Consider the following 56,131-nt stretch of genomic DNA (forward strand, 5'->3'; position numbering starts at 1 on the left):
GCTGCACGGCCCCGCCGCCCTGCTCGGCCCCGACAAGCCACCCGCCCAACTCGCCGCCCGCATGCACGAGACCTGGATCCGGTTCGCCAGGACGGGCAACCCCGGATGGGACCCGTACGACACCGAGCGCAGGTCCACGATGCGCATCGACGCCGAGTGGACCCAGGTCGACGACCCCCGCAGCCAGGAACGACAGGCATGGAGCTGACCTCGTACACGTCCGTACGCACACCCTTCAAGGACACGCCATGACCAGAACCGTCATCACCACCGGCAACGCCCCCGCCCTGGCTGCCCCGTTGTCCCACGCCATCCGCAAGGGCCCCGTCCTACAGGTCTCCGGGCAGCTCCCGCTCGACCCGGACACGGGCAAGGTCGTCGGCACCACGGTCGCCGAGCAGACCACACAGACCCTGCGCAACGTCACCGCCGTACTCAAGGCCGGCGGCGCGGGCCCGGAGGACATCGTGATGCTGCGCGTGTACTGAACGGACGGGCGGCGGTGGCGCATCCCCCGTGAGAGCTACGGGAGCTGTCCATGCGCGGGTGATTCGCTGACGTCGGCGGATTCCTAGCGTGGTCATCAGGTCGCCGCAGGTGCGACCACCACAGGGAGGGGCACCATGGGCACGACGTCCGCCACACCACAGCACGACACAGGCTCAGGTTCCGGCACGGACAACGGCCCAGGCGGTCGCGGTGGGCGTTTCGGCCGGATCGTGCGCTCTCCGCTCGGCTGAATGCCGGCGGGCATGGTCGGCGTCGGCCTGGTCTCGGGCTTGACGACGACCGGCCCCGGCCCGGTGCCGGTGCTGGGCGCGGCCGCCGCGGTGGCCGTGTACTGGTTGGTCATGCGCCGTGTCGCACGACGCTCCACGCCGGAGATCGCCCGGCGCGGGGCCGGCCGGGAGACGCTGCTCGGCGGCGGGATCGGCCTGGGCTTCATCCTCGTCTCGGCCCTCCTGATCACGGCGTTCGGGGGCTACTCGTTCTCCTGGGCGGGCAACGGCTTCATGTCGGTCGTCTGGACCACAGTCGCGGTGCAGATCGGCACTGCGGTCACCGAGGAGTTGCTGTTCCGCGGTCTTGCCCTACAGGCCCTGGAGCAGCTGTGGGGCAGCCGGGCCGCCATCGTGATCACCTCGCTGTTCTTCGGTGTCGCCCACCTGGGCGCCCCGGGAGCGAGCGCGTGGAGCGGACTGGCGATCTCTCTGGAGGCGGGCGTCCTGCTCGGTGCCGCGTTCCTGTGGCGGCGTAGCATCTGGTTCGTCGCGGGTCTGCACTTCGCCTGGAACACCACCGAGCAGCTGCTCGGCATCCCGGTTTCCGGACACACCCCCGAGGGTCTGTTCACCGTCGACATCCACGGCTCCGCCCTGCTGAACGGCGGCAGCTTCGGCCTGGAGACGTCGATCGTGCCCGTCCTCATCGGCGTGGCTCTCGCCGTCCCCATGCTCGTTCTTGCCCACCGGAGCGGCGGTCTGCGGCCCGGGCGGCGCGCCCGGGGCTGAGACCGGACGACTGGAGGAAACGGAATTGATGTCCCGTCAGGTGCCCTGGAGGCCCCCGCTGCTCCGGGCGCCGCTCGACTGGTGGCAGGAACGGGATGCCTTCCTCAAGGACGGCGTCCTCGCGCTGGTGCTCACTGGGCTGGCCTTCGTGCCGACCCTCTCCAACCTCGGTGGGCAGATCGGCGATCTGCCCGAGCGGCCGGCGAACGTGCTGAGCGTCGGGCTGGTCCTGGCCCAGGCCCTGCCGCTGGCGGTCCGCCGCCGGTGGCCCGCAGCCTGTCTGGCCGTCGTCGCGGGTGCGTTCGCCGTGCACCAGGCGCTGGGCTTCGCGACGACGTTCGCGAGTGTGGGGCTGTATCTGGCCCTGTACTCCGCCGGGGCCCATCAGGTCCGAGTCCGCCACGGTCTGACCGCCGTGGCGAGTGTGGGCTACGCCGTGCTGGCCGTCGTCCTGGACCGCCTCGGTTCACCGCAGTCAGTCCCGGACTATCTCGCGTTCTACCTGACTCTGGCCGTGGTCTGGCTGGTGGGGCGCACGGTGCGCATGCGGCGGGCAGAAGAGGCAGAGCGGCGGCGGCTGGCTGCCGAGGTGGCCACGGCCGCCGAGCGGGCGCGGATCGCCCGCGAGCTGCACGACGTGGTCACCCACCACGTGACGGCCATGGTGGTCCAGGCCGACGCGGCGCAGTTCCTGCTCACGTCCGCGCCGGAACGCGCCGGCGAGGGACTGTCGGCCGTCAGCGACACCGGCCGTCGGGCGCTGACGGAGCTGCGGTACCTGCTCGGCGTGCTGGAGGCGACCGGCGAGTCGGCGTCCGCGGACCCGGCGCGTGCGGGCCGAGCACCCACCCTGGGGCGGGTGGGGGACCTGGTCGAGCAGGCCCGCATTTCGGGGCAGCCGGTCGAGTTCAGCGAGCGGGGCGAGCGGCGGCCGCAGATCGTGGACGTGGAGCTGGCCGCGTACCGGGGGGGTGCAGGAGGCGCTCACCAACGCGATGAAGTACGCGGCCGGGATGCCCACACAGGTGCTGCTCCGGCACGGAGAGGAGCACATCGAGATCGCGGTGACCACCGACGGACCCGTGACCGCTCCGGTCACGCGCAAGCCGGACCCTGCGGGCCGACGAGGGCTGACTGGGCTGCGTGCACGGGTGCGGATGCTCGATGGGGAACTGGAGGCCGGTCCCCGGCCCGAAGGCGGGTTCGAGGTCTGTGCCACGATTCCGTCCAAGCCCCTTCAGGAGTGACCCCGTGAGCGATGCCCCGTCACCGATCCGCGTGCTCGTCTGCGATGACCAGGCACTCGTGCGGACCGGCTACGTCACCATCTTCTCCGCGCAGCCCGACATGGAGGTCGTCGGGGAAGCCGAGAACGGCCACGAGGCGGTCCAGGCCGCGTGGCGGCTGCGCCCCGACGTGGTCGTCATGGACATCCGGATGCCCCTGCTCGACGGCATCCAGGCGACCCGGCAACTGGCCGGCCCCGATACCGAGGCCGAGGCTGCGCCGAAGGTGCTGGTCGTCACCACGTTCAACGTCGACGCCTACGTCTACGACGCGTTGCGCGCCTGAGCCAGCGGCTTCCTCCTCAAAGACGCGCCTCCGGCGGAGTTGGTGAACGGCATCCGGACGGTCTCCCGGGGCGAGGCCCTGCTGGCACCCACCGTCACCCGCCACCTCATCGGCCACTTCGCCGAACACCTGCGACCGGCTGACACCTCCCCGCCGGCCAGGCAGGATGTCGTGCGCGCGCTGCCCCCCCCCCCGCGAGCTGGAAGTGCTCCAGCTGATCGCCGAGGGGCTGTCGAACGCGGAGATCGCCGCGGTGATGTTCATCACGCCCGAGACCGTCAAGACCTACGTGTCGCGAATCCTGGCGAAACTCGGCCTGCGCGACCGCGTCCAGGCCGTCGTCCTCGCCTACCGGGTCGGACTGGTGTCCGGCATGCCGTGAACCGGCACAGTCGTGGGCCCGAGATACAGCGCGGCCCGCGCGGCAGACCGGGCGGGGCCCTCCTCTCCCTTGATGATCTCCCCTGCACGGGAGCATGGGCCAGAGCCTGACCCGCGACTGCTCTCACAGACGTTCCATTGCCTGAGCAAGATTGTTCGGAGGCGGGGAAAGCGGTCTGAACCCCGGATCGGTTCTCACAACTCGTTCTCACTCAAGAGAGTGATGCCCCCTTGTGAGACTTGCATGGTGCGAAAATCCAGGCTCCTGACGAGCCTTCACGTGCCCTTCGCGTACGACGCCGACGACATCGAGCGCCACCCCTGCCCCCCGCTGCACAGCCCGCCCCGGATCACCGTTCCGCTCACGCGGGGCGCCGTCGCCGGCACTTAACACACCGGCCGGTTCACCAAGGTGGCTCGGCGCGCCAAGCGGAGGGGTATTGACCGCCTGTCACCGGGGCCGGGGATCGCCGCCCAGGGAGAAACAGAAGCCGCAGGCTCACACGCGGGCTGGGTAATCATCGAGTGCTGTACGTCAGCACCTGCGCGGGTCACCTGTCGTCGCAGTCGTTGGCGACCTGTCCGGGCAGCGAGGACGCCGGAGTGACACGGTTTGCCGTGTGCACCGGCATTCGGCCGGTCGATTTCTGCGGGTGCGACATTGTCGGCCGCGGCATTTGCACAAAGGTCATCCCGAACCGCTTGGTCGGCTTGAGATGGATACGGGGATCGCCGGTGCGCGGGGCGCCTACGAGGTCGTCCAGCGGAGCGTCGTGGATACGGGCCAGCGGCAGCAGCAGTTCCAGGCTCGACCGGCGCTGCCCGCTCTCCAGCCGGGACAGGGGTGCTCTCCGACACGCCGGTCGTCGCCGCGAGGTCGGCGAGGGTGATGCCGCGGTCACGACGCAGCCCACGAAGCCGCGACCCCACGGCGTCGAGCACGTCGTCGTCCGTCTTGTGATCAATCAGGCCATCTTGCCGTAGCCACAAGATTCCGTGCCAGATCGTGGAGTGCCTGGCAAGACTGAGCGCCTACCGACACAAGGAGCCCCGATGAGCACCACCGACGCGATCGTGTTCTGGGACGGCGTCCACGCGGCCCGGCCGGCAGCCGGCAACCCCCAGCCGAATGCTCGCCTCACCGAGACGGTGACGGGCCTGCCGCCCGGTGACGCGTTGAACCTCGGATGCGGCGACGGCGGCGACGCGCTGTGGCTCGCCCGCCAGGGGTGGCACGTCACCGCCGCCGACATCTCGGCCGTGGCGATCGAGCGGCTCGCCGCCCTCGCCACCTCACACGGCCTGAGCGACCGCGTCATCACCGTGCGGCACGACGTGCACAAGTCTTTCCCGCCCAGCAGATTCGACCTGGTCTGCGCCCGGGCGGGCGGCTGCTGGTCGTCGACCACGGCTCGGCCGCGCCATGGTCGTGGAACCAGGACCCCGATACCCGCTACCCGAGCCCGCAGGAGGTCGCCGCCGGGATCGATCTGGCCCCGGAGACATGGACGCTCGAGCGGGCTGACGCACCTCGCCGGATCGCGACCGGACCGGACGGGCGCACCGCCGAGGTCACCGACCATGTCCTCCTCATCCGCCGCACCGCCTGAGCGGCCGGCCGCAGCGGATGGAAGCTGTGGCTGTGTCAGAATCCGTGCGCCGGGCCATGACAGAAGTCGCTTCAACCGGTCACAGACCGGGGACATCCCTGGTCTTCTTGAGCACCGAGCTGAACGCGTCCACCACGGCGTTGTGCCGCCTCGCGTGCGCTGCCCGGTCCGCCGGCACCAGCCGCGCGGCGGCCTGCACGGCGTAGGCGTCCGGATCACCGAAGGCGGTCTGCGGGTGCTCTCCCGTATCCGCGCAATGCGCCGTGACATCCTTGACCGCCTGGAGCACGACTGCCCGGTCCACGCCCGGCTGCATGGCCAGCCGTATTTGGAAACGCGCCATCCACTTTTCGCGGTCCTTCTCCCCTGCCGCGTCCGTCGTCTGGTCCTTCTTCGCCACTTGCTCTCCTGGATGATCGGCGGCCGTCCGTCATGGAGTTGGACGCCGAGGCATCGACGTGGGTTGCGGAAGCGAGAAGAATTTCAGGTGACTGCATAGAGATTCGACTTTCGTCGTTCTGACCCATCGTCACGCCAAGTGGGCGCCGGCTGCGGCCCATGCCTCTTGGACGGCGCGAATTTCGGTATCCGTGGGCTGACCGGCGTCGGTGGGCATAAGACCGTGTCCTACGTGGTCAACGAAGCAGCAATTGGACCAGGGCGACGGTACCGACCGTCACGATGAGGGTGCGCAGGACTGCGGGACTGAGGCGACCGCCTGCTCTGGACCCGATCTGACCGCCCAGGGCGGACCCGACCGCGATCAGTGCGACGGCCGTCCAGTCGAAGTCCGCGACGAAGAGGAAGAAGAGCGCGGCGACGGCGTTGACGACGGCGACCAGGACGTTCTTGACGGCGTTGAGGCGTTGCAGGGTCTCGTCGAGGAGTACGCCCATCAAGGACACGTAGAGGATTCCCTGGGCGGCGGAGAAGTAGCCGCCGTAGACGCTCGCGAGCGTCAGTCCGGTGAAGAGCAGCGGGCCACCGTCAGGGCGCGTGGGGGCGTCGGCCGATGCGCGGCGGCGCCGCACCTTCTTGCTGATCCAGGGCTGGAGGGCGACCAGGACGAGGGCGAGGCCCACCAGAGCCGGCACGATGCGCTCGAACGCGGTGGCGGGCAGGGCCAGCAGGAGCGTGGCGCCCGCGAAACCGCCGAACAGGGCACCGACACTCAGCTTCAGGATGCGCCGGCGCTGGCCTTTGAGGTGCTTTCGGTAGCCGATGGCCCCGCTGATGGAGCCCGGGACCAGGCCGAGTGCGTTGGAGACCGTGGCGGTGACGGGCGGCAGGCCGGTCGCGAGCAGTACGGGAAAGGTGACCAGCGTCCCCGAGCCGACGACGGTGTTCATACCTCCCGCGCCGACACCCGCCGCGAACACGGCGAGCATCTCCCCCGTCGTCACGCCGGGCCCTCACTGGGAATCTTCATGCGGCCGACCCTAGAGGCGAAACAGTTCGGCACTCGGCGAAGCGTCCCTCGTTTTCTTTCATCTCCTTCTTCATCCTTCATCCTTCATCGGAAAGCGGAAGTGGCGAAATCCAACGTTGCGGCGCTGTTTCGTGAGGGCCAGCCTGGATGCTGCGGGAGCGCTCCCACACCCCGCACCCGACACTCCGAACCCCCCATCCCGGAAAGAAGGAGCCCGTGTCTTGTCATGATCAGACCAAACTCATCCGGCCCCGCACGACACTCGTCCTGAGCCTGCTCACCGCGGTGCTGCTCTGCCTGATCCCGTGGAGCGGCACCGCCGCCGCCCACGGCTCCGTCGTCGACCCGGCGTCCCGCAACTACGGCTGCTGGCTGCGCTGGGGCGACGACTTCCAGAACCCGGACATGGCACAGGAAGACCCCATGTGCTGGCAGGCGTGGCAGGACAACCCGAACGCCATGTGGAACTGGAACGGGCTGTACCGCAACGGCTCCGCCGGCAACTTCCAGGCGGTCGTCCCTGACGGGCAGCTGTGCAGCGGCGGCCGGACCGAGGGCGGCCGTTACAACTCCCTGGACACCGTAGGCGCCTGGAAGACGACGGACGTCGCCGACGACTTCACCCTGAAGCTGTACGACCAGGCCAGCCACGGCGCGGACTACTTCCTGGTCTACGTCACCCGCCAGGGTTTCGACCCGGCCACCCAGCCGCTGACCTGGAACGACCTCCAACTGGTCACCCGCACCGGCAGGTACGGCCCCAGCCAGAACTACTCGATCGACGTGAGCACTTCGGGCCTGAGCGGCCGCCACGTCGTCTACACGATCTGGCAGGCCTCGCACATGGACCAGACGTACTTCCTGTGCAGCGACGTGAACTTCAGCTGACCCACCGTGTCCCGCCGGAGGCACCGCGTCCGGCGGGACACCCGGCCTGCGAGGCCTCCGCCTGCCGAGCGCATAAGCTCGGCGGATGGCCAAGTACTTCGACGTGCACCCCGACAATCCCCAGCAGCGCACCATCGGCCAGGTGGCCGACAGCATCCGCTCAGGGGCCCTGGTCGCCTATCCGACGGACTCCTGTTTCGCGCTGGGCTGCCAGCTGGGCAGCCGTGACGGCATCGACCGGATCCGGACCATCCGCCAGCTCGACGACCGTCACCACTTCACGCTCGTATGCCAGAACTTCGCGCAGCTCGGCCAGTTCGTGCATATCGACAAGGACGTCTTCCGCGCCATCAAGGCGTCCACGCCCGGCAGTTACACCTTCATCCTGCCCGCGACGAAGGACGTGCCGCGCAGGATGCTCCACCCGAAGAAGAAGACGGTCGGAGTCCGCATCCCCGATCACACCGTCACCCAGGCCCTGCTCGCCGAACTCGGTGAGCCACTGCTCTCCAGCACCCTGCTGCTCCCGGACGAGGAGGAACCCATGACCCAGGGCTGGGAGATCAAGGAGCGGCTCGACCACGTCGTGGACGCGGTGGTCGACTCCGGGGACTGCGGCACCGAACCGACCACGGTCATCGACTTCTCCAGCGGCGAGGCCGAGATCGTACGCAAGGGAGCGGGCGACACCCAGCGGTTCGAGTGACGCGCCACCCGGCCGGCGCGCGGGAACACCACGAAAGACGGCACCTGCGGTGTGTGCGCCCGCGCCTGCCGCGATTGTGATCATTGTCTGCTTAGCATTCAGACGTCCGCAACCTGGAGAGTCCCCCGGTCGGAGTCTCAGGTCCGGTCACTTGTCGTGTACGCGACAAGCAGTCCGCTGTCCGCCCAACGCCTTGCGCGCTCGCGCGAGGGGAGGCCAGATGACACCGACAGGCCGTCAGAAACCGCTGTTCCCACGCACGCCTTCCGGACATGACCCCGAACTGCGTGGCGCCGCCCGGCACTTCGGGCGGCGCCGTTTTCTCACCGTCACCGCCGCGGCCGCCGCCCTCGCCTTCGCCACCGACCTGCCGGCCGCGGGCGCGGCAAGCGCCGCCGAGCTCGACGCGGCGAGGATCTCCGACGATCCCTTCACGCTCGGCGTCGCCTCCGGAGACCCGCTGCCCGACTCCGTGCTGCTGTGGACCCGGCTCGCCCCCGCCCCGTACCAGCCGGACGGCGGACTGGCCCAGCAACGTGTCACCGTCCAGTGGGAGGTGGCCACAGACGAGTACTTCATCCTGGTCGTCCGGCGCGGCACCGCCCAGGCCCACCCCGAGTACAACCACACGGTGCACGTCGACGTCGGCGGTCTCTCCCCGGGCCGGGAGTACTACTACCGGTTCAGGACCGGCTCCTGGATCAGCGAGACGGGCCGTACCCGCACCGCGCCCGCCACGACTGCCGCCGCCTCGGCGCTCACCTTCGCCGCCGTCTCCTGCCAGGCGTACCACGACGGCTACTTCACGGCGCACCGGCATCTCTCCGAGGACGACGTCGACATGGTCTTCCATCTCGGCGACTATCTGTACGAGTACGCCGTCAACTCCGCGGGCGGCGCCCGCAATTACACCGACCGGAAGCTGCCCGACCTGTTCAACCGCGAGGCCAGGACCCTGGAGGAGTACCGGCTGCGGTACGCGCTCTACAAGAGCGATCCGGACCTGCGGGCGGTCCATGCGGCGCATCCCTTCGTCGTCACCTGGGACGACCACGAGACCGAGAACAACTACGCGGCCCTCATCGACGAGGAAGGCGATCCGCCGGAGGAGTTCCTGCTGCGGCGCGCCGCCGCCTACCGGGCGTACTGGGAGAACCAGCCGCTGCGCAGCGCCCAGCTTCCACAGGGGCCGGACCTCCAGCTCTATCGCCGGCTCCAGTGGGGCAGGCTCGCCCAGTTCGACGTCCTCGACACCCGGCAGTACCGCTCCGACCAGGCGTACGGCGACACGCAGCACGTTCCGGGCCCCGAGTCGGACGACCCGGCGCGCACCATCACCGGGGCGGCGCAGGAACGCTGGCTGATCGACGGCTGGCGGGCCTCGAAAGCCCTGTGGAACGTGATGCCGCAGCAGGTGTGCTTCTCCCAGCGCAAACTCGATCTGAACCCGAAGGCGATGATGTCGATGGACGCCTGGGACGGCTACCGCGCATCTCGCAACCGGGTGCTGGCCGGGGCGAAGTCGGCCGGGATCCAGAACCTGATGGTCCTCACGGGTGACGCCCACGTGGGCTACGCCTTCGACATCAAGGACGCCTTCGACGACCCGGCCTCCAGGACCCTGGGCACGGAGATCGTCACCACTTCCGTCGCCAGTGGCAAGGACGGCGTGCAAAGGCCCGCCACCTGGGACACGTACACCAGGGCCAACCCGCATCTGAAGTTCTACGACGGGCGGCGCGGCTATGTGCGGGTCGAGCTGGGGCGTGAGTCCGCCCGGGCCGACTTCCGGACCGTGTCCGCCGTGACGAAGCCGGGCGCACCCATCACGACGGCGGCGTCCTTCGTGACCGAGGCGGGCAATCCGGGCCTCAAGCCCGCGTGAAGCCGGCACCGGACCGCCCGGCACAGGCCCGCCACCACCGTTCCCTGTTCGGCTGAAGAGGCGCGCGTCTGAACATCATTTCATCCGATTTCGGCAACACCTACGGATTCGAGGCCTTTCACCGTCGAACCCGAGGAGACATCTGATGGTCCACAGACCCGCCGGAGCAGGCTGTGCCGCCCTCACCGTGCTCGGTGCGCTCGTGCTGACAGGGCCGCCCGCGGCCGTGGCGGCCGAGCCCCCCGTACCGACCACCGCTACGTCCGCCGCCGAGACCCTCGGCGCCCACAAGCCGTCGGCCGAAGTACTGCGCGCGCTGCGGCGCGATCTGGGTCTGACCGCCACGCAGGCCAGGACGCGGCTGGTGAACGAGGCGGAGGCCGGCACGCGCGCCGGCCGTCTGCAGAACACTCTGGGCAACGACTTCGCGGGCGCCTGGGTGGACGGCACGACCTCCGCCGACCTCACGGTCGCCACCACCGACATCGCGGACGTCCCCGTCATCGAGGCCGGTGGAGCGAACGCCGCGGTCGCCAAGGTCGGGCTCGACGAACTCAAGGCCGCCAAGGTGAAGCTGGACACTGCCGCGACCCGTACCGGGAACCTCGACGCCCCGGTCCGGTACGTCGACGTCCGGGCCAACCAGGTGACGGTTCAGGCGACCAGCCGAACCGCCGCGAACGCGCTCGTCGCGGCTGCCGGGATCGACCGAGAGCTCGTAGGCGTCAGGGTGTCGGCGAATCGGCCGCGCGCGCTGTACGACATCCGGGGCGGAGACGCCTACTACGTCGAGGACAAGATCCGCTGCTCCGTCGGGTTCTCCGTCACCATGGACGACCAGCAGGGTTTCGCCACCGCGGGCCACTGCGGGAAGCCGGGCGCCAAGACCACCGGCTACAACAAGGTCGCCCAGGGAAGCTTCAAGGCTTCCACGTTCCCGGGCCGTGACATGGCGTGGGTGAGCGCCAACAACGACTGGACCGCAACTCCGCGGGTCAAGGCGGAGGACGAACAGAGTGTCCAGGTCGCCGGGTCGGTGCAGGCCCTGGTGGGTGCCGCGATCTGCCGGTCCGGCTCCACCAGCGGCTGGCACTGCGGAAGGATCGAGCAGCACGACACCAGCGTCAGCTACTCCGAGGGCACCGTCGACGGCGTGACCGAGACGACGGTGTGCGCCGAGCCGGGCGACTCCGGCGGCTCCTACGTCTCGGGCACCCAGGCCCAGGGCATCCTCTCCGGCGGCTCCGGGGACTGCAGGAGCGGCGGGACGACCTTCTACCAGCCGATCAACCCGCTGCTCAGCACGTACGGGCTCCTCCTCACGACGAGCAAGGGCGATACGGGTGCGCCCGGCGGCGTCCCGGACGGGCAGGCGGGTTCCTGGGCGCCGGGCCTGGTCTACGGGGTCGGAACGCGAGTGACCTACGGCGGCGTCAGCTTCGAGTGCCTCCAGGCACATCAGGCGCAGACGGTGTGGCAGCCCGCCGGTACTCCGGCTCTGTGGCAGCGCCTCTGAAGGCCGATGAGTAGACGCGGCGCGAGGTTCCGGTCCCGGGCCTCGCGCCGCGCTTCACCACCGGGCCGTCACGCCTCCGCGAGCAGCGTGTACGCGGTTGTCGTGAACGCGTCGCGGGCGCGGTAACGGCGGGTGCACACGGCGGCCAGTGCCGTGCCGGTTTCGGGTCTGAAGCCGAGGAAGGCCTGCTGGCCGAGGGTCGCTCCGCAGTGGAAGTACATCGGCCCGTTCTCGGTGGGGTGCTGGAACCAGGCCACCGTGTGCGCATGCCGGTGCCCGAGACCGCGCCGGAGCACCGGTCGGCGTACCGCCCGGAGCGCGTCCGCCAGGGGTGAGTCCGCCGGCTCCAGATGTGCCTCAAGGAGAGTGAGCAGGTCGCGTGGGGTGGACCTGATGGCGCCTGCCGCCTGGAAGCCGCCGACGGTCAGCGGCGGTGTGGGCGTGCGACCGTCCTTGCTGTGCCCGGTGGCGTCGGTGTCCGGACCACCGAAATGCGGGCTGGTGCCGAACAGCCGGAGCGGGCGCAGGACATGACGGGTGAGCAGTTCGTCCCACGGTGTCGCGGTGGCCGTCGTGAGGGTGTGGCCGAGTACGGCGACGCCGAAGTTGGAGTAGTGCCAGCGAGTGCCGGGCCGGTGGCGCTGCCGATGGCGCAGGAAGGCCTCGACGACCCTTTGGGCGGGATAGCGGGCGTAGGGGTTGGTGCGCCAGCCGGGCAGGGCACGGAGGAAGAAGTCGGCGGGCAGCGTGGGCAGTCCGGCGGTGTGGGTGATCAGGTGCGCGAGGGTGACGGGGTGCCGGCCGACCCGCCGGGCCGGGTCCAGGACCGCGGCGGCCGACTCGCCTCCGGACAGCCGGCCGGTCTGCGTCAGCTGCGCCAGCAGCAGCCCTGCGAAGGTCTTGGAGGCCGATCCGATCTCGTATCGCAGGTGGTCGCGAGGGATGGGTGGGGGCGGCGCGGTGCCACCGCCGCGTACGGTGCGGCGGCCGTGCCGGGAGAGCGCGAAGACGACGTCGGGTGCGTCCACCGCGCTGATGGCGGCGTCGAGCCGCTGTCGTACGGCCTCGTCGTCCTGGACGGTGGCCGTCGGCGGAGGCGGGAGTACTCCGGTGACGTCATGCGGGGCGCCCGGCCAGGGCGCGGGTCGGCCGGTCATGCCGGTGTGTGCGCCAGCCCTGTCAGGGCGCGGGACGTTGCCATGACGGAGGCGAAGGCGGCGACCAGCGTCGAGTGGTAGACGACGTCGAACACCTCGTCGGGGTCGCCCTTCGGCATCTCGCGCAGGGCGGGCATGGCTCCGTCGGGCTGCTGAGCCGCCGCGAAGCCTTCCCAGGCCTGCTCGTCCAGGGTGGGGCGGGGCAGACTGGCGTCGACCACGAGCAGTTCGCCGAGCAGGTCCCAGCGTTCCAGGTCCAGCCAGTCGTCCAGCCAGGCCGGCAGCCAGGTGGCGAGGTAGTCGGCGATGCCGGGCGGCAGACCGTCGGGGTTTTCTCCCCAGTCGGTGAGGTGGAACACCGTGTGCGTGATGTCGTAGGCGATGTGTCCTTCGACGGTCCAGGGCTCGGGGGTGCGTCCCAGCCATGTGCTGCCGACGACGTCGGCCTCCGGCGGAAGGGGTGACAGGCCGAAGCGGCGCTGGGACGCGGACAGTGCGAGCCGGCGGACGGGCGTCACCTCGAGGGCCGCGCTGCCGGCCAGCCGGTGGTTGAGCCGGATGGCCCGCTCCACCTCGGGGTGGTGGTAGCCCAGCTCCTTGAACGGGACGTACACCTCGAAGGGTATGTGCGAAAGGGGTTCCGTCCGCTGGCCACGCACCAGCATCCGGCCGCCGTCCAGCGTGTGACGCCAGACGTGGTCCATCAACTGGCGTGCCAGCTGGGCCTGTCGCGACCCGGCCACGCCTTCGCGGAACAGCACCTTGCATATCAGGGCCAGTTCGCCGACCGGCTTGAAACGCTCGAGGAAGCCGATCTCGGGGTCGACGTCCGGCTCCAGGCGGAATCCGTCGCGGTGCGCGTACAGCCACTCCATGGCGCCGACACCGACGTGGTGGATGAGGCGGGTGCTGGTCATCTCGGCGCTCCTTGTCCGTCCTGCCCTGGACGTACCGCGGCGTGTGCGACGGGGCGCGGTTCAGCGGCCTTTCCGCCGTCCATGCCGTCCGTGCCGTCTTCCTCTTCGCTGTCCCTGCCTGTCTCGCCCATACGGTCGACGGCCAGCGCCACGGCGAAGGCCGCCATCAGCGTCGAGTGGTAGCAGGCTCGGAAGGTGTCCTCCGCTTCGACGCCGTCCCGTCCGGGACCCGCCTCCGGGATGGCGCCGGTGGCGTCCTGCACTGCCGCGAGCCTCGTCCAGGCTTCCTGGAACACCGAGCGCTCCGGCGGATCCGGCAGGCTGGCCGCCACCGCCAGCAGCTCGCAGCTCAGGTCCCACTGCCGGCCCTCCAGGCAGGTGTCGAGCCACGGCGGAAGCCAGTGCCGGAGGTAGGCCGCGACGTTCGGCGGTACGCCGTCCACGGTCCGGCCCCAGTCGGTGAGGTGGAACACCACATGGGTGAGCGTGTAACCGGCGGCCCGTTCGAAGGTCCACGGCTCCGGCAGACCGCCCAGCCAGGTGTGCCGCAGAGTCTCCGCCATCTCCCCGTGCTGCGGAATCGCGCTGCGGCGCTCGGAGTTGAGCACGCCGAGCCGCCGGTTGGGCTGCTGTTCCGTCACCTTCCAGCCACGCGTACGGGCCACCGTCGTGGCGGCCGACTCATAGCCGGCGTGCCGCAGGCCCGCAGAGGCGAACGCCGCGTACACCTCCAGTGGGTACGTCGCGAAGGGTTCGAGTCGCTGGAGTTCGAGGAAGAGGGCGCCCTGCTTGGTCTGCTGCCACGCGAACGCCAGGAGGTCGGACGCGGCCTCGTGCAGCCGGTCGGGCGGGTCGGTGTGCCGGCGGACGCAGACACACACCTGGGCCAGCTCTCCGAGGGGCTTCCAACTGGCGTTGACGTCGCCGCCCGCATCGAGCGCGGCGTCACCCAGCACGAATCCGCTCCGGTGCGCGGACACCCACGCCAGCGCGGCCTCACCCATCCTCCGGACGTCGGGCGCCGTCACACCGGTGCTCCGGTCCGCATCAGCTGCGCCGCCTGAACGTGCAGCACCACGCGTGGGTCGTCGCCCCCCATCTGCGCCACGAAGTCGAGCCCGGTCTCCAGGCCGAGCGTCCGAGGCACTCCGTCGAGAAGGGTCAGCCAGCGTCCCGCCGCAGCTGCCTGCAGCCAGTCGCGGCGGCGTACCGCCCGTACGAATCCCCGGGCGACGTCGACCGGACGGCCCATCGCGACGCGGGCCACCGCACAGTCGTCCGCGGGAAGCGCGAGTGGGGCCAGCACCGCGAGTTGGTGGGTCAGGAACTGCCATGTGGCGCTGTCGAGCCAGGCCGCCCCGGGTTCGGCTCCGTCCCCCGGCACTCCGTCGAGGGAGGCGTCCAGCCGCCGTAGCGTACGGGCCATGGCCCAGTGGCTCCACACCGATGCCGGGGAGGCACCCGTGGGGGGTGGATAGGCCTGTACGGCTTTCCTGAACACGGCGAGATCGTCGGGGTCGGGGGGCATGCGGAGCAGAACGCTCGGAAGCAGGGCGTCAGCTCCCAGCACGCGTACGGCGGCGAGAGTGAGATCGCCTGTTCCCTCACGTCCTGCTCCGATGCCGACCACTCGAAAGGGATCCCCGCTCCGAAGAGCGGAGACCACCTCCGAAGCGAGGTCCTGCACTGCGCCCGTCAACCGGGCCGAAGTGCCTGACTGCTCCATTCAGCTACTCCCGTCAGCCCTTTTTGGGCCGCGGCGCCGGAGGCGACAGCAGCAGGCCGAATTTCCCTTCGAGCAGCGCGAGCGCCGCGCATTCGCGGCTGTCGCGGTAGTACCCGTCGGCCTCGAACGGGTCGAGTGCTGCCTCGACGTCAGCGCTCTGGACTTCGGTGAGGTCTTCGATCACGAATTCAGTGGACGACATACCATCATCCCCTTTTGAGAGACGTTTGCGGTTCCCCCTTCTCAGTTGAACGCGGGCAGAGGCTTTTCGCAAAAGGAGAAGGGGCGGCCCAACTCAATACGGGATTCAATTTCCTGGCGGTCAATTATTGAACGAGACCGGCAGTTGGAGGAAACGACCGCACCGGGTGGCTCAACTCGCCCTGTGCTACTTGAAGCAGACAGCCCGTCACGGCGTCAGCCCTGCCGGGACCCACGAGCGACGCCCCGCGCCCACAGCACGAGAGGGATCTGCAGAGGCAGACGGCCGAACGCCGCGGCCTTGAGGGCGGTGGGGCGTCGCCGCCAGTCGACCGCCATCTGCACGTTGGCCGGGAACACCCCGACGAAGAAGGCGGCCGTGGCGTGGGCCGCGGCGCGTCGTGTGCGGGGATGGGCGATTCCGGCCGCCAGGGCCAGCTCGGCGGCGCCGCTGACGTAGGTCCACGTCCGGGGAGACCCCGGCAGGCTGCGCGGAATGGTCGCGTCGTACGGCTTCGGAGCGACGAAATGCGTCACGCCCGCGGTGGCGAGGAGACCGGCGAGCATGAGCGGGGAGCGTCGGGAAGGGGCCATCGTGCCTCCGTAGTCGTGGATACGGCGCAACGTTACTGGACAGTAAGCACGCCTGTACGGCGCCTACGTCCTCAAGCCCGCTGTTCCGTCAGGGGGTTGACTCCCGACACTGCGCCTCCACCGACCCGACGTGCCGGCGGAGGCGCATGCTGCGGCATCCGTCGGCTACTGGCCGGAGACGACGCCCGACTTCGCGATCTTGATCGGTACCCGGGTGGCGCCGGAGCGGGAGCCCTGGGCCTCGACGGCCTTCACGACGTCCATGCCCTCGACGACCTCGCCGAAGACGACGTGCTTGCCGTCCAGCCAGTCGGTAATGATCGTGGTGATGAAGAACTGCGAGCCGTTGCTGTTCGGCCCGGCGTTGGCCATGGACAGCAGTCCCGGCTTGGTGTGCTTCAGCTGGAAGTTCTCGTCGGCGAACTTCTCGCCGTAGATGCTCCTGCCACCGGTGCCGTCGCCCCGGGTGAAGTCGCCGCCCTGGAGCATGAAGTCGGGGATGACCCGGTGGAACCCGGACCCCTCGTACCCGTAGCCGTGCTCGCCCGTGGCCAGCTCACGGAAGTTCCGCGCGGTCTTGGGGACCACGTCGTCGTACAGCTTGAAGACGATCCGCCCCGCGGGCTCGCCATTGATGGTGATGTCGAAAAACACGTTGCTCATGGCTTCATCCTCACATCTCCACCCGCCGCATCTCACCTCGGGCCCCGTTCCCGGGGCCTGTGGGCAGGTTGTCAGGGGGTGCCGAGGGCCGTACGCAGGGTGCTGATCGCCTGGCTGATGGCGGCCCGGGCGGCGTACGTGCCGGTCAGGGCGTTGAGCATCACGAAGTCGTGGATGATGCCCTGGTAGCGGACCGCGGTGACCGGGACGCCGGCCTTACGGAGCTTGCCCGCGTAGGCCTCGCCCTCGTCGCGCAGGACGTCGGCCTCGGCCGTGATGATCAAGGCCGGGGGCAGTCCGGCGAGTTGCTCGGCGGTGGCGCGCAGCGGGGATGCGGTGATCTCGGCGCGCTGTGCCTCGTCCGTCGTGTACTGGTCCCAGAACCACTGCATGGCGTCACGGCGCAGGAAGTAGCCCTCGGCGAACTGGCGGTAGGAGCCCGTGTCGAAGGCGGCGTCGGTGACCGGGTAGAAGAGGACCTGCTGCACTAGGGGAACGTCGCCGCGTTCCTTGGCCATCAGGGTGAGCGCGGCGCTCATGTTGCCGCCCACCGAGTCGCCGGCCACCGCGATACGGGTGGCGTCGAGGTAGTGGCCGGCGCCGTCGGTGACGATCCACTGGGCGACGGTGTAGTTCTGCTCGATGGCGACGGGGTAGCGGGCCTCGGGCGAGAGGTCGTACTCCGGGAAGACCACCGCCGCACCGGCGCCCACGGCCAGTTCACGCACCAGGCGGTCGTGGGTATGGGCGTTGCCGAAGACCCAGCCGGCGCCGTGCAGGTACACGATCACCGGGAGTATCCCCTTGACTCCCGCGGGGCGGACGATACGCGTGCGGACCTGGCCGGTGGGGCCGCCCGGCACGATGACCCACTCCTCGTCGACGGCGAGCTTGGTGACGTCGCCCGACTGCACCTCGTCGACGAGCTTGCGGCCGTCGGCCGGGCCGAGGTCGAACATGTAGGGCGGGTTCGCCGTCGCCTCGGCGAAGGACAGGGCGGCGGGCTCCAGAACTCGTGCACAACTCATTAGTGCTCGATATAGTCGAGGGGACTCGAACGGTTAGGGTGGCGATCCTCATGCAGGACACAGGAACAAGCCGGACACAGGAACAAGGAGCGACACCGTGAGTACTGCCGGGGCGGAACCGAGGCAGGAGGGTTCCCTGCTTCTGGACGACCAGCTCTGCTTCGCCCTCTACGCGGCCTCACGGGCGGTCACCGCGCGCTACCGGCCCCTGCTGGACAAGCTGGGGCTGACCTACCCGCAGTACCTCGTCATGCTCGTGCTGTGGGAACAGGACTCGATTTCCGTACGCGACCTGGGAACCGCGCTCCAGCTGGAATCCAGCACCCTCTCCCCCCTCCTCAAGCGCCTGGAAGCACACGACTTGATCCGCCGCGAACGACGCGCGGAAGACGAGCGTTCCGTCGCCATCCGTCTCACCGAGACCGGCGCACACCTCCGGGAACGGGCACGCACCGTGCCCGTCGCCATCGGTGACGCCATGGGCCTGACCCCCGAGCAGGACGCCATGGCCAAGCAGTTGCTCCGCCTGCTCACCGCGAACGTCACCGAGGGCTGACCTCGCCGACACCGCCGGTCCCCCAAATGGCGGTCCCCGGTGGACAGGCAGACGATGGGGTGGAGGGCCCGCGAGAGAGCTGGCCTGGTCAGAATGGAGGGAACCACCATGATCGAGGTCAAGCCGGTCGAAAAGCCGGACGAACGGCGCGATTTCCCCAGGGGCCACCTCGAAGCCGTCCACCTCACCGGGCTCGATTTCGCCGTGGCGACCTTCGAGCCCGGCTGGCGCTGGTCGGAGTCCGTGGCTCCGATCGCGGGGACCGAGAGCTGCCAGGTGCATCACAACGGCTATGTGGTCCAGGGACGGATGCGCATCCGCATGGACGAGGGCGCCGAGAGCGAGGTCGGCCCCGGCGATGTCTTCGTGGTCCCGCCCGGCCATGACGCCTGGGTCGTGGGTGACGAACCGGCGGTGGTCTACGACTTCGCCGGCGGCATGGCGCAGGAGTACGCGAAGGCCAAGGAGGGTTAGCCCGGCGTTCCGGGATCAGTCGCGTTCGCGTCCGGCCGTTGCGCCGCGTTGCGCATGCGGATGCCGCTGAATCCGAGCGTGCTCGTGGTCACCGCGTCCCAGAACTCCCAGAGGTTGTCGAGTACGCGCAGTTGGATACCGGCGTCCCGGTGGAGCTTGAGCAGGTCGCCGACCGGCTCGGCGGGGCCGAGCGGTTCGACGGCCTCGCTCGCCACGAAGGCGTGCGACACCGGCTCGCCGAACGGCCGGAAGGCGGCGGCGGAGAACCGGTAGGCGAACAGCCGGACGCTCAGGAACCGCTCCACCCAGCCGTATTCGATCGCGTGCACTCGCTCGCCGCCGCCCGGACCGAGGATGCGTTCCCGGTCGGGCGCCGATGTGCTCGGCACCGTCCAGGCCATGGCCCTCGGGCACTGACGGGGAAACCAGTAGTCCGGCGCCCGGTCATGGCCGACGGCCCAGACGTACGCCTCCGCCTGCTGGGCGGTGGCGGCGACGTGCGGACGGAACTCGGTGATCGTGGAGTCTTCCGAGAAGTGCAGAACCTCTCCGGGGCGTGGGCGCATGCACTGGTTCTACCGCAGAGCCACGTTCCAGGGACGGCCGCGTGTCACTCGTTGGGAGCGGCGGCGCTGATGTCGCCCAGGGCGGACTCCGGGTCCCGCTCGATGGCGAGGTCACCCAGGGCGACGATGCCCACAGGGGTACTGCCCTCGACAACAGGGAGTCGGCGCAGGGAGTGTTCGCGCATCAACTGCACGGCACGGCCCACCTCGTCGTCAGGGGTGACGGTGACGAGTTCCGGGCTGCACGCGGACTGCACGGTCGTGTCGGCGGGGTCCTTGTCCTCGGCGAGCACCCGCACCACGAGGTCCCGGTCGGTGACCAGCCCGCGCAGTTCGTCGCCCTCGGCGACCAGCACGGCGCCGATGTCCTCGTCCCGCATCCGGTGCGCGACCTCGCTGACGGGTGTGAGCGTACCCACGGCCACGGGAGCACTCGTCATGATCTCGCGGACCTGCTGAGCCATCGCTGTCCTCCGATGAACGGGCGGCGGCCTCCCCAGCCGCCGCTGGACCGACCCAGTACCCGGAGGATCCGCGTCCAAGCACGCGACAGCGGGCCTGTGGTGGGAAGAGGCAGGTGACGTCACCGGACGGGGTCCTGGTCGGACCGGGCCCGCCAGCCGTGCCACCGCCGTACGGAGATGACGATCACCGGTCCGTCGGGGGGCTGTTGACGATACGGGGCGTACTTCTGCCGCAGCAGTTCGACCGCGTCGGCGTACTCGCTCCGCGCCCCGCGTTCCGGCGCGTTGCCCGCGTCCGGCGGTACGACGCGGGCGGTGCCGTCCGCCCGTACCCACCACAGCCGGTCCCAGTCCTCGTCGTACGCGTCCACCAGCAGACAGACCTCGGGGTGGACGGCGATGTTGGCCAGCCGCTTCACACGGCCCGGCTTCTTCGGCTTCCAGTCGATGGCGGTGACGATCTCGTCGCCGCGCTGTGCGAACACGAGCGGCACCAAGTGCGGGCGTCCCTCGGCGTCCGAGGTCGCCAGGCGTGCCACCCGGGCCTCGGCGAACAGCCGCCGCGCCTCTGTCTCGTCCATGGTCGGCATGGAAAGCCTCCGTCCCGGAAGGCGACGTCACCAGACGATGTCACCGGTACGCCGACACCGCCTTGGAGTACCCGCTCGACGCCGAGCTGAGCGTAGATGTCCAGTGTCTCCTGGTCGGTGGCTCTGTTTGACATCTTGGTTGGCTTCGGTGCCGGTCCGTGGTCGAGTGGCTTCTGGTTCTGGCCGAGCCGGGAGGACGGCGGGCGAGGCGACGGCGCGGCCTTACGGTGGAGGCGAGGCATCCGACCTGAGGAGAAGCGCCACTCGTGCACGACGCACCGATCTACGACCAACTGATCTCCGAACGCGGCGACATTCCGTTGCAGGTCCGCAGTGAGGCCCGCCGGATCCAGCGCGAACTCGGCTGGATCCTCGACGCGGATCCCTCCTCCCCCGGTCTCCCGCCCGGGTCCCCCACGGCAACGGCTCCTGACTCCCGCTCCGTGCCGTCGGGTTCGGCGGGGTGGTTCGCCTGACGGAATCCGGTGCGTTCCGCGCGGGACACGCAAGGGAAACACGGCGGCCCTACCGTGATGTGAACCGATCGGTTCAGCATCGAGGAGTCAGGGATGGACGTCAGTTCCGCGAGCTTCGTTCCGCGCCGGGCCAGCGGCACCGCACAGGCCCGTGAGGTCCTGGCCGCCGAGGCGGCGGTCATCGTGTCCGGCCTCGCCGACGAGCAGGCCGCCGTCGCGTTCGGCCGTGAGGTCATGGGCGACAAGGCGGTCCGTATCGGCACCCAGTTCGAGGCCACCAAGACGCACGGCGAACGGGAGGCGGCACAAGTGGCCGCGCAGCCGGCCGACTCCCGTGGCCGCAAGCGGAGTTTCGCACCGACCGAGGAACGCATGGTCGCGCACAACGACGGATTCGCGTTCGGCGACCACGCGCCCGACCATCTGTTCCTCTGGTGCGAGCGCCCGGCGGCCGTCGGCGGCGACTCCTTCCTCATCGACACCTCGCGACTGCTCGACCTCCTGGCCGCCGACCCGGAGTGGGCCGCCGTGGCGGGGTTCTGCCGCACCACCGACATCGACCACTCCGAGCCCAACTACCCGCAGGGCACCTACGCTCCGATCGCCCGCACCGTGCCGTCCGGACGCTTCCAGGGCCGCTACCACCCGTATCTCGCGCCGGTCGAGGGCCCGTCGGAGGACGAGCACATGTCCTTCGTGCGCAAATGGGAGGAGGCCGTCGTCGCGGCGCGCGACTCCGGGCCGATGTTCCGGGTCGTGGCGGGCGAGATGATCTGCGTCGACAACTACCGTGTCCTGCACGGCCGCGACGGCCACAGTGATCCCTCGCGACGTGTCTGCTCGATCTGGGGCTGGTCCACGGACGCGGTCGCGATCCCGGACGGCCCCCTGGACATCGTGGTGCCGAAGATCCCGAAGATGCCGCTCAGCGCGTAAGCGCTCCGCTGGAAGTGCAGTACGAAAAGTGCGGGCCGTCCGTGGCTGATCGCGCCCCGCGGCGGAGCCGCAAATGTCACAGCCCCGCGCCCCTTACGGGGCGGGGTGCCGCACCGGACTTGGCCAGGGCCGCGTAGCCCGTGTCCGGCAACGGTCGGCCGACCGGCCCGCGTTCAGCGTCAGACGGGGGAACGGCCGGTCGCGGCCGTGGTCACCCTGGCGGCGAAGGAGGCCGCCGCCTCCGCGTTCACGCGCAGTGTCGCCGCGCGGTCTCCCGCGGTGAGCAGGTCCAGTTGGAGGCCGCGCCAGAGCGAGACCAGCTCGCGTGCCAGATCGTCGGCCCTGTCCGCCGGTACGCCCTCGGCACGCAGCGCGGTCGCCACACGGCCTCGCCAGTCCGTGGCGACCGAACCGAGGAAGGCGTCGAAGCGCCCGCGCTGATAGCCAGCGAGCCCCAGCACCTCGAAGAAGACCCGGTGGAGGGGGAGGTTCTCGTCCGCCGAGAGCAGCTCCCAGGCCGCTTCCAGTCGCGTACGCAACGGCTGCCCGCGGTCGTCGAGCAGTCGGAAGACCCGTTCCAGGAGCGGAAAGCGGCCACCCGCCTCGGTGAGCGCCGCTGCGATCAGCTCCTCCTTCGACCCGAAGTAGTACAGCAGCATGCGGTTGTTGCTGCCGACGGCCTTGCCGATGCCGCGCAGCGACAGGCCGGCGATACCGTGCGCCAGGATGTGGTCGGCGCTCAGGCGCAGCAGCCGCGTGCGCTCGTTCTCCTCGGGGGATCGGGGCATGGCCCGCACCTTATCCGGGCCCGAATCCCCTGCCCGAAGGGCTTCGCCGGACCCACCCGTGAAGCGCGTCCCGCACGGCGGCCGCGGCCGGGGCGACCTCCGGCGCCGGCGCGGTGGACATCACACCGCCGTACGCTCCCGATCCGTCGTGCCGGGTCACACGCGCAGCCACTCCGTCACCACGACCTCCTCGTCGGTCCGCAGTCGCAGGGCGAAAGGGCCGGTGAGGAGCAGGTCGCAGACGAAGCGGCCCATCTCGTCAGCGGTGACCGTGGTGGCCGAGGGCATCGGCGAACCGCCCAGGACCTCGATCCGTGCGGGCTGCGGCGGCAGCACCTGCCCCATCATCCCTCGGCCGGTCACCTCGACGTCGACGGTGAGGGCGGCCGTGCTGAAGGTCAGCATCCTGGCCACGTCCGCACCCCGCACCGGGATGGCGTCGACGAGTGAGTCGAAGGTCAACTCGGCGAGTTCCGCGTCTAATTCGCGCAGGGAGTGCAGGGCGTAGGCCTCGACGGCCATGTCCCGCAGCTCCGCGGGCACCGGGTCCAGGATGGCGGCGGCTTGGCGCAGCGACTCCTCAAGAGCGTCGTCCGCGGACGCCTCGAAGCTTTCGGCGTCGAAGTCCTCGATGCCGAAGCTCTCAGCGCCGAAGTCCTCGGCGTGGGAGCTTTCGCCGTCGAAGCTCTCGTTGCCCGAACCGGCATCGTCGTAGCCGTGGTTGTCGTTCACAGCACCCCCCGGGCGACCAGGCGCGCACGCAGACGACGCAGGCAGCGCTGGCGCAGGGGCCCGATACTGCCGACGGCGATGCCCAGCGCGCCGGACACCTCCTGGTAACTGGGCGGCGGAGAGGCCATCAGGACGCGGAGCAACTGTCGGCAGCGGTCGCCCAGTTCCTCGAACTCCTGCCACATCCGACGAATGCGTTCCGCCTCGGCGGCGGCCTCCTCGGACTCGATCAGCGTCTGCTCGGGCGTACGGTCCTCACTGATCCGGTCGAGCACCTGGGGATCGTCGGTGGGAGTCAGCCGCTTCATGCTCTTGATGACCTTCAGGCACTCGTGCCGCGCGGTGCTCGCGAGCCACGAACCGGCCTTGTCGGGTTCGCGGATCCGCCCGAGATGCTGGGCGAAGCGGAACCACGCGGTCTGGTACACCTCGTGCCCGTCGGCGTCGGAGAGCCGGTGCGCGCGTACGACCGACCACACCAGCGGGCTCAGCCCGTCCACCAGCGCTTTCCAGGCCGCCGCGTCCCCGTCGGCGGCGGATCGGACGAGCGCACCGACAGCATCACGATCCACGTCCCCACCCCTCGTGTACGGCAAGTCATCGTACGCCGCGGAGTGGGTGATTCCGACCGTCATCCTGGAGAAGAGCAGCGTGCCGGAGGAGGACGTCATGCTGTCGGAGAGAGCGTGACGACCGGCACGGGGCTCCAGGTCGGTGGGCGCAGCGCGGGCACGACGGCACCGCGCACCTCCGCGTGGTCGGTGTTCGCCGACAGCAGCTGCCGCCGGGCGGCCCGTGGGTCGGTCTCCTTGTGCGCCGTCATATGGGCGGCGACCATCGCGGCGGCCACCGGGGTGGCGAACGAGGTCCCGCTCCACTGCGCGCGGCCCTCGAACACCACCTGCTCCGGGTCGGCAGGCGTGGGCTGCTCCGCCTCGCTCAACGTCCCGATGTGCTGGGGAAGTTGGCAGGTGCAGGCGTACGCGAAGCCGTGGCGGCAGGCGTCGTACGTGGAGTGCTGGTACACGTACGGGACGGGGGTGTCGAAGCCGGCGAGCGAACTCGTCAGCCGCTCCCCCGGGGCGTAGACCTTCACCCAGGAGCCGTGATTGGTGAAGCAGGCGCCGAACTCGCCGTCGCTGCGCAGCGCTCCGACCGACAGTACGACGTTCTCGTAGCCGGGGACACTGGCATAGGCGGCGGGCCAGAAGGGGGTGGCGGCGGCGTTGTTGCCGGCTGCCGCGACCAGCAGGGTGCGTGGCTGGTCCCGCAGTTCCCGCATGAACGCCTCCAGGCCGAGCAGACCGTCGGAGCTGCCGTTCGACGTGCCCGCGGAGACGCTGATGATGGCCGGCCAGCCGTCCCGGTCGACGGCCTCGAAGAGCTTGTTGCCGAAGTCGGACTCCAGGATGGCGCCGGCGTCGTTCAGCGTGTTGCGGACCGTGACGTCGGTGTTGGGTGCGACGGCCACGACGAGCCCCGCGATGAAGGTGCCGTGGCCGACGTACTGCTGGAGGATTCCGTTGCCGTCGGTCTCGGCGAGCTGGAGATCACCCTGGACACGCGTCAGTACGGGGCAGGACCGGTAGTTGTGCATGAGTCCGTTGTCGATCACCAGGACGCCGACGGCGGTCTCCGGGTCATACATGGTTTCCGCCAGCGCCGGGTTGGGCGGCAGGGCGGACGGTACGGGCTCGTCCCCCGGGCAGGCGTTGACCGCGATCGTCACCACGTGGTTGCGGCTCACCAGGCGGCGCCCGGCGCGGCCCTCGACCTGGCGCATGGCCCGCAGCGCACCCGCGACGGCGCGGTCGCCCGAACGGTCCCCGAGTGCCGGATCCCCCACCTGGATACGGGTGATGCCCGAGCGGTTCGTCTCCGGACCGGCCCTTCGTACGCTGTCCGCGTTGAGGCCGGGGGTCTCGGCGGACCGCTCCAGCAGGGTGTCCTCGACGATCCGTGCCTCCTCGCCGTCACGGGCCAGCACGACGCCCTTCTCGTAGAAGAACTCGGCGGAGTCGTCCGGCCCCATCGCCAGGGGGACGTCGGGCATCGAGCGCTGGGCCTGGTCGAACTGCTCCTGGAATCGCTGAGGTGCCATGGCGTGTCCTCCCCTTGAGCCGACGGGTCATCAATCAGAGCCTGTTGATGGTCGATTGATACAGCGCCAAACCTGTCTGCCGTAGGGCCCGGCCCCTACCATCCGAGAGGTGACAGGCGGAAGCGACCCGATTCTCGATCTGCTCCCGATGGTGTTCGCCCGCCCCAACGACGCGCTGGCGAGGGCGGAGGCGGTACTCGACGCCGATCCTTCGCCGCTGCACGCCTCCGTCGCCCACCAGGTGATCGGTATGTGGCAGCGTGACTTCGGCGATCTCCGTATCGCCCTGCCGCATCTGCGGCGCGCCCGCGACCTCGCGGCGCGCGCGGGATCGGCCGACCGGGAGGCGGATGTCCTCGGCACGCTCGGGGTGGCGCTGGTGCACGCCGGTCGTACGCGACAGGGCCTGGCCGCGTTCGAGCGGGGCGTCGCGCGGGGCACCGGGCACACCCGCGCCCGCGTCCTGTACCGCCGGGCGTACGTGTGGTGGGTGCTGGGCCATCATCGCGAGGCGCTGGACGACGTACGCCGGGCGACGCCCGTGCTGCGGCAGGCGGGCGACGTGATCTGGACGGCGCGCGCCCTGACCCTGCGCGCCACCGTGCACCTCGCGCTGGGTGCGGTGGAACGGGCCGATGCCGACTTCACCGCGGCGGAGCGGCTGTGGGACACCACCGGCCAGGAGCACGACAAGGCCGACGTGGTCGAGAGCCGTGCCCTGGCCGCTTTCCGGTCGGGCGACATTCCCGCCGCGCTGCGTCTGTTCGACGAGGCCGAGGAGCGGTACGCGAAGCTCGGCACCCCTATGTTCGTGTTCTACATCCGGCGTTGCGAGGTCCTGATGGCCGCCGGCCTCGCGCCCGAGGCGCTCGCCGAGGCCGACGCGGCGATCCGCGTGCTCGAGAGCATCGGCGGCCAGACCACCCGCAAGGCGGAGCTGCTGCTGGCCGCCGCCCGCGCCGCCCGGCTGGCGGGCGATCCGCAGACCGCGATCGCCCGGGCGGCCGTGGCGGTACGCCTCTTCGCCGGCCAGCGCCGCGCCTGGTGGGAGACGCACGCCCAACTGGTGCTGATCGAAGCGCGGGTGGCGGCCGGGCGTACCTCGGGGCGGATGGTCGCCGATGCCGCTGCCGTGGCCGAGCGGCTGGCCGCCTGCGGCTCGCCGGCCGCACCCGAGGCGTCGTTGCTCGCGGGACGGATCGCGCTGACCCTGGGCTGGACCGCCGATGCCGAGCGGCATCTGGCCGTCGCCGCGCGCAGCCGGCGGAGCGGGCCGCCCCTGGCACGGATGACGGGGTGGGCCGCGCAGGCGCTCCGGGCCCAGGCCGCCGGCTCCGGCCGGGGCATGCTGGAGGCCTGCCGACGCGGTCTCGACGTGCTCGACGACCACCGGATGACGCTCGGTGCCTCCGAACTGCGCGCCCGGGCCACCGCGCAGGGCGCGGAACTCGCCTCCCTGGCCCAGCGGGCGAGCCTGGTCTCCGGCGGCCCGCGGCGGCTGCTCGTCTGGAGCGAGCGCTGGCGGGCCACGGTGCTCTCCGCGCCGCCCACCCGTCCGCCCGCCGATCCGGCCCTGCTGCGGAGCCTCACCGCCTTCCGGGAGATCGCCGCCCGGGCGGAGGCGGCCCGCGTCGACGGCCGGCCGGTGCCCGCCCTGGAGCGTGAACAGCGCCGCCTGGAACGCGAGATACGTTCCCGGACCCTGCACATGCGCGGTGAGGCCCCCGGCGACGGGCACCGGTTCGATCCCGGCAGGCTGCTGGAGCGGCTGGACGGCGGGCGGCTGATCGAGATCGCCGTGCTCGACGGCCGGGTGCAGGTGCTGCTCTGCGGTGAGGGACGCGTACGGCGCTTCGAGGCCGGTCTGCTCGCGGACGCGGTGGCCGAGGCCGAACACGTACAGGCCGGACTGCGACGGCTGGCCCATCCCGGGGCGGAGGGCAGGCTCAAGGTGCTCGAGGCCGCGGGCCGGCGGCTGGAGGAACTGCTCCTGGGCGCGGCCGCATCCCGGCTGGGCTCCGGCCCGGTCGTGGTGGTGCCGCCGGCCATGCTGCACCGCGTGCCGTGGGCACTGCTGCCCTCGCTCCGGGAGCGCGTCCTGAGTGTCTCGCCGTCGGCGAGCAGCTGGCTGCGCGCCGTCGAGACCGAGCCCCCACCGGACGGAGGGCATGTACTGGTCCGCGGCCCGGGCCTGGCGACCGGCGGCGCCGAGGTGCCCGAACTGGCCGACCGGTACGGCAGTACGACCGTGCTGGAAGGCGACGAGGCCCGGGTACCTCGCGTGCTGGACTCGCTCGACGGCGCCGTGCTCGCCCACATCGCCGCACACGGTACGTTCCGCGCGGACAGCCCGCTGTTCTCGGCACTGCGGATGGCCGACGGCCCGCTCATCGTGCACGACTTCGAGCGCCTCGACCGCAGCCCGTACCGGATCATCCTGTCCAGCTGCGACACCGGCCAGCTCGCGTCGGTCGGCGCCGACGAGGTGCTCGGACTGGTCACCGCCCTGCTGCCGCTGGGCACGGCGGGGATCGTGGCGAGCAGCGCGCCCGTCAACGATGCCACGGTGGTGCCGTTGATGCTCGCGCTGCACAAGGGGCTGAGCTCCGGCCTGTCCCTGGCCGAGGCGTTGCGCGACGCGCGTGCTTCGCTGCCGGGCGACGCGGTGCACCAGGCCACCGGGTGGGCGTTCGCCGCGTTCGGCGCGGCCTGACGCCCGCGACGCGGTCGGCCGCGCGCGCTCCGCGGGAAGTGCAGTACGGAAGGTGCGGGCCGTCCGTGGCTGGTCGCGCAGTTCCCCGCGCCCCTAACGGGGCGCTGGTCCCGTCACCCGGGCCCGCGTCAGGCCGACCGCGTGTCCCGCAGGCCCGCGCCGTCCGGGACGTCCAACAACCAGGGCAGTGCGCCGCGATCGCCGGTGCCGAGCCGGGCGTAGGCGCTGTACAGGTGGTTGCCGACGGTACGGATCGAGAGGGTCAGCTGCTCCGCTATCTGCCGGTTGCTCAGCCCTGCGGCCGCGAGTGTGACGATCTGCCGTTGCCGGGCCGTGAGTTCGCCCAGGACAAGGCCGGACAGCGCCGGAGTGCGGGCTCCCTGGCACCGCCGTGCCAGCGTCACGGCGCGCGAACGCGACATGCGGGCGGCCCGCGGGTCGTGGTGGGCCGACGCGGCTTGGGCGCGCGCTTCGGCCGCGAAGAGCAGGAAGCCGCGCTGCTCCAGTCGTTCGGCCGCCCGGTCCAGGGCATGACCGTCCCCTCGGACGAGAGCGTCCGCATGAAGGGCCAGCAACGCCGCGGGCTCTCCGGGAAGCCGGGCGAGCCGGTCCGCGACCAGGGCCGGCGCGCCGAGACGCACCGCGTCGTACAGGGCGAAGGCGCCGTCCCCGGTGATCGACTCGAGCGCTCCGCTCGTGTCACCTCGGGCGGCCCTCAGCCAGGTGTCCGCCCGGCCGGGTGCCGGATGACCCGCCAGCACGTCGTGGGCGACCGTCACATTGCCCAACTGTGCTTCGGACAGGGCCAGTTCGGCACGGAAGGACGGATCGTCGGGGGCATTGCGCAGGCCTTCCCGCGCCCACGCCACCGCCTCGCGCAGCTCTCCGCGCAGCCGTGAGAACCGGGCTCGCACCACCGCGTACTCGGCCGGCACCGAGCCCTCCGGGCCCGCACCCTCCCCGGCCAGCCAGTCCCCGACGGGCGTCGGCACATCCCGTACGTCGGCCTGCTCGATCCGTTGCGCGAGGGCAGCGCCCTCCGCGTAGAGAGCCGGTCCGCACCGGGACGGCGTACGGGTCAGCCGCCTGGCCCGCAGTTGCCCGGCCCCGGAACGCAGCACCGGGCCGTGCAGGGGATGCGCGAGGCGGACGGCGGAGCGGTCGTCGATGTCCACAAGCCCCTGCGCCTCGAGGAGTTCGAGTACCCGCAGGTCCAGTTCGCCGGCGTCGAGCGGCAGCGGTTCGCTGAAAGCGAGCCGTTCGAGGATCGCGAGTTCGTCCGGGTGTGGCCGGTCGAGGGCCTGCACGGTCCGTTCGCGGACGGTCGCGGTGACCGGCACCGGGCCCCGCCATGCCCACTCGTCGGACACCCGGGTCAGCAGTCCGCGTCGGCGCAACGTGCCCAGCAGTTCCCGCAGAAGCCGCAGATCCCCCTGGCACAGCCGGTGCAGCCGGTCCACGGTGAGCGGCTCCGCCGCACCGCCGGCGCCCGCCGCCACCAGCTGTGCCACGTCCTCACGCGGCAGCGGCTCCAGGCCGAGGCGCGGCAGCAGCTCTCCCGTCCACAGCCGGGAGATCGCACCGGGGGCCGGTGCGCCGTCCGTCGCTACGACGAGCAGACGGGTACGCCCGTGTACGGCCAGCTGGTGGACCAGTGCGGCCGACGCGTCGTCCAGCAGGTGCGCGTCGTCCACGAGCAGCAGGCGTACGTCTGCCAGCAGTTGTACGGCGCGGTGCAGTGAGACCGTCTCCGGAAGGAGGTGCGCGAACGCCGCGAAGGGCAGCTGCCGGGTCTCGGGCGTCCCGGTCACCTTCGCGCAGCCGGTGTCGCGGACGGCCTCCGTGACGAGCCGGGTCTTGCCGCAACCCGCGGGTCCGGTCACCACGATGCCGTGCCGTCCGGCGGCGTACGACCGGCGGATCAGCTCCAGTTCGGCTTCACGTCCGGTGAACGGCCAGGGCAGTTCCAGGGTTTTCGCGTCCCGTTCGAAAGTCATCACGTACACAAGAGCCGGGCTACTCACCCCTGATACACGACGACTTGAGTACCCCTCGACTCAGGCGCCCGACTGCCGGCCGGCGGCAGCCTGTGCACATGACCGCACGCTACTGCTCGCTTCCGCGGCAGCCGGCCCCGTCCTTCGCACCGGGGCTGACCGCCGAGCGACTCGGTGCGCTCATGTCCGGTCGCCTGATGTGGGTGAACGGCACCGTTCTGCACTACTGCTTCTTCGACCGTGACACCGACGGATCCGTCATCGCCGTCCCGGGGACCGACGAGTCGCGATGGGTGTCGTGGACGGGTGCCAAGGATCAGCAGGACGTCGTACGGGAGTGCTTCCAGGAGTGGCAGGACCTCGGTCTCGGACTCACGTTCGTCGAGGTCGGCGACCGGTCGGAGGCGGAGCTGCGCATCGGGTTCCAGCTCGGTGACGGCTCGTACTCCATGGTGGGCCGGGACGCGCTCTGGGTCGGCCGCGGCGAGCGCACCATGAACTTCGGGTGGGACCTGACCGCGCCCGGGAAGCGGGCGACGGCCCTGCACGAGATCGGCCACGCCCTCGGCATGCTCCATGAGCACCAGAGTTCGTTCGCGGGCATCCACTGGGACGACGAAGCCGTCTATGCCGACCTGGCGGGGGCGCCGAACTTCTGGAGCCGGGACACGACGTACTACAACATCCTGCGCAAGCTCGACTCGGACGAAGTCAACGGCTCCGCCTGGGACCCGCAGTCGATCATGGAGTACCCCTTCGAGTCGGGTCTGATCCTGGAACCCGAGCAGTACCGGGGCGGACTGAATCCACCCGGTGTCCTCTCCCCCGCCGACAAGGAGTTCGCCCTCCGCTGGTATCCGCCGGCCGACATTCCTCAGCTGACCGCGCTGGTGCCGTTCCGTTCGGTGCCGCTCCGCCTCGGCCCCGTCGACCAGGCCGACCTGACCATCGAACCGCCGGAGACCCGCGACTACACCGTGGGCGTCTTCGGAGAGAGCGACACCGTCGTCGTGGTCTTCGAGGAGATCGGTGGCGAACCCCGCTACCTCTCCGGCGAGGACGACGGTGGCACACCGCACAACGCCCACGTCAAAGTCCGGCTCGTCAAGGGCCGCCGCTACTTCGTCCGCGTGCGCCTCTACTCCACCTGGGGCTCTGGAGAGACAGCGGTCATGTGCTGGTGACGGAATGAACACGGTGCCAGATCGACGGACACACAGACCATATTCCGGCACCGGGGGAGCGGTCGAGGACGTCGCCTTCGGGGGAGGGTGACGTCCTCGACCACGCCACGCCCGGCCTCAGGCCTCAGCGGCGGAGCCGGTCGAAACGGAAGGGCGCAAGGGCTTCGGGACGCCGGCCGGTGCGGATGTACTCGGCGAGCTTGTGCCCGGTCGCCGGGCCGAGCGTGACGCCGAGCATGCCGTGGCCGGTGGCCGCGAAGGCGTTGTCGTGCCCCGGGACGCGGTCGATGACCGGGAGTCCGTCGGGCAGGAACGGCCGCCCGCCGACCCAGGGATCCCGGATCAGGCCGACCAGGTCGTCCGGATCGTCGAACCAGCGGCCCAGGTAGTGCCGGCTCGCGAGGGCGACGGCGACGATACGGCGCCAGTCGAGACGGTTGTTGTTGCCGCTCAGCTCCATCGTGCCGCCGATCCGCGTGGTGCCGCCGATCGGTGAGGCGACGGCCCTGCGCTCGCCGAAGTACAGCGTGTGCCGGGGCGCCGGATCCAGGTTCACCGAGAAGCTGTAGCCCTTGCCCGCCTGGAGCGGCAGCGGCTGTCCCAGAGAGCGCAGCAGCTGTGGGGAGTGCATTCCGGCCGCGACGACGACGGCCGCGCAGGGAATCTCGCCCTGGGTGGTCCGCAGCGCGGTGATACGCCCTCCGGCCGACCGGAACCCGGTGGCCTCCGCGTGCTCATGGACCTTCACCCCCGCCTCGGCGAGCGCCTCCCCCAACCCGTGGGCGAACGCCTCCGGATCGACCACGCCCTCCCCCTCCACCAGGTACGCGGCGCGCACCCCGGGCGACAGCGCGTCGTCCAGCAGATGCGCCTCGGACCCCGTGGTGACGTCGTCGGGCATCGGGTAACGGCCGTCCGCCATCTCCCGCTGGATCGCGAGATGGTGGCGGGCCTCGGCCGGCGAAAGGAACGCGTGCACCATGCCGGGCCGGGTCAGCGTCGTGGCGACCCCGTTCTCGCGCAGGCCGTCGAAGAGGTCGAAGGTGTCGCGGTTCAGCTCGGCGATCGCCGCGTAACCGCGCCGGAACGCGGATGGTGTGCTGCTGCGCCAGAAGCGCCACAGCCACCGTACGAACGCCGGGTCCGGAAGAGGTCGCAGATAGAGCGGCGAGTCCGGCTGTCCCAGCGAGCGGAGGGCGTAGCGCACGACTCCGGGCGCCGGGACAGGCGTGGAATGGCTCAGGCAGACCCATCCCGCGTTGCCCCGGGACGCCCCGGAGCCCAGACCGCGCCGCTCGACGACCTCCACCGGCAGACCGGCCGCGGCCAGGTAGTAGGCCGTGCACAGTCCTATGACGCCGCCCCCGACGACCACGACGGGGCTCTCGCCGAGCGGACCCGCCGTTCCGGACGCACCGGTCATGACGTGGACCCGTACGAGGAGAGGAACTCCCGGGTCCGGGCCTGGGCGGGGCTGTCGATGACGTCCTGCGGCCTGCCCTCCTCCACGATCCGTCCGCCGTCGACGAAGACGACGTGGTCGGACACCTCGCGGGCGAAGGGCAGTTCGTGGGTGACCAGCATCATCGTCATTCCGTCCGCGGCGAGTTCGCGCATCACGCTCAGTACCTCCCGGGTGGCCTCGGGGTCCAGGGAGGACGTGGGCTCGTCGAAGAGCAGCACCTCCGGCTTGAGCGCGAGCGCCCGCGCGATGGCGACGCGCTGCTGCTCACCGCCGGAGAGCTGTTCGGGCTGGGCGAGGCCGCGGTGGGCCACCCCGACCCGGCGCAGCAGCGCGACGGCCCGCTCCAGCGCCTCCTGCTCCGGGACACCCGCCTTGCGCTGTGCCAGGACGACGTTCTCCACGGCGGTGAGATGCGGGAACAGGTTGAACCGCTGGAAGACCATGCCGACGGTGCGGCGCAGCCGGGGCAGGTCGCGGCAGACCATCCTGCCGCCGTTGTGAACCACTTCCCCGGCGACCTCGACCGTGCCTGCGTCCGGCCGTTCCAGCAGGTTGACGCAGCGCATCAGGGTCGTCTTGCCGCCGCCGCTCTGCCCGATGACGCTGACGATCTGGCCGCGGTCGACCTCCAGGTTCACGTTGTCGAGGACCAGGCGGCCGTCGAAGGACTTGCTCAGTCCCTCGATCCGTACGACCGCGTCGGTGGGGGCCGGTACAAGCGTCTTCGCTGTGGTGACGGGCTCGGTCATACCGCCGCCTCCTTCCGGTCGGCCTTCGGGTCGGTCTTCCGGTCGACGGCGACTGTGAGATCGGCCGCGAGCAGTTCACGAGCGGCCCGCATGCGCCGCCTTCGCCAGGGGGACAGGGGGACGCCCGCGCGTACTTTGCGCTCCAGCAGCAGGAGGAGCTGGGAGAGCGGGTAGCAGAGCGCGAAGTAGATGGCCGAGATGACCAGGTACACCTCCAGGGCCCGGAAGGTGGACGAGGTGATCAGCCGCCCCTCGGACATCAGCTCGGCGGCGGAGACGGTGACCAGCAGCGAGGTGGATTTCAGCAGGTCGACCAGAAAGGTGTTGGTGCCGGGCAGGGCCTGCCGGACGGCCTGCGGCAGGACGATGTGGCCGAAGATGCCCGCCTTGCCGAGACCCAGCGCCTCCCCCGCCTCCGTCTGCCCGGCGTGCACCCCGCTGATCGCGGAGCGGAAGATCTCGGACAGGTAGGCGGCGTAGAAGACGATCAGGCTGACGCATCCGGCCGTGAACACGTCGAGCTTGAGGCCGGCCGAGGCCAGGCCGAAGTAGGCCAGGAAGATGATGGCCAGCAGCGGGATGTTCTTGAACACCTCGGTGTAGACGGCCGCGACGGCGCGGGCTGGCCAGGCCTTGCTCAGCCTGAGCAGGGCCACCGCCAGGCCGAGCAGCACCGCGCCGATGAAGCTGACCACCGTGTAGGAGATGGTGCGCCAGAGCGCGTCGATCAGGTCGGACTGGTAGTCGGACCAGGGGACTTGGAAGAGATCGGACACGTCAGCCCCTTACTTCGCGATGGACGGGGGCGTCCAGTCGGCGGGCCGGTCGACGCCCTGGCGAGCGGTGGCGACGGCGGCGTCGGGCTTGAGGAACTGCTCGGGGTCGCCGCCGTACTTCTTGACGAGCTTCTCCATCTCGCCGTTCTCGTACATGGCGTCGATCTGCTCGGAGATCGCCTTCTCCAGCTTGGTGGCCTTCTTCGGGAGGTAGAAGCCGGTCTGGTACGGCTGGAAGTACTCGTACGCGGGCTTCGCCTTGACCTGTTCGGCGGTCGGGGGCGTCATGTACTGGGTCTCGATCTTCAGCTCCGGCCGTTCCTTCTGCGCCGCGATGATGATCAGCGGGTCGAGGAAGCCGACATCGACCCGGCCCGCGCCGAGGTCGTCGAACACGCCGTTGGCGTCGGGGTAGGCGTGCAGCTTGGAGTCGGGCACGGCCTGGATCGACTTGACCCACACGTAGCCCTCGACCGTGCCCAGTTCCAGGCCCTTCAGGTCGTCGACGGTCTTGTAGGTCTTGCCGTTTCTGACGGCCATCGCGGGCGGCGAGTAGTAGGGCGGATCGGTGAACAGCCCCTGCTTCTGGCGTTCGGCGGACCAGGCGACACCGCCGATGGTGATGTCCACCCGACGGGACTGCACCCCGGCCAGCATGCCGGCGAAGTCCGTCACCTGGGGCTCGACCTTCAGGCCCAGCTTCTCGGCCGCGTAGTTGAGGATGTCGCCGTCGAGTCCGACGATCTTGTCGCCCTGGACACTGGTGTAGGGCGCGTACGGCTGGACGGCCACCTTGATCACGCCGGGCTTGAGCGTGCCCAACGCGGCGGTCTTCGCGGACACGTTCGTCGGTTCGTCGTCGCTGTCCGAGCCACAGGCAGCGGTGGCCGAAAGCAGGAGTGTCGCGGACAAAGCGGCAACAAGTGAACGCACACGGGTCATCGGCTTGGCCTTCCGTATTGGCGCTGAAGGAGTCCGCCGTTCACCGCGTTGTGCCCCGGCGGGGGATGTGACAGGGCCCATACGTTATGGACAGGCTCGCCGTACGTCACCGGTCACTTCGTCTGAACTTGTGGCCGAAATCGCTCGACGCACTGTACGGTGCGTCCAATCTCCGAACCATCCCCTCGGCGGGAGGAACGTTCGTGCTGAGCCCGTCACTCGCACAGGAGATCGCCGGGGACACCTCCGCGGTCATCGGTTTCAACGTGCTGATCACCGATGCGGAGGGCACGGTCATCGGCAGCGGCGACAGCAGCCGGGTCGGCACCTTTCACGAGGCGTCCGTCGAGGTGATCCGCACCAAGGAGCCCGCCACGCACAGCGCGTCACAGGCTCATCGACTCCGCGGGGTACGCCCCGGGGTCACCCTGCCGCTGGTCACGGACGGGCACGCGGTGGGAACGGTCGGGATCACGGGCACGCCCGCCCAAGTGCGTCGCTTCGGCCTCCTGGTGAAGCGCCAGACGGAGATCCTGCTCCGGGAGTCGGTGATGCTGCGCTCCCGTCTGCTCGCCGAGCGGGCGGCCGAGAAACTGCTCGCCGACATCGCCTCGTACGACCCTCATGTCGTGGAAGGCGAGTTCCTCCTGTTCCGGGCCGCCGAGCTGGGCTTCGACCTGCGGCTGCAACGGGTCGCGGTGGCCTTCGAGGTGACCGTGCCCGGCGCGGGCGCCCGCCGCCAGGGCGCGCCGACCCGGGACATGGCGCTGGTGCGCTCGGAACTGCTCCGCACGGTCCGGGAGGTCTTCGCCGACCCCCAGGACATCGTCGCCACCACGGCTCCTGGCTGGATCGGCGTACTGCACCGGCTCCCGGCCCGCCGTCCGGTGACCTCTCTGGTCGCCGACTGCCGGCGGATCACCGATGTCATCGCCGTGCAGGACGGTCTCACCGCCCGCGCGGGGATCGGCGAACCCGCCTCCTCCGTCGGCGGCCTGCACAACTCCTACCAGGACGCATGCGACGCGCTCCGCCTCGGGACCCGTGTGGCCGGGGACTCCCCCGTCCACCTGATCACCGATCTGCGGGTCCACCAGGTCCTTGCGGCGGTGGGCCAGCCCGCCCGCAACCGCCTGCTGGAGCTCACCGCGGCGGATCTGCGCGCCCAGTCGGACTGGCCGGTGCTCCGCGACACGATCACCGCCTGGTGCGAGAACGGCTTCAACCTCGTACGAGCCTCCGCGGCCCTGCACATCCACCGCAACACAGTCGTCTACCGGATGAACAAGATCGAGCAGATCACCGGCCGTCCCCTGCGTGAGCACCGGACCACCATGGCCCTGTACCTGGCCTGCCTGGCCGACCAACTGGGCAGCGGCCTTCGGTAGGTTGCCACTTCTGTACGGTTTTGCCCTCGCCGTGACCGCTGTGACGGTCGTCGTCGGCTGTGGAATCGTGACCGTGGTGACGTACGACGGTAACTGGCACTCGTTGCTCAGTGCCGGTGCCGTCGTCGTGTCCCTGCTGCTCGTCCTCGCCGCACTCGTCCTCACCCTGTTGCACACCGCGCACGCGGTCGCCGTCTCCCATGCCCTCAGCAACCGCGAAAGCCTGGGCGTGCGCGAGTTGTGGCAGCGCACGCGCCCGCACCTGCCCGCCGCGTTCGGCGTGCAGGTACTGACCGGGCTGTGCGTCGGCGGTGTGGCCTTTCTCGGTTTCGTCTTGTGGTCCTTGGCCGACGGTCGCATGATTCCCGGAGTCGAGCCCACTCCGCTCCATGGCACCGCGAGCATGCAATACCGGCTGGTGGGCTGGGTGTTGCCGTTCGCCATCGCGGGCCTCGGCCTTCTCCTCGGTTTCCGCCTCTCCCTGGCGACCGCCGCGGCAGTGACGGAAAAGGCTTCGCCGAGGGCGGCACTGCGCCGCTCCTGGTCGCTGACCCGTGGCTCGCGGGGGAAGACGTACGGCATCTGCCTGCTGGTCACGGTCGCCGTCGCGCTCGTCTTCACGCTGCTGCGGTACGCCGCGACTCCCCTCGCTCACCCGGCAGGTCTCGCGATGCTGTGGATCAGCGGCGACAACGTGTACATCACCGGGGTGCTGGTCCTGATCACGCCGACTGCCGTGGCCCTGCTGCTTCTTCCGCTGGTGGCCATGCCGACGGTGTGCTCGGTGATCGCTGCACTGCACGCGGATCTCCGCGCCGGGCTCCGGCCGACCGCGTGGGCCAGGAGCAACTCCGCGACCAGGCAGACCAGTTGACGCTCAGCGGGTGAGGAGGTCGCGGAGGGCCTTGGTGATGTCCGCAGGGGCTTCTTCGGCCATGAAGTGGCCGCAGGTGACCGTGGTGTGATGCAGGTCGGGCGCCCACGCCCGCCACAGGGCGGCGGCGTCGAAGCCGAGGGCGGCGCCCCAGTCCTGCTGGAGGACGCTGACCGGCATCCGCAACGTGTTGCCGGACGCCCGGTCGGCGCGGTCATGGTCGACGTCGATACCGGCGGAGGCCCGGTAGTCGGCCACGATCGAGGGCACCGCGGAGCGGCAGGCGTCCAGGTAGGCGGCGCGGATGTCGGCCGGGATCGACCGCGGGTCGCCTGCCCACAGGTCGAGGAAGTGGCCGAAGAAGGCGTCCGCTGAGGCGGTGATCATCCGCTCGGGCAGGCCGGGCGGCTGCGCCATCAGGTAGAGGTGGAAGCCGACGGCCGCGGTGGTGCCGTGCATCGCCTCCCACATGTCGATGGTGGGCAGTACGTCGAGGCAGGCCAGGTGGCTGATCGCGGCGGGATGGTCGAGGCCGGCGCGGAAGGCGACGAGGGCACCGCGGTCATGGCCGGCCAGCGCGAACCGCTCGTGGCCGAGCGCGCGGGCCAGGGCGACGACGTCGGCGGCCATGGTGCGCTTGGCGTAGACGTCGGGGCCTGTCTCCACGGGCTTGTCACTGGCTCCGTAACCGCGCAGATCGGGGCAGATCACGGTGTGGTCGTTCGCGAGATCGGCGGCGACGTGCCGCCACATCAGGTGAGTCTGCGGGAAGCCGTGCAGCAGAACGACCGGGCTGCCGGAGCCACCGACGGCGACGTTGAGGGCAACGCCATCGGCGACAGGAACGCGCTGGTAGTCGAAGTCGGGAAGGGTCGGTGCCATGGTGTGCTGCTCTCGTTCGAGGCGGTGTCCGAGCCGCCAGGCCGTATCGATGCCTTCAGCCTGTGGGCGGCGAATGAGCATCTGGTCAGCGCGCTATAACGTGGCCCCGGGCGAGGTCGGAAAGGGCGGTCGAGGGCGTGCGGGTCGAGTTCGGAGTGCTGGGTCCGGTCGTGGCCCGGGACGACGCCGGGGAGCCGATCGCCCTGAAGGGCCCACGGCACCGGGCGGTTCTGGCCAGGCTGATCGTCGCCCGTCGTCGCGTGGTCCCGGTGACCCGCCTCGTCGAGGACCTGTGGCCGGACCCGCCGCCCAACGCCGTAGGAGCGGTACGTACCTTCGTGTCCGCGCTGCGCCGTGCGCTGGAGCCGAAGCGTGGGCCGCGGGCCCCGGCCCGGCTCCTGGTCACCGAGGGGCCCGGGTACGTCCTGCGGGCCGACCAGGACGCGGTCGACGCCTGGGCTTTCGAGCGGGAGGTGGCCGCCGCCGCGGCGGCGCCCGCGGCCGAGAAGGCAGCCGGACTGACGCAGGCACTGGAACGGTGGCGCGGCCCCGCCTACGCCGACTTCGCCGACGAGACCTGGGTTCGCGCCGAGCGCTCCCGGCTGACCGAACTGCGCCTGCACGCCGTGGAACGCCGGGCCGAGGCGCTGCTGGCCCTGGGCCAGGCGGCCGAGGCGGTGCCGGACCTCGACGCGCACGTGACCGAACACCCCTGGCGCGAGGACGCCTGGCGTCTCCTCGTGCTGGCCCTGTACCGCACCGGCCGCCAGGCCGACGCCCTCGCCGTACTCCGCCGGGCACGCACCCTGCTGACCGAACAACTCGGCGTGGACCCGGGCCGGAGACTGCGCGGCCTGGAGTCGGACATCCTCCACCAGGCCGGCCACCTCGACACCGGGCCGACCGCCGAACACGTGTGGGCTCAGGCGGCTGCCGCCTACGAGCGCACCGTGCCCTCCGGCTCCCGCGCCCGGCTGGAGTCGACGGTGGGGCTGCTGCGCGATCTCTCCGTGACCGGGGGCGGCAGCGGCCTGCATGCGGCCCGCGGGCAGCGGGTGGCGGCCGTCACGGCGGCCGAGCAACTGGGAGACCCGGAACTGACCGCCCGGGTGATCGGAATCTACGACGTCCCGGCGATCTGGACCCGCCTCGACGACCCGGAACAGGCCGGACACGTCGTCGCGGCGGCCGAGCGCACCCTGACCGCACTCCCGCCCACCGGGCACGAGGCGGCCCGGGCTCGACTGCTGGCCACGATCGCCGTGGAGTCACGCGGCACACTCCCCACGGTCTCCACGGTCTCCACGAGTGAGGACGTCCCCATGGCCCGCGGTCTGCAGGCCGCGCGACAGGCCGAGGAAATCGCCCGCCGTCTGGACGATCCCACGCTGCTCGCCTTCGCCCTCAACGGCCGGTTCATGCAGACCTTCCACCGCGCGGGTCTGGCTCCGCGCCGCGACGCGATCGGCGCCGAGCTGATCGAACTGTCCGCACGACACGGCCTGGTCACGTACGAGGTACTCGGCCACCTCGTACGTCTCCAAGCCCGCAGCGCACTCGCCGACTTCACCGGCGCGGACCGGCACGCGGCGGCCGCGGACCGTCTCGCCGAGCGCAACGAGCTGCCGCTGGTGGGCGTGTTCACGCAGTGGTACGCAGCGCTGCGCCTCGCCGCGACTGGAGCGCATGCCGAGGCGGAGGCCGCGTACCGCGGCGCGGCCACGCGGCTGGACGGTGCCGGCATGCCCGGACTGCAGCGCGGCCTGCTCCCGCTCGCGCTCCTGAGCCTGCGTGTGCGGCAGGGGCGTCCCGTCACGGCCGTCGACCACGACGACCACCACGACGACGACATCGACTGGGGTCCGTACGAACCCTGGGTCCGCCCCTTGATCCTGCTGGACCAGGGCCGACCCGACGAGGCCGCGGCGGCGCTGCGCACGATCCCGGACCCGCCGCGCGACCTGCTCCTCGAAGCACTGTGGTGCCTGACCGGGCGAGCAGCCATCGCCGTCGGCGACCGGGACATGATGGAGCGCGCCCACACCGAACTGACGCCCGCGGCCGATGAGTTGGCCGGAGCCGGGAGCGGGCTCCTCACCCTGGGGCCCGTCTCCGACCATCTCACCGCACTCGCTGCGGCACTTGGGCGTCACCGGGGGAGCGACCGCGCCCCTTAGGGGCGCGGGGAACTGCGCGACCAGCCACGACGAAACCCGCAGCTTCGAACCGCGCCCCCAGCGAAGCGCTCAGTGCACACTCGCGGCGGGCCGTACCACGATCTCGTTCACGTCGACCTCGGCGGGCCGGCTGACGGCGAAGGCGATGGCGTCCGCGATCGCGGAGGCCGGGATGGCCACCGCGCGGTAGGCCTTCATGTCGTCACGGGCCCGCGGGTCGGAGATGGAGTCGGCGAGTTCGGACTCGGTGACGCCCGGGGAGACAACGCTGACCCGGATGTCACCGGGCGACTCCTGGCGCAGCCCCTCGGAGATCGCGCGTACGGCGAACTTGGTGGCGCAGTACACCGCGGCGGTGGGCACCACCTCGTACGCGCCGACCGACGCGACGTTCACGAACTGCCCGCCACCCTGTTCCCGCATCATCGGCAGGGCCGCAGCGATGCCGTGGAGCACACCGCGGACGTTCACGTCGATCATCCGGTCCCACTCGTCGACCTTCAGTGCCGCGAGCGGCGAAAGCGGCATCACCCCGGCGTTGTTGACCATCACGTCCACCCGACCCCAGCGCTCCCGGGCGGCGGACACGAAGGCGCGTACGTCGGCGGCGTCCGTGACATCCAGCGGCCGGTACGCCGCACTGCCGCCCTCGGCGGTGATCTTGGAGACCAGTTCCTCCAGACGGTCGGTGCGCCGCGCGCCCAGGAAGAGACGGTGGCCGTCGGCGGCCAGCCGCAGGGCCGTTGCCTCACCGATGCCGCTGCTCGCGCCGGTGACCAGGACGACCTTGGCCGTGTTCGTCATGCCTGCTTCTTCGTTCGTCATGCCTGCTTCTCCTGCCGGTGGAGGACGAGGTGCTCGTGATAGAGCACGCCGTCGCGGATGTCGCCCGTCGCGGTGAACCCGGTGTCGTCGACGTAGTCCAGGTGGCTGCCGGTCACCGTGTACCGGCCGGTGTACGCGCTGCGCCGGTCGCCGCGGGCTTCGTCGTAGCGGCCGTCCGGGCGCAGCTCCTGGCGTATGTGACCGTCCGCGGTCACCCACATCCCGACCACGTCGACGCTGTCGTCGGCGTGGTCGCGGTCAGCGGTCCTTGCCATGGCGGACTCCTGTCGTCCATCGGTGCGGTTGTCTCCTGCGCCACCGAGTCTGGGCAGGTCGGCGACCGTCAACCAGGACGCCTGCTGCCTGGGTGCGACACACCCAGGCAGCGCGCCGGGCCGCCGCCTAGCCTGAACGCATGGCTGACAACCACTTGGGAGACTTCCTTCGCGCGCGGCGGGCGGGCCTGCGGCCGGAGGACGTCGGCATGGCGAGCTACGGGGTCCGACGCGTCGCCGGACTGCGCCGTGAGGAGGTCGCCGTTCTCGCCGGTGTGAACGCCGACTACTACACCCGCCTGGAACAGGGCCGCGAACGCCACCCCTCACCCCAAGTGCTCGACGCCCTCAGCCGCGCGCTGCGCCTCGACCCGGACGCCCGCGCCCATCTGTTCCGGCTGGCCGGGGCGACTCCCAGCGACCAGCCGTCCGTCCACTCCCCCGACAGGGTCGGTCCGGCGCTGCGCCAGCTGATGGACGGATACCCGAACACCCCGGCGTTCGTGATCAACCGGACGCTGGACATCCTCGCCGCCAATGCCCTGACCGATGCCCTGTACTCCCCCTTCGAGCCGGCGGACAACCTGGCCCGGATGGCGTTCCTCGATCCCGCGCATCGCATCTTCTACCCGGAATGGAACAGGACGGCCCAGGCCACCGTGGCCAATCTGCGCCAGGCGGCAGGACTCGACCCCGACAACCCCCGGCTACGCGAACTCGTCCGCGGCCTCACCGAGCACAGCGCGGACTTCACCCGCCTGTGGAACGCACACGACGTGCGCGGCAAGACCCAGGACGCCAAGCATTTCCTCCACCCGGACGTCGGCCGACTCACCCTGACGTACCAGGCGTTCGACGTACGCGATGCCCCCGGCCAGCAACTCGTCATCTACCACGCCGAACCGGGCAGCCCCAGCGCCCACGCCCTGGGCCTCCTCGGCTCCCTCCACGCCACCCGGCACCAGGCGGAGCGCCGTCCCCACGGCCAGGCACCGGCGGGCTGACGAAGTGTCATGGCCGGACTGTGGCCCGGTCTCCTGCCGAGGGTACGACCGTGTAGGAGAGCCGTTTCCAGGCGCCGGACCTGGTCAGGGCCAGTCCCAGGGGCTCCAGACAGGAACTCAGCCTGTCGAGCCGGGCGCGCAGGGCCGCACGGTTCAAGGGCTGTTCGGCGGTGCCCAGCAGTCGGCTCAGATCGTGGCAGCACCACGGCCGTCCATCCCTCAGCAGCAGACGCAGGAGCAGTCTCTGCGAACCGTGATGGGGAAGCATGGAGGCCGGCAGGGAGCCCTGGCTGTGGGGCACGGGCGTCGCCGTGGCCAGTGAGCGCCGTTCTGTTGCCAGCCGTGCGACCAGTTCCTGGATCGGCATGTTCCGGGTCAGGACGTTGTCGGCTCCGGCGTCGAGGAGGTCGGCGGCATCGGTGCCTTCGGGTACGAGCGCTATGACGGGCGCCAGCCGGCGCAGCAGTCCGACGCGATGCTCGAGGCCGGGTCTCCACCGCTCGTCCGGTACGTCGAGGATCGCCAGCGACCGCGGTTCGGTCAGCAGCTCTTCGTAGGCGTGGTGCGATCCCCACGGGTGAACGAGCGGAGGAAGTAATCGTGCCCCGCGCAGGGCGCGCAGAAGGGGTCCGCTGCCGGATCGGTCGAGAGAGACGACGACGTAGGTCATGGTGCTGTTCACTCAGCGGGCGAGGAGGTCTCGGAGTGCCTTGGTGATGTCGGTGACGGCATCGAAGGCAACGTTGTCAGCGGGTATGCGCGGGTGGTGCGAGTTCGGGATGGTCAGTGCCATGGTGTGCTGCTTCGGTCGACTGCGGGACGCGTCCGCAGGTCCACGGACACGCAGAGCCTGCCATGCCCGAGTCGATATCCGGTCGGCATTCGAGCGACAGGTCCGGAAGTGGCGCACTTGTTACGAGGCACTGTGGCCGGAGATGCCCCGGTGCCCGGCGCCCGGTGGACACGGGAGTGCACGCACGACCTGGATCGGGTCCGCCGGCAGCCCCGGCTCGGGGCTTCAGGTCGGCGTGCCGGCGAACGCAAGGCTGTTCAGTCTCTTGCCGCACAGACCTTGACGCGTTCAACACAGTCGACCTAATAATGTCGCGTCCACATATCTAAACTCCGTTTCCTCTTGTGGACGTAGCTCGAACAGCACGGAGGATCAGTGACCGGCCCAGGCTTGGTGCGTATCCGTTCGACCGCCCGTCTTCGCCGCGGGCGCGCGGCGGGCGCGTTCACGTCCTTATGCGTTTCCTTATGCGTTGTGCTCGCCGTCTCCGGATGCTCGGTGGCCGGCGCGGACCCCATCGGCGAGGGCCCGGACACGCTGCGCGTCGTCCTGCCCGAGGAGCCGCCGACCCTTGAGCCCTGCGATGCCTCGCTCACCGCGACGGGCCGGGTGACGCGCGCCAACATCACGGAGGCGCTGACGGAGCGCGAGCCGTCCACCGGGGAGCTGGAGCAGGCGCTGGCCACCAAGTGGACGCGTACGTCTCCCACTTCGTGGACCTTCACTCTCCGCGAGGGCGTCACCTTCCATGACGGCACGCCCTTCACCGCCGAAGCAGCCGCGTTCTCGATCAAGCGGGCCACGGATTCGGACATCGACTGCAATGTCGACGGCTACATCTTCACGGACAGCGAGGTCACCGCAACGCCGGTGGACGACACAACACTTGAGGTCAGAACGGCGAAGCCGGACCCGATCCTCCCGCTGCGCCTGTCCTTCGTCGAGATCGTGCCGACCACCACCAACCCCGGTGCCAGGGTGCGCGAGCCGGTCGGTACGGGTCCCTACCGGATCGACGAATGGAGCCAGGGCCGCTTCCTTCGCCTGAAGCGCTTCCCCGGCTACTGGGGCAAGGCCCCCGACTACGCCGCGGCCAAGTACGTCTGGCGGGCGGAGGGCGGCGTGCGCGCGGCCATGGTGACCAACGACGAGGCGGATGTCGCGATCGGGCTCGCTCCCGAGGACGGGGCGGGCGACCGGGCCGTCGAGTTCGCCACCAACGAGGTCTCGTTCCTACGGATGGACGCCGCCAAGCCGCCCCTCGACGACCTCCGGATCCGCCGGGCCATCAACCACGCCATCGACAGGGAAGGACTGGTCACAGCGGTCTTCGCGGGCCGGCCCAGCGGCCAGCTCGTCGCGAAGGGCGTCACCGGACACAACCCACGGGTCCGACCGTGGCCGTACGACCCCGAACGCGCCAAGAAGCTCGTCGCCCAGGCCCGCGCCGACGGCGTCCCGACCGACAGGACCATCACCATCATCGGCCGCAACGGCATCTACCCGAAAGCCGCCGAGGCGATGGAGGTGGTGCAGGACGGCCTGCTCAAGGCCGGTCTGAAGGTCGAGATCAAGATGCTCGACGTCAACGCCTGGCTGGAGTACCTGCTGCGGCCCTTCCCCAAGGACATCGGCCCCACCCTCCTCCAGGCACAGCACGGCAACCAGGCGGGGGACGCCGCGTTCACCATGGGTCAGATCTACGGCAGCAAGGGCGCACAGAGCAGTTACGGCACCCCCGGACTGGACGCGTTGATCACGGAGGCCCAGCTCGCCTCGGGCGACGCGCGGCAGAAGGCGTTCGCCGACACGTTCGCCCACCAGAACGACGAGGTCGTACGGGATGCCGTCATGGCCAACATGACCGGCATCCTGGCGCTCTCCTCGAACGTCCGATACCGGCCGAACTCGGCCACCAATGACGAGATGCGGCTCGCCGACATGCGCCGCGCGGACTGAGGGAGGAGCGGACCGATGTACAGCATGCTGCGCCGACGCGCGGTCTCCAGCGTCATCCCTCTGCTGGTCGTGGTCCTCGGAGTGTTCTTCCTGGCCCGCCTCACCGGGGACCCCGCCAACCTGTACCTTCCGCTCAGCGCGACGCCCGAGATGAGGGCCGAGTTCGCCGCCCGCAACGGTCTCGACGACCCGCTGTTCACCCAGTTCGGCGACTATCTGGGCCAGGTCGCCCAGCTGGACTTCGGTGAATCGCTGCGTACCGCCCAGCCGGCGAGCGAGGCGGTACTGCGGGCCTTTCCCGCCACCCTTCAGCTGGCCGGGTGGACGATGCTGCTCGCCATCCTGGGCGCCGTGGTGATCGGCAGCCTGGCGGCGTACCGGCCCAACTCGGCTACCGACCGGGTCGCGAGCTTCCTGTCCTCGACGGCCGCCAGCGTCCCCGACTTCTGGTTCGCCATCATGGGCGTACTCGTCTTCGCCGTGACGCTCGGCTGGCTTCCCACCTCCGGCACGAACGGCGCGGCGGCGTGGGTGCTTCCCGTGGCCACTCTGCTCATCCGTCCGTTCGGAGTGCTGGTCCAGGTGGTGCGCGGCGCCATGGTCTCCGCGCTTTCCGCCCCGTACGTCAAGGTGGCGCGCAGCAAAGGGGCACACGAGGGACGGGTGGTCTTCGGGCACGCCCTGCGCAACGCGGCCGCACCGGCGCTCACCGTCGCGGGTGACCTCGCCGTCGGGCTGGTCAACGGAGCCGTCGTCGTCGAGACCATCTTCGGCTGGCCCGGTATCGGCAAGCTCATGATCGACTCGGTTCTGCAGCGTGATTTCGCGGTCCTTCAGGCCGCGGTGCTGCTGACGGCTCTGGTGATCTTCGCGCTCAACATCCTGGTGGACATCTGTCACGCGCTCCTCGACCCGCGGGTCCGGCTGCAGGCGGCGACGGCGTGAGTCAAGGAGGTGACATGCTCCAGAAGGACGACATGACCCCGAAGGACACGAACACGGACACGAACAGGGACAGGGACAGGGATACAGACACAGACCCGAGTCCCGTGACCGACCCGTCGACGCCGACGGCCCGTCGGAAGTGGCTCGCCCTGCTGCTCCAGGACCGGTTCGCCTGCGCGGCGGCCCTGGTGCTGGTCGCCGTCGCGTTGGGCGCCGTACTCGGCCCCCTCCTCATCGGAGACCTGGCGACGCGTCAGAACCTGCGCGATCCCAGTCGGCCGCCCTTCAGCCTCGACCAGGGCTGGGCCTACGTACTCGGCAGCGACTCCCTCGGCCGCCCCGTCGCCGCCCGGCTGATAGCCGCGGCCGGGACCACCCTGTCCGTGGCCGTACCCGCCGTCGTGTGCTCACTCGCCGTCGGCTCGGTCTGGGGCATGTGGGCGGGCTATCACGGAGGCTGGCGCGAGAACGTGTCCCTGCGGATCGCCGACGTGATCCTCAGTTTCCCTTCGCTTCTGCTGGCCGTGGTCGTGCTGTACGTGTTCTCGCCGAGCATCGCGAACATCGTCCTGGTGCTGGCGGTCGCCCGGATCCCCGTATACCTGCGCACCGCGCGGGCGGAGTCCGCCGAACTGCGCAGCCGGCTGTTCATGGACGCGGCCCGCACCTTCGGCACCAGCAGCTGGGCGACCATCCGACGCCATGTCGCTCCCACGGTGCTGCCCACGTTGCTCACCGTCGCCGCGCTCGACTTCTGCTTCGTGATGCTGACCGAGTCCTCGCTGAGCTTCCTGGGAATCGGCATCCAGCCGCCTGACGTGAGCTGGGGCCTGATGGTGGCGCAGGGGCGGCAGGAGCTGCAGAGCGCGTGGTGGATCGCGGTCTTCCCCGGCCTCGCCATCGTCATCACGACGGTGTCGGCAACCGTCCTCGCCGCCTGGGCCCGCCTCTCGACCGACCCGGGCCAGCGCTGGCGCCAGGGTCTGCGCCACAGCGGCCGACGCCTGCGGCGCCTCCGGCCGTCCACCGCCGGGGGCACTGGCATGCGGCGCGGCCCGGCGACCGAGCGGTCCGTGTCCGTCCCGAAGCCGGCGAACGAGCCGCCCGCGGCCGTCCCAGGGACTACAGCCGAATCGTCCGCGACCGCCCCAGCGACGACAGCCCGGCCGATCCCCACCACCCAAGGGGCAAAGGGTGAACGCACCTCCACCGCTCCGTCCCCAACGCGCCCCGAAACCCTGGTCGTTGACGGCCTGTCGGTCGACATTCGTACCCCCTCCGGGCCCGTCCCCGTCGTACACGGCGTGAGCTTCGCCGTGCGCTCCGGCGAAACGCTGGCGCTGCTGGGTGAGTCAGGGTGCGGCAAGAGCATGACCGCCCATGCTGTCGCGGGCCTGCTCGATCCCGCCGCCGAAGTCGTGGGCGGGCAGGCTCGGCTGGACGGCGAGGACATGCTGGGGCTCGGAGCGCGGGCCAGGCGTCGGCTCGCCGGGCCGGGGCTGGCCATCGTCTTCCAGGACGCGTTGAGCGCGCTGAACCCCGTCCAGACCGTCGGAGCGCAGCTCGCCGAACCGTTCCGCATCCACGAGAGGGCGTCCCGGCGCGCGGCGCGGGCCAAGGCGGTGGAGCTGATGGAACGCGTCGGCATCCCGGAGGCACGCTCACGAGCGGACGCGTACCCGCACCAGTTCTCCGGAGGCATGCGCCAGCGTCTGCTGATCGCGATGGCGGTCGCGCTGCGCCCGAAGGTACTGCTCGCCGACGAGCCCACCACGGCACTGGACGTGACCGTGCAGGCCCAGATCATGGATCTCCTGCGGGAGTTGCGGAGCGAACAGCAGATGGCTCTGGTCCTGATCACGCACGACCTCGGGCTCGTCGCCGAGCATGCGGACCGGGTCGCCGTCATGTACGCGGGTACGGTCGTGGAGACCGGCCCTGTGGCCGAAGTGTTCGGCAAGCCCAACCACCCTTACACCCGAGGGCTGTTGGAGTCGGTGCCGGCCGAGCAGCTCAAGGGCTCCCGGCTGAGCTCCATCCCCGGAGCCCCGCCCGACCCACGCGCCGTGCCCTCCGGCTGCGCCTTCCGTACGCGCTGCCCGATGGCCCGCGACCTGTGCGCCACCCACCGGCCGACGCTGGCCAGTACCGGTTCCGGTACCGGAGTCGACCGAGCGTCCGCCTGCCACTTCGGGAAGGAGCTTGCCGATGCCTGAGCAGCTCGAGCGGCCTGAGCGGCCTGAGCGGCCTGAGCCCGGAACACTGCTGCAGGCCACGGGCCTGGCCAAGAGCTTCGCGGTGCCGCGCACCGCGAAGGGCAGCACCAGACTGCGCGCGGTCGACGGTGTGGACCTCAGCCTGGGACGCGGAGAAACCCTCGGCCTCGTCGGCGAGTCCGGCTGCGGCAAGTCCACGCTGGCCAGGATTCTGCTGATGCTGGAGCGTCCCGACGACGGCACCGTACGGTTCGAGGGAGTGGACCCGTTCTCCCTGTCGGGTGCGAAACTGCTCGCCTGGCGCCGCAAGGTGCAGATGGTCTTCCAGGACCCGTTCGGCTCGCTCAACCCCCGGCTGTGCGCGGCGGATCTGATCAGCGAGCCCTGGCGCACCCACCGCGACCTCGTGCCCGCCGCGAAGCGCGCGGCGCGCGTGGGCGAGCTGCTGGAGATGGTCGGGCTGCGCGCGTCCGACGCGCGCCGCTACCCCCAGGAGTTCTCCGGAGGGCAACGGCAGCGGATCGGGATCGCCCGCGCCCTGGCACTGGAGCCGGATGTCATCGTCTGCGACGAACCCGTCTCCGCGCTGGATCTGTCGGTACAGGCGCAGGTGCTCAACCTCCTGTGCGATCTTCGGGACGAGCTGGGACTGTCGTACGTGTTCATCTCGCACGACCTGTCCGTGGTGCGGCACGTCGCGGACCGCGTTGCCGTGATGTACCTGGGCAGGATCGTGGAAACGGGCCCGGCGGAAGAGGTCTTCGAGCGGCCGCGCCACCCCTATACGGCGGCTCTCCTGTCGGCGGCCCCGTCCCTGGCCGCCGGGCCCGGGACGAAGAGAGAGCGCATCCTGCTCAGCGGCGAGATCCCGTCACCGGCCGACCCACCGTCCGGCTGCCGGTTCAGGACCCGCTGCTGGCGTGCGGAGGACGTATGCGCCGAGGTCGTCCCCGTACCGAAGCCGGTCGTCGTCCCCGTGCCGTCGCTCGGCGCGTCACCCCACGCGGCGGCATGCCACTTCCCACTGGAGAAGACACCCGCGGTCACGGGAGACCACCGGGCAGGCGCCTCCTGAGCCGGTGTGCCGATCCGGCCGGCTGAAGGTCACTCACCCTCGCTGTAGGAACGGAAGGCCACCCGGGCGTCGAGGTCGATGCCGTTCGCGCCGCCCGGGGACGGCAATCGGAGAGCCGCGTCGAGCACCGGTCCGAGGCGGCCACAGCCCGACGTCGTCGGGCCCGCGAACCGCTTGTCCTCCACACCGAAGGAGACGACCAACGGATCAGGCGACACGACGGTCGGCGCTTCGGTCTCCTTGAGTACGAGACGGACCGGGGCCGCATCCGTGCCTATGGAGCAGCCGGGCGGTACCGCGGGGCCTGAGAGCCGGAACTTCAGGTCCAGCTCTCCGCGCCGCTCGTCGTTCGACTGGAAGTCGGAGTGGCCCGCGTACCGCGGCGTGATCGTCAGGGCCGTACCCCGGATCCGTACCGGAGCGGCCCTCATCTCGCCGAAGACCTGATGGAATTCGCCGTTCACCGTGCCTTCGGCGAAGGTGATCGTCAGGGCCTTGCCGAGCGGCTGGTCGATGCGGCCGAGGGTGAGATGCCCGACGGCGTTCATGGCTTCGCAGCGCCAGGCCCCGGGATCGGCTCCCGCGGGGAGTTCGGAGAGGGACGGACAGGCGCCGAAGTCGAACTCCCGGGTCGTGGCGGGTCTGGCTTCGGCCGTGGGGGCACTCGCCTCGGCCGAGGCTGTCGCGGTGCTCGTCCCGACGACGGCCAATGTGGCCAACGACAGGGCGAGGCGTCGGGCCGAGCGTGCGGTACGGGCGTGACGAAGCATGGCGGCCTCCAGATGGAAGGGAAGGGCTGAGTGACTGGCGACTTCCAGCATTGCAGACTTTTCTCTGCAGAGGAAGGGCTGCAGAGCAATGGCTGTACGCTGCTGTCATGAGCGAATCGAAGGAAGTCCTCGAGCCGGGCGAGCCGGGCCGGGAGCGCCGGACCGTCAGCGACCCCGCGGCCCTGAAGGCTCTCGCTCATCCGCTGCGGCTGAAGATCCTGCGTCACCTCGGCATCCACGGACCGGCGACCTCGACGACCCTCGCCGCCGCCCTCGGCGAGAACACCGGCACCCTCAGCTACCACCTGCGCCGACTGGAGCGAGGCGGGTTCATCGAAGACGCCCCCGAGCATCCCAGTGGCCGCGAGCGCTGGTGGCGAGCGGTGCGGGGGCTGGACGTACGCAGGCCACCGCAGGACGAGTTGACCGATGGCGAGCGGGCGATCATGGGCACCCTCGACCGGATGCGGATGGAGGAGGACATCGAGCTGGCCCGGCGCTACCTCGCGGAAGAGGCCGGTTCGAGCGGGTGGATGCGCGGCTCACGGAGTCTCAGCCATCTCACCAAGGAGGAGGTCGACGCCTTCCACGACGCCTACCTGGAACTACTGGCCCGTTTCGCCCGGGGCCCAGAAGACGCAGCGCCCGGGGCACGGCCCGTACATCTGCGGTGGTTCGCCCTGCCGGCCGAGTGACGACAACAGCCGGCGCGCACCGGGCGGTCCCCGACCGCCGCTCCATCACTTACGCACATCATCGAGCACGTACGTCATTGGCATGGACCTGTTCATGATCACCGGCTAGGCTCTGCCCCGCCATGCACTGAGAGCGCTCTCACAGTTCTGCTGTTCCACCCCCACCTTGCTGGAACAACGAAGGGCTACTGCCTTGAGACGCACCACAGCCATGCGCACCGGCCTGGCCACACTCCTCCTTCTCGGCACGTGGGCCGGCGCGGGCGCTCTGCCCGCCGCTGCCACCGACGCCACCGACGTCCCCCGATCGAACCGTTCCTCCGACGCCCCGGCCTCCGCCGCGATCCTCTCCGCCATGCAACGGGATCTGGGCCTGACCAAGTCCCAGGCCGAGGCGCGGCTCGCGGACGAGAAGACGGCGGCAGCCGTCGAAGCGAAGGCGCGGCGTGCCGCGGGAGCGGCGTACGGCGGTTCCTGGTTCGACGCCAAGAGCGGCAGGCTGACCGTCGCCGTGACGGCCGACGCCCCCGGCACCACCGCCGACGCCGTACGAGAGACCGGCGCGAACGTCCGTACCGTCGAGCACAGTGCGCGCCGGCTCGACGCGGTCAAGGCGCGCATCGACAAACTGCCCGCGCCGGACGGCGTCAGCGGCTGGCACGTGGATCCCAGGACGAGCGCGGTCGTCGTGAGTGTCGTCGGCGCGCAGCGTGCTGACAACGATGTCCAGGAGTTCGTCGGGCGGGCCCGTGCGGCAGGACCCGTCACCGTCGAGGAGACCGCCGAGGCGCCTCGGACCTTCGCCGCAGGGACGGTCGGCGGCGACCCCTACTACACGGGCAACGTCCGCTGTTCCATCGGGTTCTCGGTGCACGGCGGCTTCGTCACCGCCGGGCACTGCGGCCGGGCCGGAGCCGGCGTCAGCGGCTGGGACCGGTCCTACATAGGCAATTTCCAGGGGTCGTCGTTCCCGGAGAACGACTACGCCTGGGTCAACGTCGGCAGCGGCTGGTGGACGGTGCCCGTCGTGCTCGGCTGGGGCACCGTCTCCGACCAGCTCGTCCGCGGCTCGGCCGAGGCACCTGTCGGGGCCTCCATCTGCCGGTCGGGCTCGACCACGCACTGGCACTGCGGCACCGTGCTCGGCAAGAACGAGACCGTCAACTACAGCCAGGGCGCGGTGCATCAGATGACCAGGACCAGCGTCTGCGCCGAACCGGGCGACTCCGGCGGCTCGTACATCAGCGGAGACCAGGCCCAAGGGGTCACTTCAGGCGGCAACGGCAACTGCAGCGGGGGCGGCCAGACCTGGTACCAGCCCGTGAACGAGATCCTCAACCGCTACGGCCTCAGGCTGCACACGGCCTGATTCCGCACACCACGCACACGGCCTGATCCAGCGCTCCAATGCACCACTCACTGTCAACGGGCTCCGTCGCCGCGCGGGCGACGGGGCCCGTTCCTGTCGCGCCTGTCGCGCTCGTCCGGAGTGGGCCGGTACACCCCGATTCCGGAGCGAAGCGGGGCGATCGAACATACGATGGGGCATGCGCTGGGCGGTGCCGGGACGAGGCCGCGCCAGGACGCCGATCGCTCGGGGTGGGAGACGTATGGCACAGGGCACCGACGCAAACCGGACCGTCATCCTCACCGTGGACGACGACCCGGGGGTATCACGTGCCGTGGCCCGCGACCTGCGGCGTCGTTACGGCGAGTCGTACCGGATCGTGCGCGCGGAGTCCGGGGAGAGCGCTCTGGACGCGCTGCGCGAGCTGAAGCTGCGCGGTGATCTCGTGGCGGTGATCCTGGCGGACTACCGCATGCCGCAGATGAACGGGATCGAGTTCCTGGAGCAGGCCCTGGACGTGTACCCGGGCGCGCGCCGGGTGCTGCTGACGGCGTACGCGGACACGAACGCGGCCATCGACGCGATCAACGTCGTCGACCTCGACCACTACCTCCTCAAGCCCTGGGATCCGCCGGAGGAGAAGCTCTATCCCGTCCTGGACGACCTCCTGGACACCTGGCGGGCCACCGATCACCGGGCGGTTCCGATCACGAAGGTCGTCGGGCACCGCTGGTCGGCGCGTTCCTCGGACGTACGGGAGTTCCTGGCCCGCAACCAGGTGCCGTACCGCTGGTACTCGTCGGACGAGCCGGAGGGCCGCCGGCTGCTGGCCTGCGCGGGGGCGGACGAGCAGCGGCTGCCACTCGTGGTCACCGCGGACGGGGCTGTGCTCGTCGAGCCCGAGGACGCCGACCTCGCGGCCCAGGTCGGGCTGGCCACGACGCCGACAGCGGACTTCTACGACCTCGTCGTCATCGGCGGCGGTCCCGCGGGGCTGGGCGCCGCCGTCTACGGCGCTTCGGAGGGGCTGCGGACCGTGCTCGTGGAACGCTCGGCCACCGGTGGGCAGGCGGGGCAGAGCTCGCGCATCGAGAACTACCTGGGTTTCCCGGACGGCGTGTCCGGAGCCCAGCTGACCGACCGGGCACGGCGTCAGGCGACGAAGTTCGGTGCCGAGATCCTGACCGCGCGCGAGGTGACCGGACTGGAGGTCAACGGCGCGGCGCGTACCGTGCGGTTCTCCGACGGCTCCGCGGTCGCGGCGCACTGCGTGATCCTGGCGACCGGTGTGTCGTACCGGCAGCTGGAGGCGCCCGGAGCGGACGACCTGACCGGATGCGGCGTGTTCTACGGGTCGGCGCTGACCGAGGCGGCCGCGTGCCAGGGGCAGGACGTGTATATCGTCGGCGGCGCGAACTCCGCCGGGCAGGCCGCGATGCACCTGGCCAGGGGCGCCAAGTCGGTCACGCTGCTGGTGCGCGGCTCCTCGCTGTCCGCGTCGATGTCCCACTATCTGATCCAGCAGATCGAGAGCGCGCCGAACATCAACGTCCGTACGGGCACGGTCGTCGAGGCGGTGCACGGCTCGGACCATCTGGAGCAGCTCACGCTGCGGGACACGGCGAGCGGGCACACCGAGTTCGTCGACGCGCAGTGGATGTTCGTGTTCATCGGCGCGGCACCGCTGACGGACTGGCTGGACGGCACGGTGCTCAGGGACGAACGCGGGTTCATCATCGCCGGCCCCGACCTGACCGACGACGGGCGGCCGCCGACGGACTGGGAGCTGGACCGGCCGCCGTACCACCTGGAGACGAATGTGCCCGGTGTGTTCGTGGCGGGCGACGCGCGCGCCGAGTCCGCCAAGCGTGTCGCCTCCGCCGTCGGAGAGGGAGCCATGGCCGTGATGCTCGTCCACCGGTATCTGGAGCAGTCATGAGCGGGCAGCCGATGCCGTGCGACGAGGCTGAGCTCGGCACACTGTTCCTGTTCGAGAAGCTGGACGCGGAGCAGCTGGCGCGGCTGTGCCGGGAGGGCCGGGTGGAGAAGTTCGAGCCCGGTTACGTGTACCAGGAGGGCGAGCCCGCCACCTGCTTCTTCGTGCTCCTCGAAGGCACGGTCGTGATGTCGCGCCGGGTCGGCGCCGACGACGTGGAGATCAGCCGCACGTCCCAGCGCGGGGTGTACGCGGGTTCCATGCAGGCCTATCTGTCCACAACGGATCAGGCGCACTACAAGGGTTCCCTGCGGGTCACCGAGCCCTCGCGGTTCTTCATCCTGCCCGCCGAGACGTTCGCCGCGGTCCTGCGGGACTGGTTCCCCATGGCGGTGCATCTGCTGGAAGGGATGTTCTTCGGCAGCCAGAACACCCAGCGGACCATCAACCAGCGCGAGCGGCTGCTGGCGCTCGGCTCGCTGTCCGCGGGGCTGACGCACGAGCTCAACAATCCGGCGGCGGCCGCGGTGCGGGCCACCTCGGCGCTGCGGGACCGGGTCGCGCACATGCGGCACAAGCTCAGTGTCATCGCCGCGGGTCCGTACCAGCGTGAGGCGTTGAAGACGCTGATCGAGCTCCAGGAGGCCACGGCCGAACAGGTCGCCAAGGCACCGGTCCTGAGTCCTCTCGAAGCCTCCGACCGCGAGGACGCGCTCACCGACTGGCTCGACGATCACGGCATCGAGGGCGGCTGGCAGATCGCGCCGACGTTCGTGCAGGCCGGGCTCGACACCGACTGGCTGGAGCAGGTCGCGGCAGTCGTGGACCAGGACATGCTGCCGGGGGCCGTGGGGTGGCTCAACTACACCGTCGAGACCGAGCTCCTCATGAACGAGATCGCGGACTCCACGACCCGTGTCTCGAACCTCGTGAACGCGGCCAAGCAGTACTCCCAGCTCGACCGGGCGCCCTACCAGGTCGCCGACGTGCATGAACTGCTGGACAGCACGCTGATGATGCTCGGCGGGAAGATCGGCTCCGGCATCAAGGTGGTCAAGGAGTACGACCGTACGCTGCCCAGGATCCCCGCCTACCCGGGCGAGTTGAACCAGGTGTGGACGAACATCGTCGACAACGCGGTCTCCGCGATGAGCAGCAACGGTGGCGAGGGCACGCTGACCGTGCGGACGGCTCTCGAACGGGAGCAGCTGCTCGTCGAGTTCCGCGACACGGGGCCCGGGGTGCCGGAGGAGATCCGTGGCCGCATCTTCGATCCGTTCTTCACCACGAAACCCGTGGGCGAGGGCACCGGTCTCGGTCTGGACATCTCCTGGCGCATCGTGGTGAACAAGCACCACGGGCATCTGGAGGTGCACTCCGTACCCGGCGACACCCGTTTCCAGGTCTTCCTCCCGCTCACGGCCGCTGACCCGGACACCCCCGCGAATCTCGCCACCGCCGCGGATCCCGAGACCCCTCAGGAGGCGTCATGACCACTCCGGCCGGAATCGACCCCGAGGTGCCGCCGAGCGGCACCGGATGTGTGGAGTGCGATGCCGCCGGCGGCTGGTGGTTCCATCTGCGGCGGTGCGCCCAGTGCGGCCACATCGGCTGCTGCGACAGCTCCCCCGCGAAGCACGCCACGGCCCACCACCGGGCCACGGGCCATCCCGTCG

At 70.4% G+C, this 56,131-nt stretch carries 52 protein-coding genes and 5 pseudogenes (1 of these 57 cut by a window edge); 29 read left to right on the plus strand and 28 right to left on the minus strand.

Annotated features, from left to right (window positions below):
* The 5 genes and pseudogenes from G5C60_RS05545 to G5C60_RS05565 all read left to right on the plus strand — a co-directional run.
* Positions 1-208: pseudogene (locus G5C60_RS05545) on the plus strand (carboxylesterase/lipase family protein); the annotation flags it as partial.
* A gap of 40 nt (positions 209-248) precedes the next feature.
* Complete coding sequence (locus G5C60_RS05550; RefSeq protein ID WP_165255095.1) at positions 249-488, plus strand: RidA family protein; 240 nt, start codon at positions 249-251, stop codon at positions 486-488.
* Between the two features lie 252 nt (positions 489-740).
* Positions 741-1,511 (plus strand): CPBP family intramembrane glutamic endopeptidase, encoded by a 771-nt coding sequence (locus G5C60_RS05555; protein ID WP_165255097.1) that lies wholly within the window; start codon positions 741-743, stop codon positions 1,509-1,511.
* 28 nt (positions 1,512-1,539) lie between these two features.
* Positions 1,540-2,758: pseudogene (locus G5C60_RS05560) on the plus strand (sensor histidine kinase).
* Positions 2,759-2,762: 4 nt separating this feature from the next.
* Positions 2,763-3,465: pseudogene (locus G5C60_RS05565) on the plus strand (response regulator).
* A gap of 667 nt (positions 3,466-4,132) precedes the next feature.
* On the opposite strand, the pseudogene G5C60_RS05570 reads toward G5C60_RS05565, so the two are convergent.
* Positions 4,133-4,430, minus strand: a pseudogene (locus G5C60_RS05570) (helix-turn-helix domain-containing protein); the annotation flags it as partial.
* A gap of 87 nt (positions 4,431-4,517) precedes the next feature.
* Here G5C60_RS05570 and G5C60_RS05575 point away from each other — a divergent pair.
* Positions 4,518-5,074: pseudogene (locus tag G5C60_RS05575) on the plus strand (SAM-dependent methyltransferase).
* 79 nt (positions 5,075-5,153) lie between these two features.
* On the opposite strand, the gene G5C60_RS05580 reads toward G5C60_RS05575, so the two are convergent.
* Together G5C60_RS05580 and G5C60_RS05585 are read right to left on the minus strand one after the other, a co-directional pair.
* Complete coding sequence (locus G5C60_RS05580; RefSeq protein WP_165255099.1) at positions 5,154-5,474, minus strand: hypothetical protein; 321 nt, start codon at positions 5,472-5,474, stop codon at positions 5,154-5,156.
* A 235-nt stretch (positions 5,475-5,709) separates the two neighbouring features.
* On the minus strand, positions 5,710-6,477 hold the full coding sequence (locus tag G5C60_RS05585) for a TSUP family transporter (protein WP_165255102.1): 768 nt from the start codon (positions 6,475-6,477) through the stop codon (positions 5,710-5,712).
* 242 nt (positions 6,478-6,719) lie between these two features.
* On the opposite strand from G5C60_RS05585, the gene G5C60_RS05590 reads away from it, so the two are divergent.
* The 4 genes from G5C60_RS05590 to G5C60_RS05605 all read left to right on the plus strand — a co-directional run bounded on the left by G5C60_RS05590 (position 6,720) and on the right by G5C60_RS05605 (position 11,498).
* Positions 6,720-7,391 (plus strand): lytic polysaccharide monooxygenase, encoded by a 672-nt coding sequence (locus G5C60_RS05590; protein WP_165255105.1) that lies wholly within the window; start codon positions 6,720-6,722, stop codon positions 7,389-7,391.
* An 85-nt stretch (positions 7,392-7,476) separates the two neighbouring features.
* The gene (locus tag G5C60_RS05595; protein WP_165255107.1) at positions 7,477-8,097 is read left to right on the plus strand and encodes an L-threonylcarbamoyladenylate synthase; all 621 of its coding nucleotides are present in this window, start codon (positions 7,477-7,479) and stop codon (positions 8,095-8,097) included.
* A 220-nt stretch (positions 8,098-8,317) separates the two neighbouring features.
* Positions 8,318-9,982, plus strand: coding sequence for an alkaline phosphatase D family protein (locus G5C60_RS05600; protein ID WP_165255110.1), 1,665 nt, complete (start codon positions 8,318-8,320; stop codon positions 9,980-9,982).
* A 145-nt stretch (positions 9,983-10,127) separates the two neighbouring features.
* A complete protein-coding gene (locus G5C60_RS05605) occupies positions 10,128-11,498 on the plus strand; it encodes a trypsin-like serine protease (RefSeq protein WP_165255112.1) in 1,371 nt (456 codons plus the stop codon).
* A 68-nt stretch (positions 11,499-11,566) separates the two neighbouring features.
* On the opposite strand, the gene G5C60_RS05610 is transcribed toward G5C60_RS05605, so the two are convergent.
* From G5C60_RS05610 to G5C60_RS05645, 8 genes are all read right to left on the minus strand, one after another.
* Positions 11,567-12,655: a serine hydrolase domain-containing protein gene (locus G5C60_RS05610; RefSeq protein ID WP_165255115.1), complete on the minus strand. Its 1,089-nt coding sequence runs from the start codon at positions 12,653-12,655 to the stop codon at positions 11,567-11,569.
* On the minus strand, positions 12,652-13,572 hold the full coding sequence (locus G5C60_RS05615) for a DUF6895 family protein (protein WP_165255117.1): 921 nt from the start codon (positions 13,570-13,572) through the stop codon (positions 12,652-12,654). The genes G5C60_RS05610 and G5C60_RS05615 overlap by 4 nt, the downstream gene beginning before the upstream one ends.
* Positions 13,569-14,576 (minus strand): DUF6895 family protein, encoded by a 1,008-nt coding sequence (locus tag G5C60_RS05620; protein ID WP_241266535.1) that lies wholly within the window; start codon positions 14,574-14,576, stop codon positions 13,569-13,571. The genes G5C60_RS05615 and G5C60_RS05620 overlap by 4 nt, the downstream gene beginning before the upstream one ends.
* Positions 14,577-14,596: 20 nt before the next feature.
* Positions 14,597-15,298: a hypothetical protein gene (locus tag G5C60_RS05625; protein ID WP_165255120.1), complete on the minus strand. Its 702-nt coding sequence runs from the start codon at positions 15,296-15,298 to the stop codon at positions 14,597-14,599.
* A 13-nt stretch (positions 15,299-15,311) separates the two neighbouring features.
* On the minus strand, positions 15,312-15,500 hold the full coding sequence (locus G5C60_RS05630; RefSeq protein ID WP_165255122.1) for a hypothetical protein: 189 nt from the start codon (positions 15,498-15,500) through the stop codon (positions 15,312-15,314).
* 215 nt (positions 15,501-15,715) lie between these two features.
* Positions 15,716-16,093, minus strand: a complete 378-nt coding sequence (locus G5C60_RS05635) for a DoxX family protein (RefSeq protein WP_165255125.1) — start codon at positions 16,091-16,093, stop codon at positions 15,716-15,718.
* 165 nt (positions 16,094-16,258) lie between these two features.
* The gene (locus tag G5C60_RS05640; RefSeq protein WP_165255127.1) at positions 16,259-16,756 is read right to left on the minus strand and encodes a peptidylprolyl isomerase; all 498 of its coding nucleotides are present in this window, start codon (positions 16,754-16,756) and stop codon (positions 16,259-16,261) included.
* A 71-nt stretch (positions 16,757-16,827) separates the two neighbouring features.
* Positions 16,828-17,784, minus strand: a complete 957-nt coding sequence (locus tag G5C60_RS05645) for an alpha/beta hydrolase (protein ID WP_165255130.1) — start codon at positions 17,782-17,784, stop codon at positions 16,828-16,830.
* Positions 17,785-17,881: 97 nt separating this feature from the next.
* On the opposite strand from G5C60_RS05645, the gene G5C60_RS05650 reads away from it, so the two are divergent.
* Positions 17,882-18,340: a MarR family winged helix-turn-helix transcriptional regulator gene (locus tag G5C60_RS05650; RefSeq protein ID WP_338145702.1), complete on the plus strand. Its 459-nt coding sequence runs from the start codon at positions 17,882-17,884 to the stop codon at positions 18,338-18,340.
* 108 nt (positions 18,341-18,448) lie between these two features.
* Positions 18,449-18,814 (plus strand): cupin domain-containing protein, encoded by a 366-nt coding sequence (locus tag G5C60_RS05655; RefSeq protein ID WP_165255249.1) that lies wholly within the window; start codon positions 18,449-18,451, stop codon positions 18,812-18,814.
* On the opposite strand, the gene G5C60_RS05660 is transcribed toward G5C60_RS05655, so the two are convergent.
* The 3 genes from G5C60_RS05660 to G5C60_RS05670 all read right to left on the minus strand — a co-directional run bounded on the left by G5C60_RS05660 (position 18,811) and on the right by G5C60_RS05670 (position 20,434).
* The gene (locus G5C60_RS05660) at positions 18,811-19,380 is read right to left on the minus strand and encodes a DUF6886 family protein (protein ID WP_165255132.1); all 570 of its coding nucleotides are present in this window, start codon (positions 19,378-19,380) and stop codon (positions 18,811-18,813) included. The two genes, G5C60_RS05655 and G5C60_RS05660, sit on opposite strands and share 4 nt — an antisense overlap.
* Before the next feature lie 44 nt (positions 19,381-19,424).
* The gene (locus tag G5C60_RS05665) at positions 19,425-19,844 is read right to left on the minus strand and encodes a CBS domain-containing protein (protein ID WP_165255133.1); all 420 of its coding nucleotides are present in this window, start codon (positions 19,842-19,844) and stop codon (positions 19,425-19,427) included.
* A gap of 119 nt (positions 19,845-19,963) precedes the next feature.
* Positions 19,964-20,434 (minus strand): TIGR03668 family PPOX class F420-dependent oxidoreductase, encoded by a 471-nt coding sequence (locus G5C60_RS05670; RefSeq protein ID WP_165255136.1) that lies wholly within the window; start codon positions 20,432-20,434, stop codon positions 19,964-19,966.
* Between the two features lie 266 nt (positions 20,435-20,700).
* Here G5C60_RS05670 and G5C60_RS05675 point away from each other — a divergent pair, with 266 nt between their 5' ends.
* Together G5C60_RS05675 and G5C60_RS05680 are read left to right on the plus strand one after the other, a co-directional pair.
* Entirely contained in the window at positions 20,701-20,910 is a 210-nt protein-coding gene (locus G5C60_RS05675) for a hypothetical protein (protein ID WP_165255093.1), read from the plus strand.
* Between the two features lie 93 nt (positions 20,911-21,003).
* Positions 21,004-21,846 carry a TauD/TfdA family dioxygenase gene (locus G5C60_RS05680; protein WP_165255139.1) on the plus strand — a complete coding sequence of 281 codons (843 nt, stop codon included), beginning with the start codon at positions 21,004-21,006 and terminating at the stop codon, positions 21,844-21,846.
* Positions 21,847-22,025: 179 nt separating this feature from the next.
* Here the strand turns inward: G5C60_RS05680 and G5C60_RS05685 are convergent, their stop codons facing one another.
* The 4 genes from G5C60_RS05685 to G5C60_RS05700 all read right to left on the minus strand — a co-directional run bounded on the left by G5C60_RS05685 (position 22,026) and on the right by G5C60_RS05700 (position 25,467).
* Complete coding sequence (locus G5C60_RS05685; protein ID WP_165255142.1) at positions 22,026-22,634, minus strand: TetR/AcrR family transcriptional regulator; 609 nt, start codon at positions 22,632-22,634, stop codon at positions 22,026-22,028.
* Between the two features lie 156 nt (positions 22,635-22,790).
* On the minus strand, positions 22,791-23,366 hold the full coding sequence (locus tag G5C60_RS05690; protein ID WP_420907345.1) for a hypothetical protein: 576 nt from the start codon (positions 23,364-23,366) through the stop codon (positions 22,791-22,793).
* The gene (locus G5C60_RS05695) at positions 23,363-24,001 is read right to left on the minus strand and encodes an RNA polymerase sigma factor (protein WP_165255254.1); all 639 of its coding nucleotides are present in this window, start codon (positions 23,999-24,001) and stop codon (positions 23,363-23,365) included. Before G5C60_RS05695 ends, G5C60_RS05690 begins: the two co-directional genes overlap by 4 nt.
* A gap of 32 nt (positions 24,002-24,033) precedes the next feature.
* On the minus strand, positions 24,034-25,467 hold the full coding sequence (locus tag G5C60_RS05700; protein ID WP_165255145.1) for a S8/S53 family peptidase: 1,434 nt from the start codon (positions 25,465-25,467) through the stop codon (positions 24,034-24,036).
* A 109-nt stretch (positions 25,468-25,576) separates the two neighbouring features.
* On the opposite strand from G5C60_RS05700, the gene G5C60_RS05705 reads away from it, so the two are divergent.
* A complete protein-coding gene (locus G5C60_RS05705; protein WP_165255147.1) occupies positions 25,577-28,180 on the plus strand; it encodes a CHAT domain-containing protein in 2,604 nt (867 codons plus the stop codon).
* Positions 28,181-28,308: 128 nt separating this feature from the next.
* Here the strand turns inward: G5C60_RS05705 and G5C60_RS05710 are convergent, their stop codons facing one another.
* On the minus strand, positions 28,309-30,177 hold the full coding sequence (locus G5C60_RS05710; protein ID WP_165255151.1) for a LuxR family transcriptional regulator AbsR2: 1,869 nt from the start codon (positions 30,175-30,177) through the stop codon (positions 28,309-28,311).
* A 98-nt stretch (positions 30,178-30,275) separates the two neighbouring features.
* Between G5C60_RS05710 and absR1 the strand changes: the two genes are divergently transcribed.
* Complete coding sequence (absR1, locus tag G5C60_RS05715) at positions 30,276-31,361, plus strand: beta-glucuronidase AbsR1 (RefSeq protein WP_165255153.1); 1,086 nt, start codon at positions 30,276-30,278, stop codon at positions 31,359-31,361.
* 124 nt (positions 31,362-31,485) lie between these two features.
* Here the strand turns inward: absR1 and G5C60_RS05720 are convergent, their stop codons facing one another.
* Genes G5C60_RS05720 through G5C60_RS05735 form a run of 4 tightly spaced genes read right to left on the minus strand, consistent with a single transcriptional unit; the run spans position 31,486 to position 35,263 of the window.
* Entirely contained in the window at positions 31,486-32,784 is a 1,299-nt protein-coding gene (locus tag G5C60_RS05720) for an NAD(P)/FAD-dependent oxidoreductase (protein ID WP_206439127.1), read from the minus strand.
* Positions 32,781-33,575, minus strand: a complete 795-nt coding sequence (locus G5C60_RS05725) for an amino acid ABC transporter ATP-binding protein (protein ID WP_165255156.1) — start codon at positions 33,573-33,575, stop codon at positions 32,781-32,783. Before G5C60_RS05725 ends, G5C60_RS05720 begins: the two co-directional genes overlap by 4 nt.
* Positions 33,572-34,351, minus strand: coding sequence for an amino acid ABC transporter permease (locus G5C60_RS05730; RefSeq protein WP_338145703.1), 780 nt, complete (start codon positions 34,349-34,351; stop codon positions 33,572-33,574). Before G5C60_RS05730 ends, G5C60_RS05725 begins: the two co-directional genes overlap by 4 nt.
* 9 nt (positions 34,352-34,360) lie before the next feature.
* On the minus strand, positions 34,361-35,263 hold the full coding sequence (locus tag G5C60_RS05735) for a substrate-binding periplasmic protein (protein ID WP_241266531.1): 903 nt from the start codon (positions 35,261-35,263) through the stop codon (positions 34,361-34,363).
* A 233-nt stretch (positions 35,264-35,496) separates the two neighbouring features.
* On the opposite strand from G5C60_RS05735, the gene G5C60_RS05740 reads away from it, so the two are divergent.
* On the plus strand, positions 35,497-36,681 hold the full coding sequence (locus G5C60_RS05740; protein ID WP_165255161.1) for a sugar diacid recognition domain-containing protein: 1,185 nt from the start codon (positions 35,497-35,499) through the stop codon (positions 36,679-36,681).
* Positions 36,682-36,712: 31 nt separating this feature from the next.
* Entirely contained in the window at positions 36,713-37,555 is an 843-nt protein-coding gene (locus tag G5C60_RS05745) for a hypothetical protein (RefSeq protein WP_338145704.1), read from the plus strand.
* A gap of 3 nt (positions 37,556-37,558) precedes the next feature.
* Here the strand turns inward: G5C60_RS05745 and G5C60_RS05750 are convergent, their stop codons facing one another.
* Positions 37,559-38,437, minus strand: a complete 879-nt coding sequence (locus G5C60_RS05750) for an alpha/beta fold hydrolase (RefSeq protein ID WP_165255167.1) — start codon at positions 38,435-38,437, stop codon at positions 37,559-37,561.
* A gap of 137 nt (positions 38,438-38,574) precedes the next feature.
* Here G5C60_RS05750 and G5C60_RS05755 point away from each other — a divergent pair, with 137 nt between their 5' ends.
* Positions 38,575-40,614, plus strand: coding sequence for a BTAD domain-containing putative transcriptional regulator (locus G5C60_RS05755; protein ID WP_165255170.1), 2,040 nt, complete (start codon positions 38,575-38,577; stop codon positions 40,612-40,614).
* Between the two features lie 69 nt (positions 40,615-40,683).
* Here the strand turns inward: G5C60_RS05755 and G5C60_RS05760 are convergent, their stop codons facing one another.
* Entirely contained in the window at positions 40,684-41,418 is a 735-nt protein-coding gene (locus tag G5C60_RS05760) for an SDR family oxidoreductase (protein ID WP_165255259.1), read from the minus strand.
* 17 nt (positions 41,419-41,435) lie between these two features.
* Positions 41,436-41,714, minus strand: coding sequence for an Atu4866 domain-containing protein (locus G5C60_RS05765; RefSeq protein ID WP_165255172.1), 279 nt, complete (start codon positions 41,712-41,714; stop codon positions 41,436-41,438).
* Between the two features lie 140 nt (positions 41,715-41,854).
* Between G5C60_RS05765 and G5C60_RS05770 the strand changes: the two genes are divergently transcribed.
* Positions 41,855-42,718, plus strand: a complete 864-nt coding sequence (locus G5C60_RS05770; RefSeq protein ID WP_165255174.1) for a helix-turn-helix transcriptional regulator — start codon at positions 41,855-41,857, stop codon at positions 42,716-42,718.
* A 7-nt stretch (positions 42,719-42,725) separates the two neighbouring features.
* On the opposite strand, the gene G5C60_RS05775 is transcribed toward G5C60_RS05770, so the two are convergent.
* Positions 42,726-43,388, minus strand: a complete 663-nt coding sequence (locus tag G5C60_RS05775; RefSeq protein ID WP_165255176.1) for a response regulator transcription factor — start codon at positions 43,386-43,388, stop codon at positions 42,726-42,728.
* A 597-nt stretch (positions 43,389-43,985) separates the two neighbouring features.
* Here G5C60_RS05775 and G5C60_RS05780 point away from each other — a divergent pair.
* From G5C60_RS05780 to G5C60_RS05800, 4 genes are read left to right on the plus strand one after another with little or no spacing between them, the layout of a single operon-like run.
* On the plus strand, positions 43,986-45,470 hold the full coding sequence (locus G5C60_RS05780; RefSeq protein WP_338145705.1) for an ABC transporter substrate-binding protein: 1,485 nt from the start codon (positions 43,986-43,988) through the stop codon (positions 45,468-45,470).
* A gap of 15 nt (positions 45,471-45,485) precedes the next feature.
* Entirely contained in the window at positions 45,486-46,415 is a 930-nt protein-coding gene (locus G5C60_RS05785) for an ABC transporter permease (protein WP_165255178.1), read from the plus strand.
* 14 nt (positions 46,416-46,429) lie between these two features.
* Positions 46,430-48,631, plus strand: coding sequence for a dipeptide/oligopeptide/nickel ABC transporter permease/ATP-binding protein (locus G5C60_RS51595; protein WP_241266532.1), 2,202 nt, complete (start codon positions 46,430-46,432; stop codon positions 48,629-48,631).
* Positions 48,624-49,706 (plus strand): ABC transporter ATP-binding protein, encoded by a 1,083-nt coding sequence (locus G5C60_RS05800; RefSeq protein ID WP_165255181.1) that lies wholly within the window; start codon positions 48,624-48,626, stop codon positions 49,704-49,706. Before G5C60_RS51595 ends, G5C60_RS05800 begins: the two co-directional genes overlap by 8 nt.
* A gap of 29 nt (positions 49,707-49,735) precedes the next feature.
* On the opposite strand, the gene G5C60_RS05805 is transcribed toward G5C60_RS05800, so the two are convergent.
* Positions 49,736-50,476 (minus strand): hypothetical protein, encoded by a 741-nt coding sequence (locus tag G5C60_RS05805; protein ID WP_165255183.1) that lies wholly within the window; start codon positions 50,474-50,476, stop codon positions 49,736-49,738.
* Between the two features lie 107 nt (positions 50,477-50,583).
* Here G5C60_RS05805 and G5C60_RS05810 point away from each other — a divergent pair, with 107 nt between their 5' ends.
* The 5 genes from G5C60_RS05810 to G5C60_RS05830 all read left to right on the plus strand — a co-directional run.
* On the plus strand, positions 50,584-51,171 hold the full coding sequence (locus G5C60_RS05810; protein WP_165255186.1) for an ArsR/SmtB family transcription factor: 588 nt from the start codon (positions 50,584-50,586) through the stop codon (positions 51,169-51,171).
* 211 nt (positions 51,172-51,382) lie between these two features.
* A complete protein-coding gene (locus G5C60_RS05815) occupies positions 51,383-52,540 on the plus strand; it encodes a S1 family peptidase (RefSeq protein ID WP_165255266.1) in 1,158 nt (385 codons plus the stop codon).
* Positions 52,541-52,781: 241 nt separating this feature from the next.
* The gene (locus G5C60_RS05820) at positions 52,782-54,458 is read left to right on the plus strand and encodes an NAD(P)/FAD-dependent oxidoreductase (RefSeq protein ID WP_165255188.1); all 1,677 of its coding nucleotides are present in this window, start codon (positions 52,782-52,784) and stop codon (positions 54,456-54,458) included.
* Positions 54,455-55,948 (plus strand): ATP-binding protein, encoded by a 1,494-nt coding sequence (locus G5C60_RS05825; protein WP_165255191.1) that lies wholly within the window; start codon positions 54,455-54,457, stop codon positions 55,946-55,948. The genes G5C60_RS05820 and G5C60_RS05825 overlap by 4 nt, the downstream gene beginning before the upstream one ends.
* Positions 55,945-56,131 carry the 5' portion of a UBP-type zinc finger domain-containing protein gene (locus G5C60_RS05830; protein WP_165255193.1) on the plus strand. Its footprint extends 164 nt past the window's final position, so only the first 187 of its 351 coding nucleotides appear in the window; the start codon lies at positions 55,945-55,947; its stop codon lies beyond the right edge, outside the window. The genes G5C60_RS05825 and G5C60_RS05830 overlap by 4 nt, the downstream gene beginning before the upstream one ends.

This window comes from Streptomyces scabichelini (assembly GCF_011045015.1).
Classification (GTDB): domain Bacteria; phylum Actinomycetota; class Actinomycetes; order Streptomycetales; family Streptomycetaceae; genus Streptomyces; species Streptomyces scabichelini.

Coding starts and splice junctions, on each gene's coding strand:
- G5C60_RS05615 (WP_165255117.1), bottom strand. CDS start 13,572: ATGACCAGCACCCGCCTCATCCACCACGTCGGTGTCGGCGCCATGGAG.
- G5C60_RS05680 (WP_165255139.1), top strand. CDS start 21,004: ATGGACGTCAGTTCCGCGAGCTTCGTTCCGCGCCGGGCCAGCGGCACC.
- G5C60_RS05620 (WP_241266535.1), bottom strand. CDS start 14,576: ATGGGTGAGGCCGCGCTGGCGTGGGTGTCCGCGCACCGGAGCGGATTC.
- G5C60_RS05750 (WP_165255167.1), bottom strand. CDS start 38,437: ATGGCACCGACCCTTCCCGACTTCGACTACCAGCGCGTTCCTGTCGCC.
- G5C60_RS05725 (WP_165255156.1), bottom strand. CDS start 33,575: ATGACCGAGCCCGTCACCACAGCGAAGACGCTTGTACCGGCCCCCACC.
- G5C60_RS05695 (WP_165255254.1), bottom strand. CDS start 24,001: ATGACGGTCGGAATCACCCACTCCGCGGCGTACGATGACTTGCCGTAC.
- G5C60_RS05820 (WP_165255188.1), top strand. CDS start 52,782: ATGGCACAGGGCACCGACGCAAACCGGACCGTCATCCTCACCGTGGAC.
- G5C60_RS05605 (WP_165255112.1), top strand. CDS start 10,128: ATGGTCCACAGACCCGCCGGAGCAGGCTGTGCCGCCCTCACCGTGCTC.
- G5C60_RS05630 (WP_165255122.1), bottom strand. CDS start 15,500: ATGTCGTCCACTGAATTCGTGATCGAAGACCTCACCGAAGTCCAGAGC.
- G5C60_RS05775 (WP_165255176.1), bottom strand. CDS start 43,388: ATGACCTACGTCGTCGTCTCTCTCGACCGATCCGGCAGCGGACCCCTT.
- G5C60_RS05810 (WP_165255186.1), top strand. CDS start 50,584: ATGAGCGAATCGAAGGAAGTCCTCGAGCCGGGCGAGCCGGGCCGGGAG.
- G5C60_RS05815 (WP_165255266.1), top strand. CDS start 51,383: ATGCGCACCGGCCTGGCCACACTCCTCCTTCTCGGCACGTGGGCCGGC.
- G5C60_RS05670 (WP_165255136.1), bottom strand. CDS start 20,434: ATGCCGACCATGGACGAGACAGAGGCGCGGCGGCTGTTCGCCGAGGCC.
- G5C60_RS05785 (WP_165255178.1), top strand. CDS start 45,486: ATGTACAGCATGCTGCGCCGACGCGCGGTCTCCAGCGTCATCCCTCTG.
- G5C60_RS05770 (WP_165255174.1), top strand. CDS start 41,855: ATGGCTGACAACCACTTGGGAGACTTCCTTCGCGCGCGGCGGGCGGGC.
- G5C60_RS05625 (WP_165255120.1), bottom strand. CDS start 15,298: ATGGAGCAGTCAGGCACTTCGGCCCGGTTGACGGGCGCAGTGCAGGAC.
- G5C60_RS05660 (WP_165255132.1), bottom strand. CDS start 19,380: ATGCGCCCACGCCCCGGAGAGGTTCTGCACTTCTCGGAAGACTCCACG.
- G5C60_RS05805 (WP_165255183.1), bottom strand. CDS start 50,476: ATGCTTCGTCACGCCCGTACCGCACGCTCGGCCCGACGCCTCGCCCTG.
- G5C60_RS05800 (WP_165255181.1), top strand. CDS start 48,624: ATGCCTGAGCAGCTCGAGCGGCCTGAGCGGCCTGAGCGGCCTGAGCCC.
- G5C60_RS05610 (WP_165255115.1), bottom strand. CDS start 12,655: ATGACCGGCCGACCCGCGCCCTGGCCGGGCGCCCCGCATGACGTCACC.
- G5C60_RS05595 (WP_165255107.1), top strand. CDS start 7,477: ATGGCCAAGTACTTCGACGTGCACCCCGACAATCCCCAGCAGCGCACC.
- G5C60_RS05710 (WP_165255151.1), bottom strand. CDS start 30,177: ATGACTTTCGAACGGGACGCGAAAACCCTGGAACTGCCCTGGCCGTTC.
- G5C60_RS05600 (WP_165255110.1), top strand. CDS start 8,318: ATGACACCGACAGGCCGTCAGAAACCGCTGTTCCCACGCACGCCTTCC.
- G5C60_RS05760 (WP_165255259.1), bottom strand. CDS start 41,418: ATGACGAACACGGCCAAGGTCGTCCTGGTCACCGGCGCGAGCAGCGGC.
- G5C60_RS05635 (WP_165255125.1), bottom strand. CDS start 16,093: ATGGCCCCTTCCCGACGCTCCCCGCTCATGCTCGCCGGTCTCCTCGCC.
- G5C60_RS05555 (WP_165255097.1), top strand. CDS start 741: ATGCCGGCGGGCATGGTCGGCGTCGGCCTGGTCTCGGGCTTGACGACG.
- G5C60_RS05645 (WP_165255130.1), bottom strand. CDS start 17,784: ATGAGTTGTGCACGAGTTCTGGAGCCCGCCGCCCTGTCCTTCGCCGAG.
- G5C60_RS05550 (WP_165255095.1), top strand. CDS start 249: ATGACCAGAACCGTCATCACCACCGGCAACGCCCCCGCCCTGGCTGCC.
- G5C60_RS05655 (WP_165255249.1), top strand. CDS start 18,449: ATGATCGAGGTCAAGCCGGTCGAAAAGCCGGACGAACGGCGCGATTTC.
- G5C60_RS05685 (WP_165255142.1), bottom strand. CDS start 22,634: ATGCCCCGATCCCCCGAGGAGAACGAGCGCACGCGGCTGCTGCGCCTG.
- absR1 (WP_165255153.1), top strand. CDS start 30,276: ATGACCGCACGCTACTGCTCGCTTCCGCGGCAGCCGGCCCCGTCCTTC.
- G5C60_RS05665 (WP_165255133.1), bottom strand. CDS start 19,844: ATGGCTCAGCAGGTCCGCGAGATCATGACGAGTGCTCCCGTGGCCGTG.
- G5C60_RS05825 (WP_165255191.1), top strand. CDS start 54,455: ATGAGCGGGCAGCCGATGCCGTGCGACGAGGCTGAGCTCGGCACACTG.
- G5C60_RS51595 (WP_241266532.1), top strand. CDS start 46,430: ATGCTCCAGAAGGACGACATGACCCCGAAGGACACGAACACGGACACG.
- G5C60_RS05700 (WP_165255145.1), bottom strand. CDS start 25,467: ATGGCACCTCAGCGATTCCAGGAGCAGTTCGACCAGGCCCAGCGCTCG.
- G5C60_RS05765 (WP_165255172.1), bottom strand. CDS start 41,714: ATGGCAAGGACCGCTGACCGCGACCACGCCGACGACAGCGTCGACGTG.
- G5C60_RS05640 (WP_165255127.1), bottom strand. CDS start 16,756: ATGAGCAACGTGTTTTTCGACATCACCATCAATGGCGAGCCCGCGGGG.
- G5C60_RS05720 (WP_206439127.1), bottom strand. CDS start 32,784: ATGACCGGTGCGTCCGGAACGGCGGGTCCGCTCGGCGAGAGCCCCGTC.